The following is a 57,671-nucleotide window of genomic DNA, read 5'->3' on the forward strand; positions in this document are numbered from 1 at the left end:
CCTGGATGGAGGCCCGGATCGCCGAGACGATCGACCTGCCGCAGGTCGCCGCCGGCATCGGGGTCGGTGTACGCCAACTGCAGAAGGCATTCCGCGCCGAACTCGACGAGTCACCGGCCGCCTGGTTGAAGCGGCGCCGGCTGGACCTGGCCCGGCAGCGACTGGAGCTGGCCGCGCCCGGTTCGACCACGGTGACCGCGGTGGCCGGAGAGCTGGCCATCAACCACCTCGGCCGGTTCTCCACCGAATATCGCGAGGCCTTCGGCGAGTCACCGTCGGCGACGCTGAACCGGCACGTCGTCTGACCCGATCCCAACCAACGAAGGAAAATCGATGAAGATCCTGCAGCAACTGTCCGAGGCCATCGGCAGCGGCCAGATCGAGGTGATCGACCTGACCTCACCGCTGAACGCCGAGACCCCGATCCTGCAGCTGCCGCCGGAGTTCGGTCAGACCTGGCCCTTCCAGCTGGAACTGATCAGCGACTGCGACGAACAGGGGCCGGGCTGGTACTGGAACAACTTCCGCACCGGTGAGCACACCGGCACCCACTTCGATGCGCCGAACCATTGGGTGACCGGGCGGGACAAGGAGGACATCGCCTCGGTCGCCCCGGACAAGCTCCTCCGTCCGGCGGCGGTCATCGACGTCACCGACGAGGTGGCCCAGGACGTCGACTTCATGCTGACCGTCGAGCACGTCAAGGCGTGGGAGGCGGAGAACGGGCCACTGCCCGAGGGCGGTTGGCTGATCGTGCGCACCGGTTGGGCGCCGCGCACCTATGACCAGGACGAGGCGCTCGGCAACAGCGAGACCGGCCCGCATTCGCCGGGAATGACACCGGAGTGCGCACAGTGGCTGGCCGAGGAGACCCCGATCCAGGGCATCGGCGTGGAGACCGTCGGCACCGACGGCGGCATCGCGCACTCCTTCGAGCCGGCGTTCCCCTGCCACTCGTTCATGCTCGGCGCCGGGAAATACGGGATCACCCAGCTGAAGAACGTGGACAAGCTGCCGACCACCGGCGCGATGATCGTGGCCACCCCGCTGCCGATCGTCAACGGCTCCGGCTCCCCGGCCCGGGTGCTCGCCCTCGTCGAACGCGCAACCAGCTGACCTTGACCGCCGGGCCGGGGTCAGCCCTTCCGGTTCCAGAACTGGTGGATCAGGCCGGTCGGGCTCGCGACGGCCTCCAGGTCGAACCTGTCCTGCACACCACCGAGGCCGTCCCACAGCGAGGTTCCCTCGCCGAGCACGATCGGCACCGTCACCAGGTGCAGGAAGTCGACCAGGTCAGCGGCCAGGAACTGCCGGATGGTGCTCGGTCCGCCACCGAGCCGCACGTCCAGCCCGTTCGCCGCATCCTGTGCCCGGGCGAGGATCTCGGTCGGTGCCCCCTCGACGAAGTGGAAGCTGGTGCCGTTGTCGAAGTGCATCGGCTCCCGCGGGTGATGGGTCATCACGAACACCGGGGTGCCGAACGGTGGCTCCTCATCCCACCAGCCGCGCCAGCCGTCATCGGGCCAGGGCCCGCTCTGCGGTCCGAACTTGCGCCGGCCCATGATCTCGGCACCGATGCCCTGGCCCCACAGCGAGGTCAGCGCGCGGTCGAGGGTGATCGGGGCGTCCGCCTTGTCGACGCCATGGATCACCCGGCCGTCGAACCGGGAGAACAGCTGGCCGGCCTGCCCGATCGGTTCGTCACGGGTGACATGGGTGCCGGCGGCGTAACCGTCGAGGGATACCTGCAGATTGTGTACGCGGGTGCGGGACATGGCACCGACGCTAGTCACCCGGATGGGTGGGGTCTTCTCCTGTCTTGCGGTCCCCGACCCGGGTGGCTTCGTCTCGCTCGTTCCTCGCTCGCTCAGCCAGCGTGGGGGCCGATCAGCGTCGAGATCCGGGCGACCTCGGCGCGGATGGCGTCACGCCCGGGGCGCAGGTATTTCCGCGGGTCGCTCAACCGGGGGTTGTCACCGAGCACCACCCGCGCCTGCTCGGTGAGCAGCTGGTTCAGCATCGTGCCGATGTTCACCTTGCGGATGCCGTGCCGGACCGCGCTGACCAGGCCGTCGTCGGGCACCCCGGAGGATCCGTGCAGCACCAGCGGTACACCGGCACTGGCGGCCAGTTCGGCGATCAGCTCGTCGTCCAGGGCAGCGGTCCGCTCGGCCATCGCATGGGAGGAACCCACCGCGACGGCCAACGCATCGACACCGGTGTCGGTGACGAAGCGGGCCGCATCATCCGGATCGGTGCGCACGTTCGGGGCGTGCACGCCGTCCTTGCCACCCACCTCACCGAGCTCGGCCTCCACCCAGCAACCGGCATCGTGACAGCGTTCGACCACCCGGGCGGTGGCGGACACATTGTCGGCGTAGTCGAGCGCCGAGCCGTCGAACATCACCGAGTCGACACCCAGCTCGAGCCCCTCGGCGATCAGCTCCTCGTCGTCGATGTGGTCCAGATGCACCACCACCGGCGTCGGGCTCGCCTCGGCCAGCGCCTGGCAGGCGCGGACGATCGGCGCCAGCGAACCGTGGTAGCGGATGGCGTTCTGGGACAACTGCAGCACCACCGGGATCCCGGTATCGGCCGCGGCACCGGCGATCGCCTCGGCATGTTCGAGCAGGATCACGTTGTAGGCGCCGACCGCGCCGTTCCCGATCCCCGCCAACACCTCGCTCATCGTCGTCGTCACTGCGTCATCCCTTCTGCAACAGGCAATTCGTCGATCCGGACCAGCGGCAGCCAGCGCTCCCGGGCCGCCAGGTCCAGCTCCCCGGCGACCGGGGAGAGCACCGCCGCGGCGGAGGTGGCGACCACATCGGCCAGCAGCACCGGCCAGTCCGGTACGCCGCCAGCGCTCCCCTTCGCCAGGCCGAGCGCCAGGGCGGCCGCGGCCGCATCCCCTGCACCGGTGGCGTTTCCGGCGATCTGCTCCGGCGGCCGGGCGAGCCAGGCACCCTGCGGGGTGCGCAGCAGCAGGCCCGCCGCACCGAGGGTGACCAGACAGGCCGGGGCCCCTCCGGTGAGCAGGTCCCCGGCCGCATCGGCCAGCGCCGCCGGTTCGGCACCCAGCGGTCCACGCAGCTGCTCCAGCTCCTCCCGGTTGGGCTTGAGCACCGCACCCGAGCCGACCGCCGCACCCAACGCCTCCCCGGATGTGTCGACCACACAGGGAATCCCGGCCTCCCGGCAGCGCTCCGCGATCCGGGCCGGCAGCTCGGCCGGGACACCGGGGGCCAGGCTGCCGGACACCACCACGGCGCCGACCCCCTCGGCCAGCGCGGCCGCCACCTCTTTCAGAACCTGATCGGAGACCTCCTCCGGTGCGGTGACCCTGCTGCCCGGTTCGAGCAGGATGGTCGTGTCTCCCTGGTCGGGTACCACGGCGATGGTGCGCCGGATCCCCGCCAGCGCCGTCACGGCCCGGGTCCGCAGCCCGAGGTCGGTGAGCCCGTCGGTCAGTTCGTCGCTGCCCGGGCCACCGACCAGCACCAGCGCCTGGGCCGTCGCACCGAGCGCCTGGGCGACCGTGGCCACGTTGACACCCTTGCCGCCGGCCCGGCCGGTCACCTCGGCGACCCGGACCGAGCCGCCGGCAACCAGTTCCGGCACCCGGTAGGTGAGGTCGAGGGCGGGATTGAGGGTGACGGTGAGCAGCTCCATCGTGTTCTCCGGGTCAGCCGCGGGCGGTGCGTGCGGCCAGTCGGGCGGCGTAGTGGGCGGCGCCCTCGTCGGGAGGGTACGCCGGCGTCCGCAGGTCGTAGGCGATCGGACTGGCGGCCAGGGCCGCGGCGAATTCGTCGAAAAGCCTTGTCGCGTTGAACATCCCACCGGAATAGGACACCGGCACCTGGTCGCCGGCAGGCCAGTCGAGCCGCGCGGCGATCGCATCGGCGAGCCGGGCGAGTTCCTGGGCCGCCGCCTGCAGGATCTGGGCGGCGACCGGGTCACCGGCCTCGGCCGCGGCGACGACCGTGACACTCAGTGCGGCGATCCGGGCCCGCTCCTCGCCCCACTGGTTCAGCACCACATCGACCACATCGAAGTCGTCGTCGATGCCCAGCTCGGCGGCGACTCGTTCGTGCAGCGGCCCGCGCGGCAACCGGCCGTCGCTCATCCGGGTGAACGCGTTCAATCCCTGCCGCGCGACCCAGTAACCGGATCCCTCATCGCCGAGCAGCTCACCCCAGCCACCGGCCCGGGCGTCCTGGCCGGCGTACTGGCCGTAGGAGATCGAACCGGTGCCCGAGACCACGTGGACGCCGTCGGCGCCGCCCAGCGAACCCGCCCAGCCACAGACCACATCGTTGCCACAGGCGTACCGGTCATGGCCGAGCACCCGTCCCGGAATCGCTTCCAGCACAGCGATCGCGTCGCGCACCTCGCCGAGCGCGGGGATGCCGATGAAGGCGTGGGCGATGTCACCGGGTTCGATCCCGGCCACCGAGCAGACCTCGCCGATGCCGAGCCGCAGGGCCGGTTCCACGACGTGCATGCCGCGGGTCAGGTAGTGGATGCTCTCGCCGCGGAAGTGGGCGATCGGGACTCCGTCGGAGATCAGGCAGTAGGCGGTCTTGGTGCCGCCGCCGTCGACGCCGAGATAGACCTCACCCGCGCTCGCACCCGCAGCAACCATCAGCGCGCCTCTGGCAGGTCGTGGATCCGCACGCCCTGCACGACCCGGTTCACTTCCCCACTGGGGAAGGGATTGTCGGGGGTCTTCCCACCGGCCAGCGAGGCGCCGAGGGCGAAGGCCTGGGCGTTGATCAACGCGGCCAGCGCCCACACCGCATCCGGCTGCGCCTCGGCACCCCGGAGCTGCCAGCGCTGCGCACCGGCGAACGCGTCGTCGGCCAGCGGCTGCGCCGACACCACGACGACCCGGTCGGCGCCCAGCCGGGCGATCAGCTCGGTGGCGATGTCCTCGTCGTAGGGGCGGGTCACCGGATCGGACGACAGCTGCACCACCGCGACCGACCGGTCGGTGAGCATCGCCTTCGGCCCGTGCCGGAATCCCATCGAGGAGTCCGCCACCGCCATCAGGTCACCGGCGGTCAGCTCCAGGCACTTGAGCGCGGTCTCCCGGGAGAGCCCCTTGAGCGATCCCGAACCGAGCGCGACCAGCCGGTCCGGTTGCCGGCTCAGCAACGCCTCGGCATTGGCGTACGCCCCAGCGAGCACGTCCTCGGCGGTGCGGGCGAGCCCGTCGACGTCGACCGGTACACCGAAGGCCAGCAGGGTCGCCAGCGCCATCGAGGTGAACGAGGAGGTCATCGCGAAACCGCGGTCGTTGGTCTCCGGCGGCAGCAGCACCACCCGGTCGTTCGACCGGGCCCCCAGCTCGCGGGCCAGCTGACCCTCGGCATTGCAGGTCACCACCAGGTGCCGCACCTCGGACAGCAGGGCATCGGCGAGCCGGACCGCGGCCACCGACTCCGGGCTGTCGCCGCTGCGGGCGAAGGAGACCAGCACCGTCGGCCGCGGGTCGTCGCCGAACAGGGCCGGGGTGGCCACCAGATCGGTACTGTGCAGCACCTCGACGGGGCGGCCCAGCCGGCGGGCCAGTTCGGGGGCGATCACCTCGCCGGCGAAGGCCGATGAGCCCGCGCCGGTGAGGATCAGCCGGTGGGCCGGATCGGCGGCGGCCGCCAGGATCGGGCCCAGTTCCCCGGCGGTACCGGTGACGATCTCCGCCACCCGTCGCCACAGGGTGGGCTGTTGGGCGATCTCGGCTCCGGTGGCGGTGGATGCGACGGCGGTGGGATCGATTGCTGTGGATGACCTCTCGGCGGCCACTGTGCCTCCTGGACCAGGTTGGGAACGGCCACGCCGCAGCATAGCGGCGTACCTCCGCGGCTCGATCGCGGACCGACACCGGCGTGGGTTTGTCAGTGGTGGGGGCCTGCGGCCACCCTAGGCACATGGTGCGGCAGGGGTTCTTCGGCGGGGTGCGTCGGCGGTTGCGTGATGCGGTCGTGCCACCGCCTCCGGCACAGCCCGCTCCCCCGGAGGAGAACGAGATCGCCGAGGAGACCCGGCAGGCGCTGCGGGTGCTCGACCTGGCGACCGATGTCTCGGATCTGCTGCTCAGCTCCGGCGCCTCGGCCAACGACGTCACCACCACCGCCCTGCGGATCACCCGGGCCTACGGGTTGCGCGGGGTGAACTGCGATGTCACCTACACCTCGATCACGCTGTCCTGGCAGCCCCGCAACCGTGAGCCGATGTCGACGCTGCGCGTGGTGCGCGCCCGGACCACCGACTTCACCCGGGTGCAGCGGGTGATGGAACTGGTCGAGCAGATCGAGGCCGGTGAGCTCACCGCTGCCGAGGCGAACGGCCAGTTCCGCCGGCTGAACCATGCCCCGCACCCCTATCGACGGTGGGTGGTGGTGGTCTCCAACGGCGGGGTCTCGATCGGTCTGGGGCTGCTCTGGGGTGCGCAACCGATCGTCATGCTGGTGACCTTCCTGGCCACCTGCCTGATCGACATCGCCCTGCAGTTCCTGGCCCGGCGGCGGGTGCCCGCGTTCTTCCAGCAGGTGGTCGGCGCGGCGGTCGCGACCAGTGCCACGCTGCTGCTGCAGTGGGCCCAGGCTATGGGACTGCCGGGGCTGCGGGAGACCCAACCGACGCTGACGGTGACCGCCGGCATCGTGCTGCTGCTGGCCGGTATGTCGGTGGTCGGTGCCGCCCAGGACAGTCTGGACAGTTTCTATGTCACCGCCTCGGCCCGCGCCTTCGAGGTGGTGGTGCTGACCCTGGGCATCGTCACCGGGCTGCTGGTGATGCTCCGGCTCGGCACCTGGCTGGGTGTCTCGGTGCTGCTCACCCCGGCGGCTCCGCAGCTGGTCGCGGGCCCGGTGCAGCTGGTGATCGGTTCGCTGATCATCTCCGCCTCGTTCGCGGTCGCCTGCCACGCCAGCCTGCGCGCGGTCTGGGTCGCCTCGCTGCTCGGAGTGGCAACCCTGCTCGCCTATCTGGCCGCGGGCGGGCTCGGCTTCGGCGAGATCGGTTCCTGCGCGGTCGCCGCGGTGCTGTCGGCGGTGATCGCCCGGACGCTCGCGCCGCGGCTCGGCGTACCGGCACTGGCGCTGATCACCGCCGCGATCGTGCCGCTGATGCCCGGCTCGATGGTCTATCGCGGCGTCCTGCTGCTGACCAGCAACCAGGCCGCGGTGGACACCGTGACCGGGATGGTGACGCTGATGACCGCCGCGGGTGTCGGGCTGGCGCTGGCCGCCGGATCCAGCCTCGGTACCTATCTGACCCGGCCGATGACCCGCCAGTTCTGGCGTGGTGGGAAGCGCCGGTTCCGCCGACATGGGAAGATCGCGCGGTGACGATCACCGCGGCAGCAGACGGCTCGGCCCTCGGCAATCCCGGACCGGCCGGGTGGGCCTGGTACGTCGACGACGACTGCTGGGCAGCAGGTGGTTGGCCGCACGGCACCAACAACATGGGCGAGCTGATGGCGGTGCTGGATCTGCTGCAGCAGACCGCGCACGTCACCGAGGATCTCCGGGTGCTGTGCGACAGCCAGTACGCGATCAACGTGATCTCGAAGTGGACCCCGGGTTGGAAGCGGCGCGGGTGGCGCAAGGGTGACGGCAAGCCGGTGCAGAACGTCGAGCTGGTGAAGGCCCTCGATCAGGCGATGCAGGGGCGCCGGGTGGTGTTCGAGTGGGTCAAGGGGCACGCCGGGCATGAGCTGAACGAGGCCGCCGATGCGCGCGCCCGGGCGGCCGCGGTGGCGTACCAGCAGGGAAAGGAACCGGCGACCGGACCCGGGTACGCCGGCGGCTCGTCCGCGCATCCGCAGGTGCGCCCGAACCAGACCGAGGAGATTCCGGCGCTGTTCGAGCTGCCGGAGCTGGACGAGGACCTCGCCGCCGAGGAACGGGTGGTGGAGCTGGAACGCTCGCTGCTCACCGACGCGGTCCGCGCCGACCCGAGCCGGGTGGCGGCACTGCTGCACCCCGACTGGTGCGAGATCGGTGCGTCGGGCCGCATCTGGCGGCGGGCCGAGCTGCTCAGCTCGATCGGCCCGCTCGCCGAACCCACCGACCTCGAACTGGTCGAGGCCCAGCGCCCGGCCACCGATCAGGTGCTGCTGCTCTGGCGCGCGGTCAGCGACGCCCGGAGCACGCTGCGCAGTTCGGTGTGGGTGCGCTCCGACAACGACTGGGTGCAGCGCTTCCAGCAGGGCACCCCCGAGGCCTGAGCCCCGGGGGGGGTACGCCTCAGGAGGCTTCCGGTTCGGTCACCGGGCTGGCCGGGTCGACCGCCTTGGCCGGCACCGGCGTACGGCTCGCCGCCGCCTCCGAATCCCTGACCCAGAAGGAAACCAGGACGCCGAGCGCGGCCAGCACCGCACCGACCAGGAACACGTCGTGGTACGCCGCGAATGCGGCCTGGACGCGGGCCGCCTCGGTCACCGGCCCGGTCAGCGAACCGAGATGCGTGGCCAGCCGGACGGTGAGCGTGGTGGCCAGCACCGCGACCCCGACCCCGGCTGCGACCTGGCGGGTGGTGGAGAACAGTGCGGTCGCGCGCGCGGTGTCCTTGCCGGAGATGGTGGAGAACGCGGCCGCCTGCACCGGCACCATGATGAACGCACCGGCCAGACCCATCACGAACATCGCCGCGCGGATCAGCCAGAGGCTGGATTCCGGACCGACGAAGGACAACAACACCTGGCTGAGGGTGATCGCGGCGAACCCGCCGATCATCATCCGGCGCGGTCCGACCCGCTGGAAGACGCGGTTGGTGAACGGCAGCATCACCAGCATGCCGAAGGCCTGGAACATGGTCAGCAGACCGGATTCGGTGGCCGACAGCCCGATCGTGGTCTGCACCATCATCGGCACCACGAACAGCGCGCCCATGGTCGCACCGGCGGCGGGCAGCATGATCAGGTTGCCGATCCGGAACATCCGGTTGCGGAGCAGCTTCAGGTCGATCAGTGGCGCCCGGACCCGGCGTTCGACGATCACGAAGGCGGTGGCCAGCAGCACCCCGGTGGCGACCAGGGCGAGTGCGGGCAGATCACTCCACCCCTCCCGGGCGCCGCGTTCCATGCCGACGAGCAGGGTCGCCAGGCCGGCACCACCGGTGAGGAAACCGGCCACGTCGAGCCGATCGCGGGCCACCTTCTCCCCCGCCTTGAGCGCGAGGATGCTGAAGATCAGGCCGAGTACGCCGACCGGCACCTTGAGCAGGAAGACCCAGCGCCAGGAGATGTTGTCGGCGAGCCAGCCACCCAGCACCGGGCCGAGGGCGGGTGCCAGAGTGGTCGGGATCGCCAGGATGGCCGAGGCCCGGGCCCGTTCGTGCGGCGGGAACGCGCGGAACAGCATCGCGGTACCGACCGGGGTGAGCAGACCGCCACCGACGCCCTGGGTGATCCGGGCCATCAGCAGCTCGGGGACCGAGTTGGCGAGCCCGGCCCACAGCGAGGCGGCGGTGTAGATGGCGAGTGCGAGCACGAAGGTGTTCTTGTCGCCGAATCGGTCGGCCACCCAGCCGGAGGCCGGGATGAACACCGCCAGGCTGATCAGATAGCTGGTGACCAGCCACTGCAGGGTGGCGGTGTCGGCACCGAAGTGCTCACCGAGGATCGGCAGGGCGGTGTTCAGCACCGTCATGTCGAGGATCTCGAGGAAGAGGCCGGTGACGAAGGCCACCGCCACCAGCCACTTGTAGGGAATCGAACCGAACATCTCAGGCGTACCTCTGCCGAACTCGGGTGGGGCGATCAGGCGGTGATCAGCTGGAGGCTGAGCACGAGGCCGGAGAACACCAGCAGCACCAGGGCGCCGGCGGAGTTCTTGACGCTGTCCTTGGCGCGCAGGTGGAAGATGATCGCGCCGATCATCATCAGCACCAGGCCGATGGCGGCCAGGATGCCGAGCGGCTGCAGGAAGAGACCGACGATGACGCCGATCGCGCCGAGCACCTCGAGGATGCCGATCGTCCGCTGCAGCCCGGGGCTCACGCCGAGGCCCTCCAGGGTGCCGGTGACCGGCTGGCTGCGCCGCAGTTTGCCGACACCTGCCCCGAGGAAGCCGAGCGTCAGCAGGGCGGTGAGAATGATGGTCGTGATGGTCACGAGGGATACCTCCAGATCGGGTGGCAGGAATACCACGACGAGCCCAACAGTTCACTCAATGAAGTTATTCCTTCACTGAACCAAGTAATCTGAGATGGTGGAGAGGAAGGGGGAGGCATGAACGCCAGAGCCGGTGCCACATCCCGCACGAGGGAGGACCGCGCCCGGATGGACGCCTTGGACGCCCTGCTGCGGGCCAGCATCGAGTTGCGCCGCCACATCGAGCAGGTGGCCCGCGACTTCGAGATCAGCGCCCCGCAGGCCCGGCTGCTGCTGATCCTCGAGGAGCCGATGCGGATGCAGCACGCCGCCGAGGCGACCGCCTGTGAACCCTCCCACCTCACCGCGCTCGCCGATCAGCTGCAGCGGGCCGGGCTGATCACCCGCGAACCGGACCCCGACGACCGGCGCGCCCGCCGGCTGTCACTGACCGAACGGGGTCGTGCGGTACGGACCGCGCTCGCCCCAGCGATGCTCGACGGCGCCCCCGTGATCGGTTCGTTGGATGCCCGCGAGTGCGAGGAGCTGCGCACCCTCATCGACACCCGACTGGTTCGAGCACCTGACCCCCTCGGCGTGAAACCACCCTCAGATGCGTGAAACCCCCACTGCAGCAGGGGTTTCATGCAGGCAAGGGGGTTTCCCGATGGCTTCGACTCGCTCCTTCGCCGCTCGCTCAACCAACGTGGGGCCGGTCAGATCGCGCAGGAGTCGCCGGTGCAGACGGCGCCGTCGGCATCCCCGATGACCTGGATCGGGTGTTCGGCGGCCCAGGCCTGATCGAGTGCGGAGGCGAAGGTCGCCACCGGCTGCGCGCCGGAGAGGGCGTACCGGTCCGCGATCAGGAAGAACGGCACTCCGCTCACCCCGATCGAGCGGGCCCGCTGCTGGTCGGCCCGGACGGCGTCGGCGTAGTCGTCGCCGGCGAGCACCTCGCGCACCCGGGTCTCGTCGAGGCCGACCCGGCGGGCGACGGCGACCAGCGCCTCCGGGTCACCGGCGCGCAGACCCTCAGCGAAGTAGCCCTGCATCAACGCGCGCAGCAGCTCCATCCCCTTGCCGGATTCGGCGGCCAGGTGCACCAGCCGGTGCGCGTCGAAGGTGTTGGTGATCTGGGCGTCACTGGTGTCGTACGCCAGGCCGGCGGCCTTGGCGCGCTCGGCGATGCCGCGCTGCATCGCCGCCACCTGGGCGGGGCTGGTACCGAACTTCTCGGCCAGCGCCTCGACCATCGGGCGGTGTTCGCCGACCGGGGCGGTGGGGTCGAGTTCGAAGCTGCGGGCCACGATCTCGACCTGGTCGCGGTGCGCGAAGGACTCCAGCGCCAGTTCGAGGTTCTGCTCACCGAGATAGCAGAACGGGCAGGCCACATCGGACCAGACCTCGATCGTCAAGGTGTCGTTGTTCGTACGGATCGTTTCAGTCATGCCACCAAAACTATTTCACTGGACCAACTATTCCACCGCCGCCACCAGGGCCCGCAGCGTCTCGAACCAAGGTTTGGCTCATCAAACATTCAGTTGTCCGTAGACACACCCGCACCGCGCGCGAAAGCCTGTTGCGCGAAGGGGAGTAGTTCCGCTCGGGCGTCGGTCCGGGTGAGCTGCGTCGACACAATGGCGGCCGCGGATGGCTGCCCGGCGTAGCACCTCCGGTGAGGCGAGCGAGACCTTCGGCCGATGTTGTCGTGGCCGAGGACCCCCATCCGAGGCCATGGCAGCTGCTGAGAAAGGCACGTCATGCCAGCGGCTCTCGTCCGACGCATTCTGCTCTGTCTGGTGATCGCAGCCCCCGCGATCGCAATGCGGGTGACCGGGATCGAGTTCACCCCGGTCGCCGACCTTTTCATCTTCGGCGCAGCGGTGGTGGCCGCCGCCTTCCTGCTCGCCTGGGCCGCCGAGGCGGCGCAGAAGGACATCTCCGGCACCCTGGCGATCGCCCTGCTCGCGCTGATCGCCGTGCTGCCCGAGTACGCGGTCGATCTCTACTACGCCTTCCGCGCCGGCTCCGATCCGGCGTACACCCACTTCGCCGCCGCCAACATGACCGGTTCGAACCGGCTGCTGCTCGGCTTCGGCTGGCCGCTGGTGGTGATCGTCGCCCTGGTGGTGGCGCGCCGCCGCCAGTCCGCCGACGCCGGTGGCGCGGGGCTGAACCGGTTCCTCAGACTGCCCGGCGAGGCGCGCCTCGACATCGGGTTCCTGGCCGTGCTGTCGGTGATCGCGTTCGCGATTCCGCTGCTGGGCAGCATTCCGCTGTGGTTCGGTCTCGTGCTGATCGCCATGTTCGTGCTGTATCTGTGGCGCGCCAGCCGGGTGCACGAGGACGAGGAGGAGGAGTTCGTCGGCGCCGCGGCGCTGATCGCGGGAATGCCGACCCGGTCCCGGCGGATCACCGTGGTGGCACTGTTCCTGGTCTCCGCGGCGATCATCCTCACCTCCGCCGAACCGTTCGCCGAGGCGCTGGTCGCCTCCGGCACCTCGCTCGGCATCGACAGCTACTTCCTGGTGCAGTGGCTGGCGCCGCTGGCCTCCGAGGCGCCGGAGTTCATCATCGCGGTGATGTTCGCCCTCCGCGGCCACGGGGCCGCGGCGATCGGCACCCTGATCGCCTCCAAGGTGAACCAGTGGAGCCTGCTGGTCGGTTCGCTGCCGGTGGCGTACTGGATCGGTGGCGGCACCGCTGCGCTGCCCCTGGACGGGCGGCAGGTGGAGGAGTTCGTGCTGACCGCGACCCAGACGGTGCTGGGTGTGGCGATCATCATCGCGCTGCGCTTCCGGCTCTGGTCGGCGATCGGGCTGGCGGTGCTGTTCGCGGTGCAGTTCTTCGTCACCGATACCGGCGGCCGGTACGTGTTGAGCGCGATCCAGACGGTGTTCGCCCTCGGCTTCCTGATCGCCCACCGGCGCGACATCCTGGCGACCCTGGCCGCACCGTTCAAGAAGGCGCAGGCGGTGGCCGACGCCCCGGAACGCGAATCGGTCACCGCCGGTGCGGGGAATCGCTCCTAGAATGACCGGGATGCCTCATCCTGCGGTCACCCGGGTGGTCGAGGACTATGTCACGCTCATCTGGAAGGCCCATGAGTGGCCCGGCGGCACGCCGACCACCTCGGATCTGGCGGCCCAGCTCGGCGTGACGCCCTCGACCGTTTCAGCGAACCTGAAGAAGCTCGCCCGGGACGGCTTCCTGGACTACGAGCCGTACGGTTCGATCAGCCTGACCGAGCCGGGTCGCGCGATCGCGGTCGAGATCGTACGCCGGCATCGGATCCTGGAGACCTATCTGGTCCGCGAGCTCGGGGTGCCCTGGGACCAGGTCCACGATGAGGCCGACCGGCTCGAGCACGCGGTCTCCGATCTGGTGCTGGACCGGATGGACGACGTGCTCGGCCATCCCAGCCACGACCCGCACGGTGACCCGATCCCGGACCGCGACGGCAATCTCACGGTCACCGCGGACCAGGCGCTCAGCCAGACCGCACCCGGCGATCGGGTGCGGGTGATCCGCGTCTCCGACCGTTCCCCGGAGGTGCTCCGGCACCTGGAGGGACTGCACGTCACCGTCGGCACCGGGTTGCAGGTCGAGGAGGTCAACGAGGCCGCCGACGCCATCCGGGTCACCGTCGGCGACGACGCGATCCACCTCAGCTGGTCCACCGCCAACGCCATCCGCGTCGCACCGGAGGGCTGAGGCTCACCCGGCCGCCGAGCCGGTCTTCGGCTCCGGAGCGACCGGTGCCGCCCCGTCCTCCGCCGCCTCCTGCTCGTCGATCGCCTCGAGGTCGATCCTGTCCCGTCCCCGCGGCGAGCCGAGGAGCAGCGCCAGCAGGCAGAGCACCAGCAGCCCGCTCCAGGCACCCGCCAGGGCGCCGACGCCGCCAGCAGCGATCACGGCGGTCGCGATGGCCGGGGAGAACCCGGCGCCGAGGGTGGATCCGCCCTGATAGGTGAGCGAGGCACCGGTGAACCGGACCTTGGTCGGGAACAGTTCGGAGAGGTAGCCGGCCAGCGGCCCGAAGGTCATCGACTGGAAGATCTGGGCGACCACCAGGGCGATCGCGAAGTTGCGTACCGACCCGGATTCCACCAGGACCAGGGCCGGGTAGGTGAACAGCGCCATCCCGATCATGCCGATCGCCATGATCAGTTTGCGGCCGTAGCGGTCGGACAGGGCCGCGGCGGTGAAGGTCACGATCAGCACGATGACCGCGGAGCCGGCCTTGATGTTCAGCACCTGGGTCTGGTTCGCTCCGCTCTGCACGGCCCGGGAGACCGCCCAGACGGTCATGATGCCGCCGACGGTGAACTGCGCGGAGGCCACCAGGATGCCGACGACGACCATCTTCGGGTGCTTCAGCAGCACCTCCGCGATCGGGATGCGGCGCTCCTCCACCTTCTTGGTGGCGGCGACGAAGATCGGGCTCTCCGCGACCGAGGAGCGGACCCACAGGCCGATGATCACCAGCGCCAGGCTGAGCAGGAACGGGATCCGCCACCCCCAGGCGAGGAACTGCTGCTGCGGCAGCAGCGTGAAGGCCGAGGTGACCAGCGTCGCGAGCAGTACGCCTGCGGGACCGCCGGAGCTGGCGAAGGTCGCGGCCAGACCGCGGCGCCCACCCGGCGCGTGTTCGAGCGCGAGGGTCGCCGCCCCGCCCCATTCACCACCGACAGCGATGCCCTGGACGACCCGCAGGGTGACCAGCAGGATCGGGGCCAGGGCACCGATCTGCGCCGATCCGGGCAGCAGACCGAGGGCGACGGTGGCAGCACCCATCAGCAGCATCGACAGCACCAGCATCTTCTTGCGCCCGATGCGATCGCCGAAGTGGCCGAAGATGACCCCGCCGAGCGGCCGGGCGACATATCCGGTGGCCAGTGCCATGAACGAGGCGAAGGTGCCGACGACCGGATCCATGCCGGCGAAGAAGACCTTGTTGAAGACCAGCGCCGCGGCGATGGAGAAGAGTGCGAAGTCATAGAACTCGATCGCACTGCCGAGGAAGGCCGAAGCCAGGATGCGCCGCATCTGCGGGGTGTTGAGTGTTGCCGGTGTCTGCGCCGTTGTAGACATCGGGCGTCCTTTCTGCGGTGAACGGCCCGGTCGGGCCGTCCGGTGGAATGGAACTTCAGTGCCGATCGATGGGGATGATCTGCAGGTCGTCCGGGACCAGCACGGTCCGGCCGAAGGTCGACTTGGCGGCCAGCCAGACGCTGGGATCCGCGTCGCCGGGGGCGATGTGGTGCAGAGCGAGGGCGCCGACCTCGGCACGTGCCGCGATCTCACCCGCCGCCGCGGGGGTGGTGTGGGCGTTCCGGTGGTGCCGCATGATGGCGTCGACGCCTTCGGGCCTGCGGCGGCCGTAGATGGCGGCGATCGTGTCCAGGTCGATGGCCTCGTGCAGCAGCAGATCCGCACCGCGGGCGAGCCGGACCAGGTTGTCGCTGGGCGCGGTGTCGCCGGAGACGACGACCGATCCTTCCTCGGTGTCGATCCGGTACGCGAACGCCGGTGCGATCGGGGCGTGCTTCACCAGGGTGGCGGTGATCTGCACCCGATCGTCGCTGTGCACCAGGAAGGGTTCGAAATCCGCCGGGTGCGGGTTCTCGTTCGGGTGGAACCCGGTCCCGGCCGGCAAGTCGATGTCCACGCCCCGGAAGACGTCCTTCGGGTTCGGCTTCAGCGAGTCGCGGATCCGGTCGGTGTAATCGGTGCCGAAGGCCTGGATCAGCAGGTCGACCATCTCGGCGGTACCCGGTGTCGGGTGCTGCGGGTTCGGCAGCTCGGGGGCGCTGGTGGCGCCGGCCGAGATCGGCGGCAGGGCACCGCGGTCGCCGGGTCCGTAGATCGGCAGCGGGTTGTCCGGGTAGCGCTCCATCGCCGTCTGCCCGAACATCATCACCCCGGGCAGGTCGACGACATGATCGGAATGCAGATGGGTGAGCAGCACCCCGCGCAGCGATTCGAAGCCGAGGCCGGCTCGGTGCAGCTGACCGGCCGCGCCGTAACCGGCGTCGATGAGGTAGGTCGCGTCGCCGACGACGACCGCCGTCGCGATTCCGCTGCGGGGCCGCGGGCCCCAGTAGCGGGGACCGCCGGCGGTGCCGAGGGTGATCACCGAGAGCGGGTGCCGAGCTGTCACATCTGCCTCCTTGCAGGGTCAGCGTCCGTACTGCGCCGATGCGAAACATTGTGCGAAGCCGGAAAACCCTTTGAAAACCACCGAAAACAGGGCAGTTACCTATGATCAGCAGATGAATGAGCCGACCCTGCGCCAGCTGCGCTTCCTGGTGGCCGTTGCCGACCACGGGTCCTTGCAGGCCGCCGCCCGGGCCCTGCACATGTCACCCACCGGCCTCTCGCTCGGCCTCGACGAACTGGAGCACGTCATCGGCGTACCCCTCACCGTGCGTCGCCGCGCCAAGGGCGCCGCGCTCACGCCGGCGGGTCGCGCGGTGGTGGCGCAGGCCCGGGAGATCCACACCGCGGTGACCGAGTTGAGCACGATCGCGAACCAGCTGCACGGCAAGCTCGTCGGCTCCGTCGGTGTCGGCTGCTTCCCTTCACTCTCCCCCACCCTGATCCCCGAACTGCTGGAGCGGTTGGAGCAGACCTACCCCGAACTGCAGGTCGAGGTGCTGGAGTCCCCGGCCGACGAACTCCAGGCGCGATTGCGGGAGGGCGATCTCGAGCTGGCCTGCATGTTCGAGAGCCAGGTCGATCCCGATCTGGAGTTCATCCGATTGATGCCGACACAGTCTCGGGTGCAGATCTCCCCGCGCCACCGATTCGGTCGGCGCCGCGGGCTGCGCCTGGCGGAACTGGTCGAGGAGCGACTCGTCCTGCTGGACATCGGGCCCCACGCCGAAGCCACCCTCGCGCTCTTCGGCGACCGCGGCCTGACGCCGCGGATCCTTGCCAGTACGGCAAATATCGAGACCGTGCGCTCACTCGTGGCGCGCGGCATGGGGTACACCATCACGATGGCCCGGGTGATGCGGCACGACAGCATCGAGGGGTGGCCGCTGGTCTACATCCCGCTCACCGATCCCTTGCCGGAGAACTCGGTCGTGGTGGCCCATCGCCCCGATGTCAGCCTCACCGCGCGTGCCGAAGCCGTCTTCGCCAGTCTCCGCTCGATCGGGATCTCCACCGGTCAGATCCAGAACAGCCCGAACCGGTGATCCCCTTGAACCGCGCGCCCTCCCCGGCGTATATTCCATCTGGAATATCCAACCTGGAGGACTCGTGCAGCTCAACCCGCTCGCCATCGCCGCGCTGGCGATCTTCGCCGAGCAGCCGCGGCACCCCTACGACGTGTACGCGACCATGCGGGCACGGCGTGAGGAACAGACCGTCAAGCTGAGTGCCGGCACGCTCTACCACACGATCAACCGGCTCGCCGAGGCCGGCCTGCTGGCCGAACTGGGCACCGAGAGTGCGGGCAACCGGCCGGAGCGGACCGTCTACCGGATCACCGCCGAGGGCCGGCACCGGCTCGACGAACGGATCCGCGAGCTGCTGCGCGAACCGGTGCAGGAATACCCCCAGTTCCCGGTCGCGGTCGGTGAGATGCACAACCTGCCGGCCGACGAGGCGGCCATGATGCTGCAGGAGCGCACGGTCGCCCTGGACAGCCGGCTGGAGACCATGGACCTGGTCGCCGGTCTCCTCGACGAGCGCGCCCTGCCGCGTCGCTTCTGGCTCGACCTCGACCTGATCCGGCACTCGACGGGTGCCGAACGTGACTGGTGCGCCCGCACCGCGGCGGCCATCGCGGCCGGCGAGATCGACTGGACCACCCTGCCCACCCGAACCGCTGCGAAGGACAACGCATGACCACCCAGGCCACCCAGGAGAGGGAATCCGCGCAGGCCTGGCCCGCGCTGTGGTCCCTGCTCTTCGGCTTCTTCATGATCCTGGTCGACCAGACGATCGTCTCGATCGCCACCCCGGCACTGATGCAGGGGTTGCAGGCCGATGTCGGCATGGTCGTCTGGGTGACCAGCGCCTATCTGCTGGCCTTCGCGGTGCCGCTGCTGATCACCGGCCGGCTCGGTGACCGCTTCGGCCCCAAGAACCTGTATCTGATCGGGCTGACCGTCTTCACGCTCGCCTCGGCCGCCTGCGGATTCGCCCCGAACATCGAGGTGCTGATCGTCGCCCGGGTGGTGCAGGGCCTGGGCGCGGCGATGATGACCCCGCAGACGATGGCCTTCATCACCCGGCTCTTCCCGGCGCACCGCCGCGGCGCGGCGATGGGCATCTGGGGCGCCACCGCCGGCGTCGCGACCCTGATCGGCCCGCTGCTCGGTGGCGTACTCGTCGACGGCCTGGGCTGGCGCTGGATCTTCTTCGTCAACCTGCCGGTCGGCCTGATCGGCTTCTGGATGGTGCTGCGCAACGCTCCGGCCCTGGAGAAGCATCAGCACCGCTTCGACCTGGTCGGGGTGGTGCTCAGCGCCGTCGGCATGTTCTGCCTGGTCTTCGGCATCGAGGAGGGCTCGAACTACGACTGGGGCACGATCACCGGTCCGATCTCGGTCTGGGGGCTGATCATCACCGGTGTCGTGGTGATGGCTCTGTTCGTTGTGTGGCAGGCGAAACAGCGCGGCGAGCCGCTCGTCCCGCTCGATCTGTTCAAGGATCGCAACTTCTCCGCGGCCAACCTGGGAATCGCCTCGATGGGTGCCATGGTGACCTCGATGGTGTTCCCGATGATGCTGTACACACAGAACATCCGCGGCCTCACCCCGACACTGGCCGCCCTGCTCACGCTGCCGATGGCGGTGGCCTCCGGGGCCCTGGCGCCGCTCGCCGGCAAGCTGATCGACCGGCACGACCCGAAGTGGTACGCCGTCGCCGGCTTCGTGCTGATGGGCGCCGGTCTGGTGATCCAGGCGCTGGTCATCCGACCGGGCTGGTCGGTGCTCTGGCTGCTGCTGCCCGCCTTCCTGATCGGTGTCGCGAACGCCGGCATCTGGGGGCCGCTGTCGGTCTCGGCCACCCGCAACCTGCCGCCGCATCGCGCGGGCGCGGGGGCCGGGGTCTACAACACCACCCGCCAGCTCGGCGCCGTCCTCGGTTCGGCCGGCATCGCGACGGTGATGCAGTCCCGGATCGCGGCGGAGATGGCCGCCGGCGGGCCGCCGGATCCGGCCGCCGCCGCCAACTCCTTCACCCTGGCGATGGGGCAGGCCACCCTGCTGCCGGCCGCGATCGCGCTGATCGGACTCATCGCGGTGCTGATGTTGGAACCGCCGCGCCCGCGCGGCACCATGGAGCGGTGACCACCGATCTGCTGGAGGCCCCCGGCGACCAGGAACGCAGGGCCGGTCTCCGGCGGATGCGGTTCGTGGCGACCTCGCTGCTCGTGTTCGCCGCGATCGTCTATCTGCTCACCCTCGGCCGGCCGGCGGAGAGCGTGCTCGGCTTCGTGAACACCGCCGCCGAGGCGGGCATGGTCGGTGCGCTCGCCGACTGGTTCGCCGTCACCGCCCTGTTCCGGCACCCGCTGGGCATCCCGATCCCGCACACGGCCCTGGTCAAACGGCGCAAGAACGAACTCGGCCGCAGCCTGCAGCAGTTCGTCACCGCGCACTTCCTCACCGCCGACGTGTTCCGCGAGCAGCTCGCCTCGGCCGAGATCGGCACCAAGGTCGCCGACTGGCTCTCCGATGACCGCAACCGGCAACGCGTGCTGACCGAGGCGACCAGCCTGGGCGAGGTGGTGCTGCGCCGCATCCCCGACGACGACATCCGTTCCCTGGTGGACGATGTGGCCCTGCCGCGGTTGCGCACCGAGGAGCTGTCCCCGATCGCCGGCGCCTTCCTGGAGGGCATCGTCGCCGACGATGCGCACCGCGGGCTGGTCGACCTGGCATTCGGCGAGATCCACTCCTGGTTGCTCCGCCATCCGGAGAAATTCACTGCTGTGGTTGGGGAACGCGCACCCAGCTGGAGCCCCGGTTGGGTCGATCGCCGGGTCGTCGACTGGGGTTACAAGCAGGCCCTGGAGTGGGTGCGCAATGTCCGCGACACCCGCGACCACCCGGCCCGGATCGCCATCGACGACATGCTCGCGACGCTGGCCGACGATCTGCAGCACGATGCCTCGGTGCGCCGCCGCGGTGAGGCGCTGAAGGAACGCCTGCTGTCCCACCCCGGGATCGGCAGCACCGCCGTCTCGTTGTGGCAGTCGGTCCGCGATTCGCTGCTGGAGGCGATGGCCGATCGGGGGTCCACGCTGTGGCGGCGGGGTGACGGCTGGCTCGCCGAACTGGGGCACAATCTGGCGACCGACACGGCGTTGCGGGAACGACTCGAGGCCCGGCTCGCCGACATCACCGGATTCCTGGTCGAGCGCTACGGTGCCGACGTCGCCCAGGTCATCTCGCACACCGTCGAACGCTGGGACGCCGACCAGGCCAGCCGGCGGATCGAGCTGTTCGTCGGCCGGGACCTGCAGTTCATCCGGATCAACGGCACCGTCGTCGGTGCGCTGGCCGGTCTGGCGATCCACACCGTCTCGGTGCTGATCGCTCCGCTGCTCTGACCGCGCGGCTCAGGCGTCGGCGTCGGGGAGCTCGGCGCCCTGCCGATCGGCCCACTCCAGCAGCGGTTCCAGACCGTATGCCACCTCATCGATCCCGGTGGTCAGGTCACCCAGTTCGGCGTACCGGGCCGGGACGCTCGCCAGCGTGAAGTCCCGGGGGTCCACCTCGTCGACCTCATCCCACCGGATCGGGGTCGAGACGGTACCGGCCGGCACCCCGCGCAAGGAGTACGCCGCAGCGATCGTGTGGTCGCGGGCGTTCTGGTTGTAGTCGACGAAGACCACGTCATCGGGCCGGTCCCTCCGCCACCAGGCGGTGGTCACCTCGCTCGGCGCCCGGCGTTCCACCTCGTGCGCGAACGCGAGCGCGGCCCGGCGGACGTCCTGCCAACCCCAGTCGGGACGGATTCGGACGTAGACGTGCAGACCCTTGCCGCCGGAGGTCTTCGGGTAACCGGTGATGCCGAGCTCGTCGAGCACCTCCTGCACCACATGCGCGACCCGCTGCACCCGTTCGAAGGGACAGTTCGGCATCGGGTCCAGGTCGATCCGCCACTCATCGGGCTGCTCCACGTGGCCGCGCCGGGAGTTCCAGGGATGGAATTCGACGGTGGACATCTGCACCGCCCAGATCACCTGGGCCAGCTCGGTGACGCACAGCTCGTCGGCGGTCAACCCGTAGCGGGGGAAGAACAGCTCGACGGTGTCCACCCAGTCCGGGGCACCGGCGGGCAACCGCTTCTGGTGCACCTTCTTGCCGGCCAGCCCCTTCGGGAAGCGGTGCAGCATCGTGGGCCGCTCCCGCAGCGCCCGGACGATCCCGTCCCCCACCGACAGGTAGTAGTTGGCGACGTCCAGCTTCGTCCACCCCTGCTCGGGGAAGTAGACCCGATCGGGGCTGCTGAGGCGCACCGTGTGTGGGCCCACCTCGAGCTCGACCGCCTCGGACTTCGTCGCCATGGAGGCAGCCTACGGGAGATGGGCCCAGCGGGCTTCGACTCGCTCGTTCCTCGCTCGCTCAGCCGGCGTCGGGTTCCATCATCTGCTGCAGCGGGACGGTGTCGCCGTCGTCGTCCTGTTTGCCGGAATCCCTGTTCCGGTGGGAGATCCGCTCCCGGAACTTCTCCACCAGGTGGTAGAGCACCGGTACCAGCACCAGGGTGAGCAGCGTCGAGGAGACCAGGCCGCCGATCACCACGATCGCCAGCGACTTGGAGATGAACACCCCGCCGCCGGTGATCCCGATCGCCATCGGCACCAGCGCCATGATGGTGGCCAGTGCGGTCATGATGATCGGCCGCAGCCGCAACCGGGCGCCGTGGATCACCGCATCGTCGATGTCGGCGCCCTCGTTGCGGTAGTGGTTCACCAGGTCGATCAGCACGATCGCGTTGGTGACCACGATGCCGATCAGCATCAGCAACCCGATCATCGACGGGATCCCGAGCGCGGTGCCGGTGGCCAGCAGCAGGCCGATCGCACCGGTCGCGGCGAACGGCACCGACACCAGCAGGATCAGCGGCTGCAGCAGGGAGCGGAAGGTCGCCACCATCACCATGTAGACGATCGCGATCGCCACCAGCATGGCGATTCCGAGCTGTTGGAAGGCGTCCTGCTGTTCGGTGGAGACGCCGGCGATCTGGGCCTGGGTGCCGGTGGGCAGCTGCAACCGGTCCAACCCGGCCTGCAGATCGCGGGTCGCGGTGGACAGATCGCCGGAGGTGTTCGCCGCGGTGATCGTCACCGTCCGCTCCCCATCGGCTCGCTTGATCGCCGCGGACACCGGCACCTCGACCACATCGGCGACCTCGGTGAGCCGCCGCGGTTCACCCTTGATGTTCTTGGCCAGTTCGGATTTCTGCTTCATCTCCTCGGCCTGCTGCTGCGACTCCGCGGCCTCGGTGCGCGAGTCGTTCAGCTTGGTCTGCTGTTCGTCCAGCGCATCGAGCTGGTCGTTCAGCTTGCTCGCCTGCTCCCGCAGCTGCTTGACCTGTTCGTCGCGCTGCGCGCGGGCCTGGGCCAGTGCCTGCTGTTGGGCGGCCGCCGCAGCCTGCTGCTGGGCGGCGGCCTGCTGCTGCGGGCTGAGCCCCGCGGCCGCTCCGGGTACGCCTCCGCTCCCGGCGGCACCCGCCCCGGCCCCAGCACCCGCACCGGCACCGGCTGCGGCCGCTCCGGCACCCGCGGTCAGCGGGGCGCTCTGCAACTGGGCGATCTGGTTGTTCAGCTCGTCGCGGCTGTCGCGCAGTTCCCGGCGCTGCTTGTCCAGCTGCTCCTGCTGGTCGTCGAGCTGTTGCATCGCCTTGTCCTGCTGCTTCTGCGTCTGCGCGTCCTGCTCCGCGGTCAGCTCGTCACTGATCCGCTTGCGGGCATCGGCGGTCTGCTGCTGGGTGACCGGCAGCTGCAGCTGTTCCAACTCCTGCTTGTTCCGCAGCGGGGGCCCCGAGCGCAGCACCAGGTCCTGGCTGCGGCCGTCGATGGTGACCTGGGTGAGCGTCTGACCCTGAACCGCCTGCAGCACCGCCTGGCCGATGGTGCCCTGGTTCATCCCGTACCGACCGGCGTCACCGGGGCGTACGTTCACCTGCAGCACGCTCTGCCGTTCCGCCAGGTCGGAGCGCACGTCGGCGGCGCTCGGTTGGTCCGACATCATCGCGACGACCTGATCGCTGGCCTGCTGCAGGGCGGCCTCGTCGCGACCGGTGATGGTCACCTCGAGGTTGTTGGCGCCGACCGATTCACCCTGGCTGAGCGTGACCTTGCCCAGTTCGGGCCGGTTCTCCACAGCGGCCCGGATCCGGGCCGCCGCACCGGGGTCCTTGGGCTCCGGTTTCAGGGTGATGCTGTAGGAGGCGGTGTTGGTCTGTGCACCGCCGCCGGTGAACGCCGCCGCCAACCCGCCACCGCCCACAGTGGTCTGATAGGACTGCACGGCCGGGTCGGCGGCCAGGATGGCCTCGACCTTGCGTGCGCTCGCATCGGTCTCGGTCAGCGCGGTGCCGACCGGCAGCTCCTGGTTCAGGTTCAGCGTCGTCTGCTCGGACTCACCGAGGAAGTCGGTCTTCAACCGGGTGGCGCCGATCATGGTGCCGGCGAACAGCACCACCGCGATCACCAGGGTGATCAGCGGCCGGCGCAGCGTCCAGCGCAGGACCGGGAGATATCCCTTCTGCAGGGGCGTTTCCCGGGTCTCGTGGGAGGCCAGCGACTGACCGTTCGCCTCCTCGGCGAGCTTCGCGGCCTGCTTTTTCGACGGCTTCATGAACCAGTAGGACAGCACCGGCACGATCGTCAACGAGACCACCAGCGAGGCCAGCAGGGCGACCGACACGGTCACCGCGAACGGGCGGAACAGCTCACCGACCTGGCCGGAGACCAGCGCGATCGGCAGGAACACCGCGACCGTGGTGATGGTCGACGCGGTGACCGCGCCGGCCACCTCGCGGACCGCGCCGACGATCAGCCCGGTCCCCCACGGTTCGCCCAATCCCTGATGGCGCTTGATGTTCTCGATCACCACGATCGAGTCATCGACGACCCGGCCGACCGCGACGGTCAGCGCGGAGAGGGTGAGCAGGTTGAGCGTGTAGCCGCCGACAGACAGCCCGATCATCGCGATCAGCAGCGACAGCGGGATCGAGATCGCGGTGATGATCGTCGAGCGGACCGAGAGCAGGAAGACCAGGATCACCAGCACCGCCATCAGCAGGCCCAGCCCGCCCTCGGTGCTCAGGTCGTGGATCGACTGCTCCACATACGGCGCCTGGTCGAAGACCGTGGTGAAGCTGGTGTCGTCACCGAGTTCCCGGCTCAACGAGGGCAGCAGATCCTTGACCTCGTTGGAGACGGTGACGGTGTTGGCCTCGGGGGTCTTGGTGATCGACAGGCTGAGCGAGGGCCGGCCGTTCACCCGGGAGATGCTGGTCGCCTCCTTGGGGCCGACGGTGACATCGGCGACCTGCCCCAGCGACACCGACCCGTCGGTGCCCTGCAACTGGATGTTGCGCACATCCTCGACCGAGCCGAGGCTGCGGCCCACCTGGATCGACACGTTGCGGCCGTCCTGGACCACCTGACCACCGGGGATCGCGGCCTGGTACGCCGTGATCAGCTGGCTGAGCTGGGACATGTCGATCGAGTAGCGATCCAGATCGGCGGGCCGGGTGGTGATGGTGACGACCTGTTCCTGCTGACCGGTCACCTGCACATCGCGTACGCCCGGCAGGGCGCGCAGCCGCGGCGCGGCCACATTCTCCAACTGGTCGCCCAGCTGGAGGGGATCCTTGCTCGAGGAGACCGCCAGCAGCGCGACCGGAAGATCGTCCAGGCTGCCGACGCTGACGGTGGGCTTCACATCGGCGGGCAGCTTGCCGGCGGCCCCGTCCACCGCGGTCCGGACCTTGCCCTCCATCTGGGTCAGGTCGTCGTTGTAGTCCCACTCCACCTGCACCTGGGAGGTGTTCGCCGAGGAGGTCGAGTTGACCTTGGTGACACCGCTGACCGCGCGCACCGCGTCCTCGATCGGTTTGGTGACATCACGCTCGACCGTCTGCGAGGGCGCCCCCGGATAGACCGCGACCACGGTCGCACCGGGCAGCTTGAGCGATGGGTACAACTCCTGCTTCAGCGAGGTGGTGGCGTACAGGCCGAAGCCGACGATCACCAGACTGATCAGGATCACCACGGCCCGGTTGGCCAGGCTGAGGCGGGTGGCTCGGACCACGGGGACTCCTCGGGTGCAGCTGGAACGGCCATCCGCTCACCTACCGGGCGGCCGGTAGAAGACATTAGGCCTTGTCACCACCCCCGGCCAATCCGGCGGATCCCCGAACCGACCCGGGGTCGTCTCCGCCTAGAGGCGGAGCAGCTCGTTGACCACCTGCAACAGTTCGTCCACCACTTCGTCCTCGCCGGCGTCCGGGGCGACCTCACCGGCCGAGAGCGCGACCCCGGCGGCGGCCAGGGCGCAGCGGGCGCGCAGCAGATCGGCATTGGAGGGGTCCGGCCCGGCCAGCCAGCGCTGCACCCGGTTGCCGGCCTCGACCAGCTCACCGGCCCGTTCGGCCAGGGCGTTCAGCACGCTGGGGTCGGTGGCCACCAGCGACCCGATCTCGCGGTGGCGTACCAACCCCTGGAGATAGCGCCGCATCAACCGCTCCACCCCGGCCCGATCGCGGGTGAGGCCCGCCAACTGGGCCGCGACATCACGGAACTCGACGACCACCGGATCCAGGATCGCCTCCAGCAGCGCCAGCTTCGAGGGGAAGTGGTAGTAGAGCGAGGCCTTGGTGATGCCGACCTCCTCGGCGATCTCCCGCAGGCTGGTCTGCTCGAATCCCTGGCGCCGCATCAACCGGATCGCCGCGTCGATGATCGCGGCCTTGGTGTCCGAGCTCGGCGATGGCATGGGGGCATTCTGGCGAGTCCGCCCGCCGGCGCCAAACCCGGGCCGGGTCGGCGCGCCCACCGGAGGAGATGAACCACTTCTCACAAACAGGTCACGACTGCGGGAACGACACGGACGACTCCGGCCGTCCATGCCTACACTGTGCTCGCCCGCCGGAGGGGATCCGGCGGACAATTTGTGGGAGGAACAGCCCAGTGACTGACCTGGTCGCCCGGACACCCTTCGCGGACACCCGCGCGAGCGATCTGCGATTCTCCGCCGGTAAGGCGCTTCGGCGCGGTCGGCGCGCCCTGCCGACCGCCCTGGCCGAATGCCCCGGGCCCAGCGCCGGCGGCGCGAGCTGCACCCTGCGGATCCTCGGCGCCTCCCATCAGGTGGTGCTGGATCTCGGCGACTGCCGCTGGGTGGAGACGCTCTCCTGCGGCACCGACGGGGAGCCGGTGAACTTTCCCAACGGCAGCGTGCAGCTGATCGGCGACTGGGCGTACGCCTGCCGGATGGAGCTCGATCTGGCTCCCGATGCCGCCGCGATGGCGGCGGTGTCCGCCGGCCTGGACGAGTTGCAGCACACGGTACGCCTGGGCGTGCGCTTCGCCGGCGACCCGCACGCCCGCACCGTGATCGGCGCCTCGGTGCGCCGCGACGGTGCCACCGAGGTGCTCACCTGGGAGACCTGGCACCTCTATCCGCAGCACGGCGAGATCGTGCACACTGTGTCCACCGCACAGGTGCTGACCAACTGGGAGGGAGCGGCATGTCCGACGCACTGAAACGGCGTGGGCTGCTCGCCCTGATCGGTGGCGCGGCACTGCTGCCACTGGTCGGCTGCAGCAGCAACGCCCGCTGCCGGGAGCAGTACATCGCGCAGTACCGATCGACCCATGCCGGCGCCTCGCCCTCCGAGGCCGAGATCGCCAGCGCGTGCGCCACCTCCCGGTCGCGCTCGGGCACCAGCGGTGGCTACTACGGCACCGGCTACCGCGGCTCCCGCCGCGGCGGTAGCAGCAGCAGTTCCGGCGGCAAGTGAACGGCCGGTTCGTGGCCACCGAGATGATGGAGTGACATGCCTGAGATTGCACAGATCGGCTTCGACATCCTCGCCAGCCTCGCCTATGGCGTGGTCAGCCTGATCCTGATGGTGCTGGGTGTCTGGCTGGTCGACCTGCTCACCCCCGGCAAGCTGGTCGACCTGATCTGGCGCGAGCGCAAGGTGGCGCCGGTGATCCACGTGGCCTCGGCGATCCTCGCGGTGGCGCTGATCATCCGGCAGGCGATCCTCTCCTCGGCCGACCAGCTGGTACCCGGGCTGATCTCGACCGCCGTCTACGGCGTGATCGGGCTGATCCTGATGGCGATCGCGTTCTTCGTGATCGATGCGATCACCCCCGGCAAGCTCGGTGAACTGTTGACCTCCGAAGGCATGCACCCCGCGGTCTGGGTGACCGCGGCCTCGCAGATCTCGGTCGGCCTGATCATGGCCGCCGCCATCTCGTGACCCGGGCCGGGGACCAGCTGACGGAAACCGGGCCCCGCGCACTGCCCCGCCGGGCCGGGGCGCTGGTCTTCGGCGCCGTCTTCCTCTGCGCCAGCTGCGGCATGGTCTATGAGCTGGCGCTGATCGCGATCGGCTCCTATCTGCTCGGCAACGCCGTGGTGCAGGCCTCGATCGTGCTCTCGGTGATGGTCTTCGCGATGGGCATCGGCGCGCTGCTGTCCAAGCGGCTCGTCGGGCGCGCGGCGGCCGGGTTCGCGGTGATCGAACTGGCCCTCGGCCTGCTCGGCGGGATGAGCGTGGTGCTGCTCTACACCAGCTTCGCCTGGTTGCAGGCGTACACCCTGGCCCTGGTCATCCTGGCCCTGCTGATCGGCGGCCTGATCGGCGCGGAGATCCCGCTGCTGATGAACCTGCTGCAACAGATCCGACAGCGCCGCGCCTCCGACGAGGTCGCCGACATGTTCGCCGCGGACTATGTGGGCGGGCTGGTCGGCGGGTTGGTGTTCCCCTTCCTGCTGCTGCCCACCCTCGGGCTGTTGAAGGGCACCCTGGTCACCGGTGCGGTGAACGCGGTGGTCGGTTCGGTGGTGGTGCTCTGGCTGTTCCGCGACACCATCGCCCGCCGAGTACGCCGAGTGCTCACCGCGGGACTGGCGCTGGTGCTCGCCCTGCTCGCCGCCACCTGGGTGTTCAGCGACGAGATCGAGGTGACCAGTCGCCAGCAGCTCTACAGCGCGCCGATCATCCACGCCGAACGCACGCCCTATCAGGAGATCGTGCTCACCCGCCTCGAACCGCGCGACGACACCCGCCTCTTCCTGAACGGCAACCTGCAGCTGTCCTCAACCGACGAGTACCGCTACCACGAGGCGCTGGTGCATCCGGTGATGGCGCCGGACGCGAACGGAGCCACCCCGAAGCGGGTGCTGGTGCTCGGCGGCGGGGACGGGATGGCGGTCCGGGAACTGCTCAAGTATCCGGTCGAACAGATCACCCTGGTCGACCTCGATCCCGCGATGACCCGGTTGGCACGCACCAATCCCCGGCTGCGCGAGCTGAACCGTGGCTCCCTCGACGACCCCCGGGTGCGGATCATCAACGACGACGCCTTTTCGTATCTGCGCAGCAATGCCGGGGCCTCCGGCGCCCGGGTGCAGTTCGACGCGATCGTCCAGGATCTGCCCGATCCGAGCAACGAGGCACTCGCGAAGCTCTATTCGGTCGAGATGTTCGGGATGGCGCGCAATGCCCTGGCCCCGCAGGGGCGGATGGTGGTGCAGTCCACCTCGCCCTACTTCGCCAGGGACGCCTATTGGTGCATCGGCGCGACCCTGCGGGAGGCCGGGTTCGCCACCAGCGGCTACCACGTCGACGTGCCCAGCTTCGGCGACTGGGGGTTCTTCCTGGTCTCCCGACCCGGGGAGGCCGGCGCCGCCGCCGGCGGACAGGCCGATCCGCAGGCACCCGGTGGGCCGCCGGTGACGATGTCGCCGACGCTGACCGATCTGCGGTTCCTCACCCCCGAGGTGCTGGCCGGCGCCCGGGCGTTCCCGCGGGACGCCGGTTATCGGCCGGTCAAGGTGTCGACCCTGCTGGAGCCGGCAGTGATGGAGTACCACCGCAAGGGCTGGCGTACCTATTGAGCGGAGGCGTTTGATTCCCCGTGGGTGATGGGTATCCACACATACGGTCGGGGCGCCGCTTGGGGCGTACCTCGGGGGCGCTGGGGCGTACCTGTGAGCCCGCACCACCCGCTTTTGTCGACATATGCAAGGATCGGCGCAAACCGATCGAGGAGGAGAGATGGGACTGTTCGACCTGATCCGTGGCGGGCGTAAGAACGACGCCGCGACCACCCGCTCGGCCCTGGACGAGGCCCGGGACCCCCAGGCCGACTCCGATGGTGCGGTGAACCGGCTGATCCAGAAGATTCTCGCCACCGGGCTCGACGGCGCCGGCCCGTACGCCTCTGCGGTCAAGGTCGCCGAGAAGGCCCGTTCGTCCAGCAAGGACACCGACAAGGCGATCTCGAAGATCATCTCCCAGCACACCCGCACCGGTGCGGCCGGCGGTTTCGTCACCAGCCTGGGCGGCTTCATCACCCTGCCGGTGGCGCTGCCGGTGAACGTGTTCGAGTTCTATGTGCAGGCGACCCGGATGGTCGGCGCGATCGCCACGCTGCGCGGTTACGACGTCAGCCAGCCCGACATCCGCACCGCGGTGCTGCTGACCCTGGTGGGCCAGGATTCGCAGAAGGTGCTGAAGGACGCCGGCGTACCGGTCGGCGCGCTCGGTGGCCGGGTGACCGCCCTGGCGCTGCGCGGGCTGCCGCGCTCGGCGCTGATGGTGATCAACAAGGCGATCGGGTTCCGGGTGCTGCGTTCGGTCGGCACCAAGTCGCTGTCCCGCCTCGGCCGGATGGTGCCCGTCGCCGGCGGTGCGCTCGGTGGCGCCCTGGACGGTTGGCTGATGAAGCGGATCGGCAAGGCGGCGCAGAAGGAGTTCCCGACCCTGCGCGGCTGATTCGGGAATAGTCCCCGCGGGGGCGGGGTTGGCCGAAGCATGGATACCACGCGCATCGTGCTCGCCGCCCGCCCCCATGGGGAACCCACTCGGGACGATTTCCGCACCGAAACGGTCGCCCTACCCGACCCGCAGGCCGGTGAGGCCCTGCTGCAGACGGTCTTCCTGTCCCTGGATCCCTACATGCGCGGCCGGATGAACGACGCGAAGTCCTACGCCGCCCCGGTGGAGCTCGGCCAGACGATGGTCGGGGCCACGGTCTCCCGGGTGCTCGAGGCCCCCGGTGGCGAGTTCGCTCCCGGTGACCTGGTGCTCGGTTACGGCGGTTGGCAGACCCATTCGGTCGAGCCCGTCGCCGGGTTGCGGAAGCTCGATCCGGAGCTGGCGCGGCCGTCGACCGCACTGGGTGTGTTCGGGATGCCCGGGCTGACCGCGTACACCGGCCTGCTCACCATCGGCCAGCCCAAGCCGGGTGAGACCGTCGTCGTGGCGGCCGCGACCGGACCGGTCGGTGCGACCGTCGGCCAGATCGCGAAGCTCAAGGGTGCGCGGGTGGTCGGCATCGCCGGCGGGCCGGAGAAGGTTGCGTACCTGGAAGAACTCGGTTTCGATGCCGCGATCGACCACCGTGCCCCCGACTTCATCGAGCAGCTGACCGCGGCCACCCCCGACGGCATCGACGTCTATTTCGAGAACGTCGGCGGTGCGGTCTGGGATGCGGTGATCCCGCGGCTGAACACTTACGCCCGGGTACCGGTGTGCGGCCAGGTGGCGACCTACAACGACACCGAGCTGCCCGACGGACCGGACCGGGTCGGTTGGCTGATGCGCCAGATCCTGCAGCGCAGCCTGACCGTCCGCGGCTTCATCCAGACCGAGTTCGCCGACCAGACCCCGCAGTTCCTGCAGGACATGGGTGCGTGGGTACGCGAGGGCGAGGTGCGCTACCGCGAGCATGTCGTCGAGGGCCTCGACAACGCCTTCGATGCCTTCCTGGGCATGCTTTCCGGCCGGAACTTCGGCAAGACGGTGGTGCAGGTCTCCGAGTTGTAGCCCAAGTAGGCGAAGGGCTCGCTCGGGCGTTGCCGGCCGTTCACCCGCGCTGCCATCCCGATTCGTCGGGTTCGTTTTGAGTTGCTCCCACACACGAGCGACTCAAGGAGCAGTAGTGACCACGAACCGCACCCGCGCCCTCTATCTGGCGGCGTCCCTGACCCTGGTCCTGGCGACCGCTGCCTGTGGGCAGTCCGCGGCCGAGCCCGCCGCCGGGCCGGACGGGAGCAAGGACACCATCGTGCTGGCCGCGGTGCCGTCGGAGCAGTCGCAGAGCCTGCAGAGCCAGTACGACAACATCATCAAGCTGCTGGAGCAGGAGACCGGCAAGAAGGTCGAGTTCCAGAACGCCACCGACTATGCCGCGGTGATCGAAGGGCAGCGGGCCGGCAAGATCGACCTGGCGGGTTACGGTCCGTTCTCCTACAAGATCGCCAAGGACGGCGGCGTACCCGTCGAGCCGATCGGCACCCCGGTCAAGACCAAGGACACTCCGCCCGGGTACTACTCGATGGGCTGGGCGCCGGGCAACTCGCCGGTGAGCTCGCTGAACGATTTCCGTGGCAAGAAGGTCTGCTTCGTCGACAAGGCCTCCACCTCCGGTTATCTCTATCCGACCGCGGGCCTGATGGCGGCCGGGATCGACCCGGAGAAGGACATCACCCCGGTGATGGCCGGTGGTCACGACGCCTCGCTGCTGGCGATCAAATCCGGCCAGTGCGATGTCGGTTTCGCCTACGACACGATGATCGACCAGGTGGTCTCCAAGGGCCAGCTGCAGCAGGGCGATGTCAAGCAGGTCTGGAAATCCGAGCAGATCGCCGGTTCGCCGCTGGCGATGAACACCCAGACCCTGGACGCCGACACCCAGGCCAAGATCCGGACCGCGATCACCACCAAGGCCAACGCGCCGGCGCTGATCGAGGCGGGCATCTGCACCCCCGAGAAGTGCGACCTGCCGGACAAGGTCAAGTACGGCTATGTCGCGATCAACGACTCGGCCTACGAGGGTGTCCGCAAGGTGTGCGAGGTGACGAAGTCCGAAGCCTGCAGCCAGGCCTGAGGTGCAACGATGACCGAAGCCACCGTCACGCTTTCCCATGTCACCAAGCGATTCAGCCCGACTGTCACCGGTCTGGACGACGTCACCGTCTCCTTCGCCGGTAATCGGGTCACGGCACTGCTGGGGCTCTCCGGCTCGGGCAAGTCGACGCTGCTGCGGCACGTCAACGGCCTGCACCGTCCCAGCAGTGGGGAGGTGACGGTGCTCGGTACCCGGGTGGACACCGCGGGCAAGGCCGAGTTGCGCCGGCTGCGGCGCCAGATCGGTTTCATCTTCCAGCACTTCAATCTGGTCGGGCCGATGTCGGTGCTGGAGAACGTCTGCACCGGCCGGCTCGGCCACCTGCGCGGACCGCGGCTCTCCCTGTTGAGCTATCCGAAACAGGTACGCCGGGACGCACTGGAGCAGCTCGACCGGGTCGGGTTGGCCGACCGGGCGTACCAGCGCGCCGACACGCTGTCAGGTGGTCAGCAGCAGCGGGTGGCGATCGCACGGGCGCTGATCCAGCGGCCGAAGATCCTGCTGGCCGATGAGCCGGTGGCCTCACTGGATCCGGTGTCGGCGCAGCAGGTGATGGAGCTGATCGGACGGATCAGCCGGGAGGAGCAGCTCACCGTGCTCTGCAGCCTGCACCAGGTGCAGCTGGCGATGGCCTTCTCCGACCAGATCGTCGGGCTGCGGCAGGGCCAGGTGGTGCTGGATCGGGAGACCGCCGACATCGACCGCGGTGAGGCGTTCGAGATCTATTCGAGCGTGGCCGGTGAGGACGAGGATCCGGTTCCCGACTCCTCGACGACCGGGCCGAGCACGGTCGTCGGTACGCCGGAAGCCGTCGTCGGCCGATGACGACGATCAAGATCGACCGGCCGCAATCCTCGGCGGGATTGACTTTCCCGCCCCGTCCGGCACCGAGCGTGCGCGGTGTCGCGGCGGCGGTGATCATGCTCGGGCTGCTCGCCGCGGCGATCTGGTCGACGATCGAGCTGCGGATCAATGTGGCCTCGTTCATCGACTCCGCCGACAACGCCGGACGGTTCATCCGACGGATGGTGCCACTGGACTTTCCACCCGCCGGGGAGCTGCTCGGGCTGATCGGTCAGACCCTGTCGATCGTGCTGCTGGCGACGTTGCTCGGGGTGGTGCTGTCGATTCCGGTGGCACTGCTGGCGGCCTGGAACACCACGACCGGGAACGGGGTCCGGGTGGTCAGTCGCGGGGTGATCGTGCTCGCCCGGGCGATCCCCGATCTGATCCTGGCGATCTTCTTCATGCGGGTCTTCGGTCTGGGCGCGCTCCCCGGGGTGATCGCGATGGGGCTGCATTCGGTCGGCATGGTCGGCAAGCTGTACGCCGACGCGATCGAATCGCTGGACAACGGGCCGCAGGAAGCGATCCGCGCTGCCGGGGGCGGCCGCTTGCAGCAGATCACCGCGGGGATCCTGGTGCCGCTCACCCCGCAGATCATCGCGACCGCCCTGCACCGTTTCGACATCAACCTGCGCACCTCGGTGCTGCTGGGTTATGTCGGGGTGGGTGGCATCGGGCTGGCGATGGCGGATTCGCTGCGCTCGTTGAACTATCGGCGCGGGATGGCATTGGCGTTCGCGGTGCTGGTGCTGTGCATCGCGGTGGAGCTGCTATCCGGGGCGTTGCGCACCGCGATCCTGGCGCAGACCGGCAGCAGCGGTGGCCGGACCAGCTGGAGCGACCGACTGACCCGACGCATCGCCGGCGTCGGTGATCGTGGTTCGGCGGCGGCGGTTGGGGCGAGGGAGCGGTTGAGCCCGCCCTGGGACGGAGCGCGGCAGGGCCGGTTCGGTGGCATCGCGGTGTTCGTGATGCTGATCGTCGCGGCGTTCATCGGCTCCGGGATCAGGCCCACCGATCTGGTGGCCGGGATCGGGAAAGTCATTCCCACGATGGGATTCTTCCTGCCGCCGGGTGGCTGGGACATCATCGACGACATCGCCGCCCAGATGCTGATGACGATCCAGATCGGGCTGGCGGCGACGCTGCTCGGTGCGATCCTGGCGATCCCGGTCGGGATCCTGGCGGCCCGCAATGTGGTCGGCAATCGGGTGGTGGCGACCTGTCTGCGGGTGTTCATCGTGATCGTGCGTGGCATTCCCGAGCTGATCGTGGCGATCATCTTCGTCGTCATCTCCGGACTGGGTGGGGTGGCCGGCACGATGGCCCTGGCGATCGGCGCGGTCGGGTTGCTCGGCAAACTGGTCGCGGATTCACTGGAGGAGACCGATACCGCCGCGCAGGATGCCCTGCGCGCCTCCGGAGCGACCCGGTTGCAGGTCTTCTTCGGTGCCACCCTGCGGCAGGCGCTGCCAGCCTTCGTCGCCCATCTGATGTACCTGCTGGACGTCAACATCCGCTCCGCCACCCTGCTCGGCATCGTCGGCGCCGGTGGCATCGGCTTCTTGCTGCTGAACGCGGCCCGGGTGCTCGAATTCCCCGTGGTGACGACGATCCTGCTCTTCATCCTGGCAACCGTCCTGATCGTCGAAGCGCTCGCCGTCTTCGTCCGCAAAGCCGTCCGCTGATCCATACGCGCCGGCTGAGCGAGGAACGCAGCGACGAGTCGAAACAAGGCCCCCCACGTTCATCGAGTAGTCGGCCATGCGCAGCGAAGCGGAGCAATGGCCGACGTGTCGAGATGAATCCAGAAACTTTCCTCAAACCCTTGAGTTATTCGAACACGGTGACTAATGTTGGATGTAGCAGTTGAGAGGAGGTGACCAACGATGACCACCGAACGAGCCGAAGTGTTCGCAGCGATCCGCGCCGAGAGCGACACCATCGCCCAGGCCGAAGCCCGCCGCCTGGTCGCGATCGCCGCCGCCTGCGACACCTACTCCGGGTTGAACACCCACACCGACGAACTCACCGCCAGGGTTCTGCACGGTGAACAGCTCGTGTTCCCCGGCGCCGACGGTACGCCGGGGATCACCGAGTTCTTCCACCTCGAGTTGGCGATGTCGCTGGGGTGTTCACCGGAGACCGCGCAGGTCTGGACCGCCGACGTGTTGAATCTTCGCCATCGGCATCCGATCCTGTGGCAGGCCACCCTGGACTGCGACATCCCCGTCTGGGTCGCCCGCGACATCTCCCGCGCCGCCTTGCACCTCTCCTTCACCCAGGCCCGCGAGTTCGACTCCCTCTGGTCCCTCCGTCTGGTCAACCTCACGCCAAAGCGCGCGGTCGCGACGACCGAGGCTCAGGTCGCGCTGATTCTCAACGACGACAAGGAAGCCGAACGCCAGGCCGCGAAGAAGCAGCGCCGCGTCGAGTTCACCCCGAACAGGACCATCGCTGGCATCACCGACCTCTACGCCAACCTCGACACCGGCGACGCCGCCCACCTGAACGGCACCCTCGACCGCCTCGCCGACGTGCTCAAGGCCGGTGGCTCCACCGCGTCCCGTGACGAGTTGCGGGCCGAAGCCCTCGGCCACCTCGCCCATCCCGACCGGGCCCGGCAACTCTTGCAACCCTCATTGTTCGACGGCGCGACCGTCACGCCTACCGGTGAGGTGGTCAACAAGCACGGGGAGATCGTCACGTCCACCAGTGAGCGCTGCCGGCATGGCGACGAGTTGATCCTGCACGTCACCGGTGCCGATCTGGCCAAGGGTCGTGGCGGCGAAGGCGACGCGCTCGGACCGGTCACCCTCCAGCATCTGAAAGAGCTGCTCGCCCAGTGCGGCGGGACCGTGAAGGTGCGACCGGTCATCGACCTGGCCGCCCCGATGATGGTGAACACCTACCGACCCAGCGACGAACTCGCCATGCGCATCAAACTCCGCGACCGATATGTCATGTTTCCCCGATCGAATCGCAGCGCGTTCGGCCGCGGGATCGACCTGGACCATACGATTCCCGCCCCGGAGGGGCCGACGAGCTCGGACAACCTGGGGCCGTTGAACCGGTCAGCCCACCGCGCCAGAACCCACGCCGGATTCACCCTCGAGCAACCCTCCCCCGGGGTGTTCCACTGGAAAACACCGGCAGGGCAGGAAGCCTGGGTCAGCCGCCACGGCACCTGGGACCATCCACCACCCGACCATCTGATCAACGACCCGGCCGCCTCGCTGTCCCGGACCGAACAACTCCTCCGCGACACCCTGATCAACGGGCAGGCCCAGTTGGAGAAGGAACAGGCCGAAGCCGAACAAGCCGCCGACGAAGCCCGCGAGCGCGAGCGACTCCGCCGCGCCCGCAAGAACCAACGCCTCCGCGACCTACGCCAGGCTGCCCGCGAACAAGCCGAGGCCACGAAGCGGTCCCGAGCCGCGGAGCCGAACGAGCCGCAGCGGAACAGGGCCACACGGAAGAAGGCAGAGCAACCGGCCTCGTCGATACTGCGGCCTGCCCTGCTCCCCCACCAGGGAAGCGAATCCGTCGAACCCGCACCCTTCTGAACCGGTCGGGGCATCATCCTTCGGTCCGAGCATGGTGTGCCATGCCCCAACCGAACTCCCATGCCCCAACACCGAGCGCGCAGTCAACACCCACGTTGGTTGAGCGAGGAGCGCAGCGACGAGTCGAAGGGCGCTCCGCCAACATGGGTTCATCTCGACACGGTCGCTGCGCGACCTACTCGATGAACGTGAAAGACACGGTCGCTGCGCGACCTACTCGATGAACGTGGTGAGACTCGCTCGCTCAGCCCACGTACCGGTGGAACCTCAGGTGGCGAGTTCGTCGAGGACGCGGCGGGCGAGACCGAAGCTGAGGGTCATGCCGACGCCGCTGGTCACCGAGACCACCGAGGTCCGCGGATCGAGGTGTCGGACCAACAGATCGGACTGCGGGCTGGCGGCGTACACGCCCTGCCAGCGTTGCCGGACCCGTAACCGGTCGACGCCGAGCACCATCGCGATCTCCGCCAGCAGCCGGTCGCTGATTCCCTCGTCCAGGAAGGGATCCTGGCTCACCGCGTACCGGTGCGAGTCGCCGACCAGGAGCGATCCATCGGGCCGTGGCGCGAACATCACATTCGCCACCATCTCCACCAGCTCGGGCGCCTGGCCCGTGACCTCCGCGCGGACCGCCTCGGCAGCCGGCATCGCCGCCAGCCCGCCATAACGCAGCATCGATGTCGCGGTCAGCACCGCCGCATGTGTGGACAGCCCCGGTGGCGGTTCGACCAGCGCCATCTGCAGGGCACAGCGCTGCAGCTCGACCTGGTCGGCGACCTCCGGCCACAACAGGTCCACGTCGTGCCCCACGCAGACGATCACCTGCTCCGCCCGCAGCTCCCCACGCGTGGTCCGCACCATCCCGTCCGCAGCCCCCAGGCACGCGGTCCGCCAGTCGATCGGCACCCCCGTCCCGGCCAGCCAGTCCGCCAACCGGGCCACGGTGGTCCGCGGATCGACCCGCAGATCCTGGGTCAGCGCGACCGCCCCGACCAATCCGGGCAGCTCCCGCTCCCCACCGGTCAGCAACCCCGCCGCCGCACCGGCACTCAGCAACCGGCCGCGGTCCGGCCGCGCAGCGACGAACTCCTCCAGCACCGCGAACTGCGCAGTGCTGCGGGCCACCACCAGTCCCCCGTCGGTACGCACCGGCAACCCCGACTCCGCGGCCGTCGCCAACCAGCCCTCCCGGGAGGCCCGCACCAACGCGTCATGCTCATCGGGCTGCGCGCTCAGACCGCAGTGCCCGAAGTTGCGGATCGAGGCACCCACCGCCCGCTCGTCCCGATCGATCACCCGCACCGACAAGCCCCGCCGCCGGGCCTCGATGGCATGGGCCAGACCGACGATGCCGGCCCCGACCACGATCAGATCAGCACTGCTCTGCACACTCACCCGGCCATCCTGCCCGGGCACCGATCCCCGACAAGGGGTGCGCGACGACTTGTAGCACCATTCACCGCCCGTTAACCCAGCTGTCGACAACTGCTGGTGGCGATCCGCCTAGCATGCGGCCCGGAGGTCCCCATGCAGCAGCACAACACCCGTCCGGCGCTGATCGCTTTCGACATCGCCGGCACCACCGTCGACGAACACGGCATCGTCTACGCCACGCTGCGCGAGGTCACCCTCGCCGCCGGCGCACGCTACGACGACGACACCTTCGCGCGCTGGACCGGCCGGGAGAAACGGGCCGCGATCGCCGGACTGCTCGGCGCCGACACCGACGAGGCCACCATCGACCGGGTGCACCGCGAGTTCACCACCGAGCTCACCCGTCGGTACGCCGAGCAGCCGCCCGCCCCCTGCCCCGGGATCGAGGCGGCCTTCGACGAACTCCGCGACCTCGGCGTACGCCTGGCGCTGACGACCGGTTTCGACCGGCCGACCACCGACCAGCTGCTCGATGCCCTGGGCTGGACCGACGGCCGATTGGCTGCGGTGGTCTGCGCCACCGAGGTCGCCCAGGGACGCCCCGCCCCCGACCTGATCCAGGCGGTGATGCGGCAGCTGCAGATCACCGATCCGGACCAGGTGTGGGCGGTCGGTGACACCGCCGCCGATCTGGGTGCCGCGGCGGCCGCCGGAGTCGCCGGAGTCGGCGTACTCACCGGAGCCGGAACCCGGGAGATCCTCACCGCACAACCACATCTGGCGATCCTGGACACCGCGGCCCAGATCACCGAACTCGTCGCCGCCGCACCGGAATCGTGAGCGATCCACGCAGCCGGCAGGTGGCGGCCGAACTGGCCGAGGAGATCCGGACCCTGCCCAAGGGCACCCGGGTCCCCAGCGAACACCAGCTGATGGCCCGCTTCGGGGTGTCCCGATCCACCGCGCGCAGCGCCCTGCAGCAGCTCGAACACCCGTATCTGGTTCGCCGTTCCCAGGGCGCCGGCACCTTCGTGCACCGTCGCCTCGACTACGTGATCTCCCGCAACCGGCGCCCCTCACTGCACCACCAGCTCGACGAATCCGGTTCGCGGGCGCGCACCTTCGTGCTCTCGGTCCGCCGCGAGCAGCCACCGCCCGAGGTCCGCGAACTGCTCGGCGGCACCGGCCCACTGACCCGGCTGGAACGGCTCGCCTATCTCGACGACGAGGTCGTCACCTTCCTGCAGGAGTGGTTCGCCGACGATGTCGTGCCGCACCTCGAGGTCGGCATGAATGTGATCGACTCGGTCGAGGAACTGCTGCGTGGGTTGCGTTTCTCCCCGGTACGCAGCTGGTGCCGGGTCACCGTGGACGTGCCCCCGGACCGGGTCTGCGACCGGTTGGAACTCGATCACGGCTCGCACGCCTGGAGCGTTGACTCGTTGAACCTCGACCAGGAGACCGGGCGGCCGCTGTTCGTCAGCTGCAATTGGACCCGGATCGACCTGATCCGCTTCGTCTGCGAGTTGTGACCCGCCGGTCCTTCCTGATCGGCCGCACCAACCCAGGACCGGCTTCACGTTGTCGTAACCCGGTGTTTGCCGCCCGGCCCGGCGATCGCCACGGCCCCGCAGCAGGCTGACTGCCGTGACCGAGACCCACACCCGCGAGGAGCTGGCCGAACAGCTCAGCCTCGCCGATCCGAGCACGCTCGTCGAGATCGCCGAACTCTGCCTCGACGCACACGACCTGCAGGTGGTCCGCGGCCCCGAGGTGGGCACCGTCGCCACCCAGGTCCGCGAACCGATCGCCGGGACCCGCTTCCTGCTCGCCGACGTCCTCGCCAGCTCCGCCGAGGTCCGCCTGGCCGGCACCCCCGGTTGGGCGATGCGGATGGGCGCCGACCCCGAGGCCGCCCTCGCGCAGGCCATCTGCGACGCCGAACTGCAGCGCGACGGGGCGTACGCCGATCGGCTGCGGCGGCTCTGCGCCGACGTCGCCACCACCACCCGGATGGAGCGCGCCGCCGAATGGGAGCGATTGTGCGGCACCATCGTCGAGTTCGAGGAGATCCCGTGACCACCGCCACCCACACCGTGCTGCTGGACGAAACCGAACGACAGCAGGTTTTCCGGGCCTGCCTGGGCGCCCTGTCCCGCCCCGGCACCTGGCATCCGCTGCAGGTCACCCGGCACCCCGCCGCCCGCCTCCCGCTGCTCGCCCTCACCGATCTGATGACCCCGATCGCCGCCCTCGGCGACCGCCCCGACACCACCCGGGCCATCGAGGAGATCGCCGGGCTCACCCGCGCACCGATCGCAACCATCGGTGACGCCCGCTGGCTGCTGGCCGACCCCGACCCGGCACCCGGCCTGCTCGCCGAGCTGCGTCAGGGCACCGATCAGGAACCCCAGCTCGGCGCCATGCTGGTGCTGCCGCTGCCGGTCTCCAGCGCCACCGGCTGGGCCTATCGGTTGAGCGGCCCCGGCATCAAGGACCAGCGCCCCAGCGAACTGTCCCTCAGCCCCGGCCTGGTCCAGGCGCGGGCCGAGCTGCTCACCGACTATCCGCGCGGTTTCGACCTGCTCTGCGTCACCGAGGACCATCGCGTACTCGGCCTACCGCGGACCACTGTGATCACCGAGGAGACCCGATGACCTACGCCGGCACGAATCGCGGCGGCACCACCGCCATCCTGACCGCCGAGTCGCTGGTCCGCGAGGATGCCGAACGGCTGGCCACCGACCTCGACCCGGTCGGGGTCGCCCAGGTGCAGCGCCACTTTCCCGAGGCCCTCGATCGGTTGATGGGTGAGGCCGCGCTCTGGGACCGCGAGCTGGCCGCGATCGCCTTCCTGCAGGCCCGTGGCGACCTCCCGGAGGCGGTCCACCTGCTCCGCGCGCACCGCTCGACCCTGCCCCGGTTGGCGGTCAGCGAACCGGTCGATCCCGACGAGATCCAGCTGCTGCGGCGGATCGTGCCGGCCCATCGCAGCCCCGACGGGCCGCAACTGCTCGGCCGCACCGTCGACTACACCGCCCGGTTGCTGCGCGCCCCCGGCGCCGCCGACCCGCTGCCACCGACCGCCGACCTGCTGGACGCCGAACCGGCCGAGGACGGCACGCACCCCGACCGGCCGCCGCAGCGCTACAGCCGCTGGCTCGCCGACCGCGATCTGCTCACCGCACGCGGTGACGACGGTGACCCCGAACCGTTCGACCTGGCGCTGCAGAACATCACCCTGCCGGCGCCACGATCGGCGCTGCTCTCGGCGATGGCGATGGCCGAGACCGGCGGGCTGATCGCCCAGTGGTATCGCAACATTCTCGGACCCGACGGGTACGCCGACGAGTCGGTCACCCTCGGCGACGTGCGGCATGGGCGGCTCCCGGTGCGGGTCACCCACCCGCACACCGGCAACCCGGTGGCCATCGGGACGATCGACACCAGCGAGTGCGAGGCGATCGCCCACCTCGACGAACGCGGTGAGGACCCCTCGCGGTTCGATGTCGGCTTCGGCATGGCGCTGGGGCACAACGAACGCAAGGCGATCTCGATGTCCATCATGGACCTGGCCGCGCACCGCTACGCCGACTCCCCCGAGGGGCGGCCGCTGCAGCAGCTGATCCTGATGACCACCGATGGCCTTGCCAGCAACGGATTCCTGGAGCATCTCAAGCTCCCCCACTACGTCACCTTCCGCTCCATGGTCGACCGCGCGGTCGCGGCCGGTCAGGAGGATTCCCCACGCCAGCAGGAGTGCGACCATGACCACTGAGCTGAGACCAGGCAGCAGCATCGAGGAGCTGACCTCCCGGCTGCGGCCCACCGACGACCGGCCGACCGTGCTCGACGAACAGGGCAAGCGGGAGGTGCGCCGGGCCTGCCTGTCCGCGGTCTGCATCCCCGGTCACCAGATCCCCTTCGGCTCCCGGGAGATGCCGGTCGCCCGCGGCTGGGGCTCCGGCGGCCTCCAGGTCACCCTGGCGATCGGTTCGGCCACCGATACCGTCAAGGTGATCGACCAGGGTGATGAGGAGGGTGTCAACGCGGTCAACCTGCGCCGGCTGATCCGCGGCACCCTCGGCTGCGGTGCCACCGGTGACACCCGCGATGCCAGCATCATCCAGTCCCGGCACCGGATCCCCGAGGACCGGCTGCGCGCCGACCAGATCGTGGTGCTGCAGGTCCCGGTCTCCGAACCGTTGCGGCCCATCGAACGCAGCGTCGCCGAGTGCCGCCGGATGCACGGCGAGGCGGACTATTCGCGGATGTGGGTGGCGATGTATGAGGACCTGGTCACCGGCGGGGTCGTCAACGCCGCGGCCGGTTATCCGGTGATGGTGCACCACCGGCACCTGATGGCACCCAGCCCGATCCCGCGCTGGGACGTGCCGCGGCTCAACGACTCCGACCACCTCACCCTGCTCTCCCACGGCCGCGACAAGCGGCTCTATGCCGTGCCCCCGCACACCCACGTCGAACCACTCAGTTTCGACGACGTCCCGTTCGAGGTGGAGTACACCGAGGGCGCGGCCTGTGCGCTGTGCGGCTCGGACGACACCTACCTGGTGCAGACCCGCGGCGGTGACTGGCTGTGCTCCGATGTGGAGTGGTGCGCCCGGGTGCGCAGCGCTGACGTCGACCCCGCCGACCACCGCCGGATCGCCCCACTGGACTGGTTGCCCGACCCGCGCCGGCGAGTCCGCGCCACCGCGGAAACCCTGCGTGGCAAGGAGGATCTCGGCACCGCCGAGGTGCGCAGCCGCACCGCACCCGGTGCGGAGTGGTCACTCAAGGTCGAGGATCTGGGCAAGACCTATCCGGCTGGCCGGGGCTCGACCGCGGTGCGCGCGGTCGACTCGGTGAGCTTCGATGTCGCCCCCGGTGAGGCACTCGGCATCATCGGCGAATCCGGTTCCGGCAAGTCGACGGTGATGCGCTGCATCATCGGCGAGGAGACCACGACCGAGGGCCGGGTGCTGCTCGCCGACGTCGATGACGGGCGGACCAATGTGCTCACCCTCGACGCGCCGGAGCGCCGCGCGCTGCGCATCGGCACCCTGGCCGTGGTGCACCAGGATCCGTCCGCGGGGTTGAACCTGCGGATCAGTGCCGGTGGCAACATCGCCGACCGGTTGACCGCCGCCGGCTGGCGCTCCTATCACGACATCCGCCGGCGGGCGGCCGCGCTGCTCGACCGGGTCGAGGTGCCGCTGTCCCGGATGGACGATGTGGTCGGCCAGTTCTCCGGCGGCATGCGGCAGCGGGTGCAGATCGCCAAGGCGCTGGCCGGGGACCCGCAGGTGCTGCTGCTGGACGAACCGACCACCGGCCTGGACGCCTCGGTGGCCGCCGGGGTGCTCGACCTGCTGCGCGAACTGCTCGCCGAGCGGGAGATCGCGGTCGCGGTGGTCAGTCACGACTTCGCGGTGATCTCCGCCCTCACCGACCGGGCCCTGGTGATGCGCGAGGGCCGGGTCGTCGAGCAGGGCCTCACCGATCAGCTGTTCGCCGACCCGCACCACCCCTACACCCAGCGGCTCGTCGCGGCCGCCGGAGCCTGAGGAGAATCCCCGTGAGCGAAGCGAACTCGAGGATGCACAGTAGCGAAGCGATTCTGAGCGTCACCGATCTGGTGAAGACCTTCACCCTGCACGCCGTCGGTGGTCGGCAGGTGACCAGCCTGGCCGGGGTGTCGTTGACCGTCGGCACCGGGGAGCATGTCGCGGTGGCCGGTGCCTCCGGGGCCGGCAAGTCCAGCCTGCTGCGCTGCCTCTATCGCAGCTATCTGCCCGATTCCGGCACCGTGGTGCTGCACACCCCGAGCGGTGCCGTCGAGCTGACCGCACTGCCGGACCGTCAGCTGGCCCGGATCCGCGGCCGCGAACTGGGTTATGTGTCGCAGTTCCTGCAGGCCCCGCCGCGGGTCGGTCCACTGGAACTGGTGATCCGCGCCGCCCGTCGCCGCGGCCTGCCGCAGGCCGAGGCGTACCAGACCGCCGGTGAGGCACTGAACCGGCTCGGCATCGACAAACCCTTGTGGGACGTGGATTGCAGCGTCCTGTCCGGTGGCGAGCGGCAGCGGGTCAACCTGGCCGCCGGCACCGTCAGCCCGCCGCGGTTGCTGCTGCTCGACGAGCCGGTGTCGGCCCTCGACCCGCACAACCGGGAGAAGGCGCTGCTGCTGATCGAGGACCTGCGCGCCCAGGACGTGTCGGTGCTCGCGGTCTATCACGACATGAAGATCATCCGCCGGCTGGCGAGCCGGTTGCTGGTGGTGGAGAACGGCCGGATCGTCGCCGACGGAACCCCGGAATCGGTGCTGGCACAGCAACACAGCGCGCTCGCCGATCACCTCACCGATCCGCTGGAACACGAGTTGGAGGCCGCCCGATGAGTCAGCTGACCGATACCGCGACCCGCACCGACGGCTGGCCGATCGGCAGCGCGCCGACCGACTATGTGCTGTCCGGGGTGCGGGCGGTGCTGCCCGACCGGGTGCTGCCGAGTGCGTCGGTGGTGGTGCGCGAGGGCCGGATCGCCGAGATCACCGACCGGATGCTGCCGGGCGACCTGGACGGCCGGGGCCGGTTGCTGCTGCCCGGGTTGATCGATGTGCACTCCGATGCGCTGGAGAAGGAGCGGGCACCGCGGCCCTCGGCGGTGCTGCCCTGGGACTTCGTGCTCGGCAGCTTCGAGGACAGGCTGGCCGCCGCCGGGGTGCTGACGATGTTCCACGGCGCCGGTTTCCAGCACAAGCAGGCCCGCGGCGTGATCCGGGAACCGGAGGCGGCGCTGGCGTTGTGCCGTTCGGTGAGCGGGCACCCCGGCCACGGAGTCCGGCACCGGATCCTGCACCGGTTGGACGTGCTCAGCGAACCGGGCGCGGCCACCCTGCGGACCTGGCTGGCCGAGCGTACCGACGACGGGGTGCCGCCGCTGGTCTCCCACGAGGACCACACGCCCGGTCAGGGCCAATACGTGGACCCCGAGCACCTCGTCACCTACATCGTCGGCGCCGACGGCAAGACCCCCGAGGAGGCCCGCGCCCAGGTGGAGTCGCTGCGGCTGGAGGCGGCCGAGAAGGAACCGGTACGCCGGGCGAACCTCGCCTGGCTGGGCGAACTGGCCCGCAGCGGTGCGATCCGGCTGATGGGTCATGATCCGGACTCGCCGGAGGCGGTCGCCGAGCTCGTCGAGCTCGGTGCCGCGGTGGCCGAGTTCCCGACCACCCGGGCCGCCGCCGAGGCCGCCCGGGCGGCCGGGTTGCTGATCGTCGCGGGCGCGCCGAACGTGCTGCGCGGCGGGTCCCACAACGGCAACGTCTCCGCCGGTGAGCTGGCGCGGGCCGGGCTGCTGGATGCGCTGGCCTCGGACTATCTGCCGACCGCGCTGCTCGGCTCGGTGTCGGTGCTCGCCCCCGAGCTGGGGCTGCCCGCCGCCGTCGGGTTCGTGACCTCGGGTCCGGCCCGGGTCGCCGGGCTGCCGGACACCGGCACCCTGACCGTCGGCGAGCGCGCCGATCTGCTGCTGGTCAGCGACGATCGGGATCCGTGGCTGCGGGTGGCGGCGGCGCTGCCCGCTCCCCCGCGCGCACCGGAACGGTGATCGTGTTGCCCTCGCTGGGGCGGGGGCAGGTGGCGTGGTCGGTGAAGGCGAACCACATGTTGATGGTGCGGTTGAAGTCCAGCACGACGTGGCCGTCGGCGTCCGGTTCGGCGAACTTGAGCTGCCGCCAGGCCGGGGTCTCGGCATCGTTGGTCGGGTCGTGGAACTCGATGCTCGGCCCGGCCTTGATGGTGGTCACCACCAGTCGCTGCGGCGCACCTCCGGCGGTGAACTCGAGCTCGCCGAGGGCCGGCAGCTGCTGGCGCAGGTCGGGGCGGTGGGTGCCGACATCGGCGATCCGGCCGGGCGGATATGCGGTGAACCGGGCCGGGATCACCCACACCGGGTCGTAGTCGTAGACCGGGATGCCGCGGAAGGACTCCCGCTCCGGTGAGCTCTGGGCGCGTACCCGGATCGCCAGCCGACCGCCGCGACGCAACAGCTCGATCTCCCGGTCGCCGTGCCGCAGCCAGGGGATCCGGCCGGTCTCGGCGACCGTGACGGCGCTGCGCCCGGCCAGCGGTTCACCGTCGGCGACCAGCTGATCGCCGGGATCGGCGTCGCAGAACGCCTGCTCACCGTCGGTGGACCAGCGCCCGGGCAGCCCGGGCAGTTCGGTGGGGGTCTCCGGCAACCAGTGGAAGCTCTGCAGGGTCAACCAGCCATAGGGCCGGCGCAGTTCGTCCTCGCGGGCGCGGCGGAAGTCGAGCCAGTCCTGTTTCGCCTGCTGGTTCTGCGCGGCATCCATGCCCCACAGGCTAACGCCGGTATCGGGGCCGGTTCAGCAGATCTCGGGGATGATCCAGTCCCGGACCAGGTCGGCCAACCGCTGCTGGTTCTCCGGCCGGGTGAACTCGTGCCCCTCCCCAGGGAAGACCACCGATTCGGTACGCCGGCCGAGGGCGGCCAGCGCGGCGACGATCTGCCGCGATTCGTTGACCGGCACATTGGTGTCGGCCGAACCGTGCAGGGTGAGCAGCGGCACCTCGATCGCCGCCACCCGGTGCAGCGGCGACAGCTCGGCGAGCAGCTCGGCATCGTGGACCGGGTGACCATATTTGGAGTACGCCGCCAGCCCGATCCAGGGCTCGGTGTCGCGATAGAAGGTCTGCAGATCGCTCATCCCGCAGATCGCCACCCCGGCGCGGAACAGCCCCGGGTGGAAGGCCAGCGCCGCATTGGTCAGATAGCCGCCGTAGGAGCGGCCGGTGATCGCGATCCGCTCCGGGTCGGCGAGACCGGCGCCGACCAGGTGGCCGACCACGTCGACCACGTCGGCGATCGCCCGGTGCCGCAGCGGCCCCTCGTCGGCGTGCACGAAGGCGCGGCCGAAGCCGCCGCTGCCGCGGACGTTCGGCGCGAAGACCGCGATCCCGGCGGCGAGCAGGGTCGGGAAGACGTAGCTGTACTCGGGCCGTGACTGCCCCTCCGGTCCACCGTGGAACCAGAGCGCGACCGGTCCGGGGGCGGACCAGCCCTCGGGCGGGGCGTACCACCAGCCGTTCAGCTCCAGCCCGTCGCTCGCCGGGAACCGCCGCCACTGCGGCAGCACCGGGTCGCCGCGCGGCTCGGGCGGTTCCTCGACCGGGATCCAGGGCCCGGGATCGCGCGGGTCGATCAGGCTGACCGTACGCCGCTGCTCCGGACCCTGCGCGGTCACCGCCAGCAATGATCCCTCGGCGGAGAGGCTGGCCTCGGAGGCGACCTCGGCGGACAGCGTGAGCGGCGGCAGCAGCCTGTCGGTGCGCAGGTCGAACAGTTGCAGCACCGAATGACCGCCGTCGACGTTCCAGAGCAGGGTGGCGAACCGGCCGTCGGCGCTCACCGCGAACTCATCGAGATCGCAGCCGGCGCGTTCGGCGAGCACCTCGACGGCGAGGTCGTCGGTGCTCGGCGCGGTCGGGATGGTCAGCCGCAGCAGCCGGGAGCGGTCGGCGCCGTGGTCGCTGCGGACCAGCAACCGCAGCGGTTCCCCGGCCTCCGCGGGCAGCGCGCTGGGCCGACGATCGGTGAGCACCTGGGCCTGTTCGGTGCTCGAACCCGGGTCGCCGCCGAGCAGTTCACGTTCCCGGCCCTCGTGCAGCAGGATCAGACCGCGATGGCTGCGCGGCCCGGTGCGGATCAGGTGGGCGCCACCCCAGGAGTCGAACAGCCGGCCCTCGCGGCGGCGGTCGACGATCTCCACCTCGCGGGTCGCCGGGTCGACCAGCCGGGCCTCACCGAGATCGTCGGCACCCTCCACGGCGAGCGCGATCCGCTGGCCGTCCCAGCCGATCAGCAACGCGTTGGCGCGGGGGTCGGTGAGCCCGTCGTCGATCCGCCAGGACTGCGGATCCTCGGGGTCGGTGGTGACCACCCAGACCTGGTGCCGGTTGCTGCCGTGCGGCTCGATCTCCAGGGCCAGCCACTTGCCGTCCGGGGAGTGCCGCAGCGCGGAGACGGGGCCCTCGACCGGCAGCCGGACGAACCGGGAACCGGAGAACCGCAGCCCGCCGCGCAGCCAGCGCTGCACCGCACGCGGGTAGCCGTCGACCTCGACCAGGTGCGCGAAGGCACTGCCGTCCGGGGCGACCGAGGCGGCGAAGGTGGGCCGGCCGGTCGCGTTCGAAGTCGATTCCGTCACGTACCCGCACGATACCCACGCCGCCGAAGTCAGCCGGCCGCCCGGCGGGCCAGGTCGGCCAGCTCGGCCGAGGCGGGATCGCCGATCCGGGCGGCGACGGCCGCGCAGTCGGTGGCGACCGCTGCCGGCGTACGCCGCGACGCCCAGCCGGTGCCGCGCAGCGATTCGGCCAGTTCGGCGACCGCGATGCTCTGCTGCAACCCGGGGGACGCCTGCGCGGGGCTCTGGGCGAGCTGGAGCGCGTTGAGCTCGGCGCTGCGTTCGATCGGTGCGCGGGTGTCGGGGTGCTGATAACGGATGGTGGCGGTGGCGAGCGGGCGGACCGGTACGCCACCGGGCCGCAGCGTCACCTCATAGAGCGCGGTCACGCTGTGGCCGGCGCCGACCTCACCGCCGTCGACGCTGTCGTCGCGGAAGTCCTCGTCGGCGACGTCGCGGTTCTCATAGCCCAGCAGCCGATAGGACTCGACCTGGTCGGGATCGAAGCTGACCTGCGCCTTGGCATCGCGGGCGGTGACCACCAGGGTGCTGGCGAGCCGCTGCACGAAGATCCGCCGGGCCTCGATCTCGTCGTCGACATAGGCGTGGAAGCCGTTGCCGCGGTCGGCGAGCTGTTCCATCAGCGTGTCGTTGTAGGAGTCCAGGCCGAAGCCGACGGTGACCAGGTCGATGCGTTGCTGGGCGGCCTTCCCGATGGTCTGCAGGATCGCTTCCGGGCCGGTGTTGCCGACATTGGCGACGCCGTCGCTGAGCAGCACGACGCGATTCAGCGCCCCCTCGCGGCGCTGCGCGAGCGCCTGCTCATAACCCAGGGCGAGGCCGGCCTCGACATTGGTGGAACCCTCGGTGCGCAGGTCGTCGATGACGCCGCGGATGCGATCGGCCCGGGCGGCGCGGGTCGGGCCCAGCACGACGCGGGTGTTGTCGGAGTAGACGACGATGCCGACCGTGTCGTCGGGGCGCAGCGCGCCGACGAGCTGGTTCAGCGAAGACTTGACCAGGCCCAGCCGTTCGGGTGCCGCCATCGAACCGGAGACGTCGATGACGAAGGTCAGGTTGGCCGGTGGCCGGGTCCGCGGGTCCTGTTCGGCGGCCTGTACGCCGACCCGCAGCACCCTGGTGGGGGGGGACTCGAACGCGGGCACCCCGGTGCCGTCGATCTGCACCGCGAGCCCGTCGGCGGGGCGGCGATAACCCTGCTCGAAGGAGTTCACGAACTCCTCGGTGCGCACCTGGGACCGGTCCGGGCGGCGGTCGTTGCTCAGCTGGGCGCGGGCCCGGGTCCAGGAGCCGGTGTCCACGTCCAGGGCGAAGGTGGATCGGTTGTCGCTGCGGGGATCGACGCTGGGGTTGGAGCTTGGCGGGCCGGTCGGTGGCGCCGTCGGAGGGGGCCGGTCACCGCGATCCGGCGGCTCAACCTGTTGGGTGCGCGGCGCCCGCGCCGGCGCATCGGCCGGCCTCGCGTTCGGCGGCGCGGCCACCCCGATGCTGGGACTGGCGGTCTGTCCGCTGCAGCCGGCGAGCAGGGTGAGGGACAGTGCAGCGATGGGGGCGAGCGCGAAGCGGGCGAGCGGTGGTACGGGCATGGGATCCTCCTCGGTTCCCTGCCCAGCACGGGTTCGGGGTACGGATCAGTTCCGGTGGGATCGTCACGGTTGGATCACGAGTTCATCTCGACACGGTCGCTGCGCGACCTACTCGATGAACGTCGACAGGAAATGCCGTTGCCACGGGGTTTCGACGGCCCGGGGATGGTAGTGGGCCCGCACATGCGCGACGGCCTGGTCGCGGGTGAACCCGTCCAGCATGGCGAGCGCGGCCAGCACGGTGCCGGTGCGGCCGACCCCGCCGCCGCAACAGATCTCGACCCGCTCGCGCGCGCTGCGGGCGTACATCATGGCGATCAGCACGTGCGCGTTCCGCGGCCGCAACGGCAGACCGAAGTCGGGCCACCGGAGCCACTCGTATCGGCCGCTGAGGCGGCGTGGCCGGAATGTCAACAGGTACAGGGAGAAGTCGGCCGGCTCGGCGGGCCGGTTGCGCAGCGAACGACCGCGTACCCGGCGCCCCGAGGGAAGCTCGAGCACACCCGGCCCCAGCTCCCAGACGCTCACCCGGTCAGGCTACCCGCGCCCCCTGCACCCGGTTCGCGCGGCGACGACGCCACTCGCGGACGGCGATCAGGATGGCCACCAGCAGGCCGACGCTCGCACCGAGGATCAGCCACCACATCCACGGTTCCAGGGTGAAACCGGGAGCGGCCTGGGCGGCCCGGTCGGCGGCGGTCGGGGTGTCGGGCACCCGCTCGGCGCGGACCAGCAACCGGTGGGTGTTGATGGCATAGGGCGTGCAGGTGAACAGCGTCACGTAATCCTTGCCAGGAACGGCTTTCAGGTCTCCGATCTCGGTGGGCAGCACCACCTTGATCTGATCCACCCTGTAGGCGAGCGTCTCACCCATCACGTCGATGTAGATGAGGTCGCCCTGCTTCACCGAGGTCAGGTGGTCGAACAGGGTCGCGTTCGACATCCCGGTGTGGCTGGTCAGCACCGAGTGGGTGCCCGCGCCGCCGACCGGCAGCGAGGTGCCGTAGAGATGCCCCGCACCCTTGGCGATCACCTCATCGCTGGTGCCGTGGTAGATCGGCAGGTCGATCCCGGCCGAGGGCACCCGCACCCGGGCCATCATCTCGAATCGGGCGAGCTGGCTCTGGTAGTCGCGGTAGGCACCGGATTCCGGATTGGATGCCCGCTCCAGATAGGGATCCAGGATGGGTACGCCGGCCAGGGTCGAGTTGTAGGCCCGGGCCCGTTCCAGTTCGGCGATCCGGTCGGCATCGGAGAGTTTGTCGACCTGCTGGTTGTACTGCTGGGCGAACTGGCGCTGCTTGATGTTGTTGAACTGGGTGGCGGCCACCGGATAGAGCAGCACCATCACCCCGGCGATGACCAGTAGGATCGGGATCAGCCGATGCAACTTCCGGCGGGATTCGACGGCCCGCCGGGGACCCGAGGAGGTGCGGACCTGGGTGTCGCTCATCGGGAATTCTCCTTGTTCCGCAGGCGATGGGCCCGCCGGATGTCGGTGATCAGCCAGCCGAACAGCATCAGCGCGGCGACGGTGAGTGCGCCGCCGGAGATCCAGAGCCGGGGCCGCATCCAGTCCTGGACCGGCGGCAGGCCGAGCATCGACGCGGCGGTCCGGGTGGTGGCGGTGGCCTGCACGGTCTCGGTGTCGACCGGTGCGGGATCGGTGACCCGGACTGCGCGGACCAGCATCCGTTCCCGGTGCCCGCCCGGCGGGGTGTAACAGGTGACCAGGGTGACCAGGTCCTGACCCGGTACCCGGCCGACGGCCTCCAGCTCGGTCGGCTCGACGACCCGGATCTGGTCGACCTGATAGGTGAGGGTGGTGCCGGCGACCTCGATGGTGAACCGCTCCCCCGGTTGCAGTTCCGGCAACCGGTCGAAGAAGGTCTGGCTGCGCATGCCGCTGTGCGCGGCGAGCACCGCATGGGTGTCGGGGCCGCCGACCGGCAGCGAGGAGCCATACATGTGGCCCACCCCGGCGGCCAGCGACACCTCGTCGGCATCGTGCCGGATCGGCATGTCCACAGCGATCGCGGGGATCCGCAACCGGCCCATGGCCGGGCCGGGCAGGGTGTCGAGGTAGGTGCGGTGCGCGGTGTCCGCACCGACCGTGGCGCCCCAGGGATCGGTCAGGGCGCGGGGTGAGAGGGCGGCGTTGTACGCCCGGGCGGCGGTCAGGTCGGCGGAGAGCTGCTCGGCCGGCAGTGACCGCACCGATTCGGCGTAGGTTGTGGCGGCCTGCTGGGTGGCGCGGTCATTGGCGACCGCCTCGGCGACCGGTTGGCCGACGCTGAACGCGCCGGCCAGCAGCAGTCCGAGGACGACACAGCGGCGCAGCAGTTCCGCCAGCCGGCTGAATGCTTTCTGCATCGTTTCCTCGGATCGCTGTGTCAGTGGGGATTGTGGAGGGTGGACGGGCGGGGGCCTCGGGGCTGCCCCGCCCGCCCACGTCTGGGTCAGGCCTGCTGACGACGCTTGCGCGAGGTCATGGCGTAGTAGGCCAGGCCACCACCGATCAGCAGCAGTCCGCCGACGCTCAGCGCCGCGATGCCGTTGCCACCGGTGAGCGGCAGCTGGTTGCCCAGGTTGGCCTTCTGGTTGGCGACCCGCTGGATCGCCACGGCCGGGGTGGTGTCGGTGGCGGTGTTCGACATGATGGTCACGTAGACCGCCTCGGAGGACAGGTTGTAGCCGGCCGGGGCCTTGGTCTCGACCAGGCAGTAGCTCTGGTACTTGGTCGGGTCGGTGACCGCGGTGTTGTTGTAGAAGTCCGAGGTCTGCAGGCCGGTGAAGGTGGCCTTGCCGTCGCTGCCGACGGTGGCGGTGTTGATCGGGGTGCCGGACACATCGCCGGCGGTGCAGACGCCGTCACCGGGGGTCGGGTCGGCGAAGACCTGGAAGACCGCGCCGGCCATGGCGGCGGTGGCGTTGCTGTCGGCCGGGTCGTACTTGTTCACCTCGATGTTGCCGTACTTCGACTCCACCGGGTTGGTCGGGATGCCGGGGTTTCCGGGGTTCGCGTCGACCCACGGCTTGTTCGGGATCACGGTGGCGACGTTGGTGATCTCACCGCTGCCACCCTGCTCGTTGACGGTGCCGTCGATGGTGGTGACGACGGTCGCGGCCGGGTTGGCCGAGTTCGCGGCGGCCAGCTTGTTCAGACCGGTCGAGGTGAAGGTCACCTTGACCAGGGTGGTGCCGGAGGTGGCGACGGTGTAGTCGGTGCCCTCGGTCAGGGTGACCAGGGCCGCGGTACCGGTGTCACCGTCGGGATCGATGGCGACGGTGGTGCCGACGTAGCCGATCCGCGGATCGAGCTGGTCGTTGATCACGTAGGTGCCCATCTGCGCGCCGGACATGCCGTCGGTGATGGTCGAGGTGATCGTGTACTTGACGCCATGGTTGCCGGCGTTGTTGCCCTCGGCGGTGGTGGTGCCCTGGTCGGTCACCTCCTTGCGGGAGCTGTCGCTCTGGTTCTTCGGGTAGACGTTGACGTCGTACATCCAGCGGCTGGTGTCGTCCGGGTTGGTCATCGGCAGGGTGACGAAGAACGCCGCGGCCGGGGAGATGGTGCCCTTGTCGATGGTGCTGCCGTTGCTGGTCACGGTGCCCGAGGTGCTCAGGTTCTCGTTGACCAGGTAGAGGCCGACACCGTCGGGCTTGGTGAAGGTCGCGGTGCCGGTGGCGTCGGTGGTCACCGTCGCGGACTTCGCGATGTAGTAGGTGGTGCCGTTGACGGTGAAGGAGCCGACGGCGATCTCGGCCGGGGTCGGCACGTGGCCGTTGATGGCCGCGGCGGCGGTCCAGCCGGTGTTGGTGGTCAGGTCGATCGGCTGGGTGTGGGCGGCGTCGGTGAAGACCTGGTAGACGTCGAAGTTGACCCCGGCCAGCGGCGGCAGGGTGACGTTCTGCTGGGTGCCGTTGCTCGCGGCACCGGTGGCGGCACCGAGGTACTTGTGGATCGACAGCTGCACGGTCGCGTCCGGGTTGATCAGCGCCTTGTTGGCGGTGTTCTCCTGGCTCACGCCGCCGACGGCGTACGGGTTACCGGGATCGGCCAGGGCCATGGGGGCCGACAGGCCGAAGGTGGTCACCGCGACAGCGGAGAGGACGGCCGCTGCCAAGCGAGTCTGGTGGTTCATTGTTTTCCTTCTTGTGATGGTTAGGAGGACTTGCGGTGACCCGAAAGCCTGAGGTGGCCCAGGGGCCGGAAGTAATACGCCAGGGCAAGGCCGAGCAGGGCCATGCCGGTCAACAGGTACGGCCAGCTGCCGTTGCCGCCCGCCTTGGGCAGCGGGGCGGGTGTGACGTCGTTGACCACCACGGTCAGCGGGTCGCCCGTCTTGAGCGTGACCGTGCTGCTGGTGGGAGCCAGCAGGGTCACGCCGTTCGCGGTGAGCCGGAAGTGGATCGGCTGCGCGAGCAGCGAGAATCCGTCCGGTGCCCTGGTTTCGACGAGCCAGTACTCGCCGAGGATCAAGGAGGATGAGTCGAACAGCGCCCCATTGGCGGTGTTCGGGGTGATGCCGTTCTGGACCGCGGTGGCCCCGGGGGCGCTCGGATCGCTGGTGTACAACGAGAACTGGGCGCCGGTCAGCGGGCAGGTGGGCTGGTCGGTGTCGCAGTTCAGGCCCTGCTTGACCACACGCATCACCTGGGTGGGTGGCACGATCGGTGCGCAGGCGTCGTTGTTGTCGGCGCCATCGGAATCGGCGGCCATCGTGACCCGGTTGAAGATGCCGCCACCGGGCGTACCGGGCCCCGCGGTGTTGCAGGCCTTCGCCTGCTCCCACTGGGTCGCGGTCGGCTTGCCACTGGCGGTCACCACGACCGTGTAGACCGTCGTGGCACCGGGTGCCAGCGTGCTGGTCGCGGCCGGGATGGTGAAGCTGCCATCGGCGGCCGGGGTCACCGCGGTGCCGTTCAGGGTGATGCCGGTGCGGGTGAAGCCGGTGAAGACGGTGGCGGTATCGGTGATGGCCGGGTGGGCGTACACGACGGTGCCGGTGTTGGTGACGGTGACCCTGTAGGTGACCGTGGTCGAGAAGGTGCCGGTCGCGGCATCGTGGGCCGCGGTCTGCGTCGGGCCGGTGGTGCCGGGAGCCGAACCGTCGACGGCCTTCTGGACCGCGAACCGCGGGGGTGCGACACAGGCGGAATTGTTGCTGGTATCGGTTTCCTGGCCACTGGGCAGCGCGACCGAGTTGTACAGCCCGGTGTTCGGGGCGGTGCAGATCGCGGCCGCCGGCGCCCCCTTGGGCAGGTAGCGGACGGTCACGGTGTAGGTGTCGGTGGCACCGGCGGCCAGCGGCGTGCTGGTGATCGCACCGACGGTGAAGGTGTGGGGCGCGGCGGTGAAGGTGGTCGTCGGCCCGGTGGTGGTGCCCTTCGACCAGGTGGCCGTCTGCGGGACCAGGTTCGGGTCGAACTGCAGGGTGTCGGTGATCGGGCCGTAGCTGCCCGAGCCCTGGCCGGTGTTCTTCACCGTCACGGTGTAGGTGACGGTGTAGCCGCCGTCGGCGGCCGGACCGGTCAGCGTGCCCGGCGCCTTGGCCAGGTCGATGCTGGGCTGCAGCGCGGTGACGTGGGCGGTGTCGGTGCCGGTGACCTTGCTCGCGGTCACGTTGCCGATGCCGGTCGCGGTGCCGACATTGTCAACGCTGGCGGAGATCGCGGTCGGTGCCGACCAGTAGATCCAGGTCTCACCCGGATCCAGCAGGCCGTTGCTGTTGCTGTCACCGGACTTGTATCCACCGGGCGCGGCGATCCCGGAGATCGCACCGAGCTTGTCGTCGGTGAGCCCGATGGTCTTCAGCGGTTCGGTGTAACCGGTCGGCAGCGAGACGGCGTACACGTAGACGACCTGGTCACCCCGGTTCACCGAGAGGCTGTCGACGCCGTTGCCGGTGTCGGTGGCGCGCCGGACGGTCTTCGCGACCTGGATCGCCGGGACCGGGTTGGCGCAGGCGTTGTTGCCGTTGTCGACCTTGGTGGGGTCCTCCTCGGGCAGGCCGACCTGGTTGAACAGGCCGGTGCCGGGGGTGTTCGGGGTGCAGAGGACGAGCCTGTCGGTGCTCGTCGGATTCTGCTTGTAGACAACGGTGACCGTGTAGGTGTGGGTGGCGCCGGCGGCGATCGGCTTGCCGGCAGCGGTACCGATCGGATAGCTGCCGTCGGCGTCGGCGGACACCGTGGTCGGTGCGGTGTTGGCCGGGCCGCCGGACCAGGTCACCGTCTGGATGCTGGTGCCGGGGCTGAACTGCGGCGCATCGACCAGTTGGGTGTAGCTGCCGGCGGTGGTGCCGGAGTTGGTGACCTTGATGGAGTACGCGATGGTGTGGTTGCCGGCCGCGTCCGGTCCGGTGGCGACCGGGGTGTTCGCGGTCTTGGTGACGTCGATGATCGCATTGCTCGGGCAGGTCTCGACCGAACCGGTGTTGTTGCCGGCGACCGGATCGAGCTCGTTGCCGGTGATGGTGGCGGTGTTCGTCACGCAGGTGGTGTTGTTCGGCACCGTGGCGGTGATCGGGATGACGTAGGAGGCACCCTTGGCCAGCACCCCGGTCAGGCAGGTCACCGTCTGGCCGCTGATCGTGCAGGCGCCGGTGTAGTCCGAGCCGACCTTGAGGTTGGTGTAACCGGCCGGCACGGTGTCCTTGACCACGCCGCCGGAGCTGGTGCCCGGGCCGAGGTTGGTGATCGTCAGATTCCAGGTGATGGTGCCGCCGGGCTTCGGGCTGCTCGGGGTGGCGGTCTTGGTGACCTTGAGGTCGGCCTGCACGTCGGTGCCACAGCTCGCACCGTCATTGTTGTAGGAGCCCGGGCCGGAGATCTTGTAGACCAGCGAGAAGGTCGGGCTGCTCGAGGCAGGGTTGGTCACCTGGATCTGGTAGACCCCGGAGCCGCTGTTGTCGGAGAAGCCGAGGTTGCCGTTGCCGTAGGTCCAGGCCGCACCGTAGATGCGACCGCCGGGGATCTGACCATTCAGCGTCGACATGCTGAACCTGGTCACTGTGCCGGTGGCGAGGTCGTAACGCAGCATCGTCGGTGCCGTGGTGGCGGTCCCCGAGTTGGCCTCAAGGCCCCAGAGGTAGCCACCCATGACGGTGTAGTCGTTCACCCGGAAATCGGGGTTGCTGGTGACCACGGTGGCGGTGGGGGCACCGGTCAGGTTGATCCGGTAGATGGTGGCGGTGCCACCCGCTGCGTTGGAGACGTAGTAGACGCCATTGGCGATCACACCCGAGGTCACCCCGCCGCCGCCGAAGTCCTGGTTGAAGGTGGAGGCGGTGCTGGTGATCGGACCGAGGTCCTCGACCTGGCCGTTGGCGTCGACCCGGATCAGCCGCGCGCCGCCCAGCCAGGTGCTGTCACCGCCCTTGGCGGGCACCCCGGTCACGGCGTACAGGTAGCCGTCGGCCGGGTTGTAGGCGAGCGCGTTGTACTGCGCCTTCGGCGTGGTTGCGGTGCCGACGGTGATGAACTGCGCCCCGGTCGGATCCTGGTACTGGTTGTACAGGGTCGTCGGCTGCCCCTCGACATTGGAGGAGTTGAACGCGGTCGGGGTGGTGCAGTCGAACCGGGGGTGGTAGCTGGAGTTGTTCACCCGGACCGTCTCGGTCAGCGACGCCTGGGTGTAGGTGCGCCCGAAGAACAGCGTCAAGTAGTAGAAGCTGAAGTTCACCGTCGAGGTGGTGGTCACCGACACCGTGGTGGTGCAGGTGAAGGTCGCGGTGCCGCCGGCGCGGATGGTGGCCGAGGTCGGGCTGATCGCCGAGCAGCGGTCATCACGGATCGAGTCGTAGTAGTAGGTCCGCGAACCGCTGTT

The 57,671-nt window shown here is 69.7% G+C and carries 51 protein-coding genes (2 of these 51 cut by a window edge); 29 read left to right on the forward strand and 22 right to left on the reverse strand.

Annotation, left to right across the window (positions count from 1 at the left end; translation table 11 throughout):
- A protein-coding gene (locus BI335_RS04125) for an AraC family transcriptional regulator (RefSeq protein WP_094355152.1) crosses the window boundary here: on the forward strand, positions 1–305 show its final stretch. It extends 649 nt beyond the left edge of the window; only the last 305 of its 954 coding nucleotides appear in the window; the start codon falls outside the window, past its left edge; it ends in the stop codon at positions 303–305.
- A gap of 28 nt (positions 306–333) precedes the next feature.
- Positions 334–1,116, forward strand: coding sequence for a cyclase family protein (locus BI335_RS04130; RefSeq protein ID WP_094355153.1), 783 nt, complete (start codon positions 334–336; stop codon positions 1,114–1,116).
- Positions 1,117–1,136: 20 nt separating this feature from the next.
- Here BI335_RS04130 and BI335_RS04135 read toward each other — a convergent pair whose 3' ends face one another.
- The 5 genes from BI335_RS04135 to BI335_RS04155 form a co-directional block, all read right to left on the reverse strand.
- Positions 1,137–1,775 carry a dihydrofolate reductase family protein gene (locus BI335_RS04135; RefSeq protein ID WP_094429771.1) on the reverse strand — a complete coding sequence of 213 codons (639 nt, stop codon included), beginning with the start codon at positions 1,773–1,775 and terminating at the stop codon, positions 1,137–1,139.
- A 92-nt stretch (positions 1,776–1,867) separates the two neighbouring features.
- Positions 1,868–2,701 (reverse strand): class II fructose-bisphosphate aldolase, encoded by an 834-nt coding sequence (locus BI335_RS04140; RefSeq protein WP_229117968.1) that lies wholly within the window; start codon positions 2,699–2,701, stop codon positions 1,868–1,870.
- The gene (locus BI335_RS04145; RefSeq protein WP_094355155.1) at positions 2,698–3,672 is read right to left on the reverse strand and encodes a 1-phosphofructokinase family hexose kinase; all 975 of its coding nucleotides are present in this window, start codon (positions 3,670–3,672) and stop codon (positions 2,698–2,700) included. The genes BI335_RS04140 and BI335_RS04145 overlap by 4 nt, the downstream gene beginning before the upstream one ends.
- 13 nt (positions 3,673–3,685) lie before the next feature.
- Positions 3,686–4,645, reverse strand: coding sequence for a BadF/BadG/BcrA/BcrD ATPase family protein (locus BI335_RS04150; RefSeq protein WP_094355156.1), 960 nt, complete (start codon positions 4,643–4,645; stop codon positions 3,686–3,688).
- Positions 4,645–5,805, reverse strand: a complete 1,161-nt coding sequence (locus BI335_RS04155; protein WP_229117966.1) for an SIS domain-containing protein — start codon at positions 5,803–5,805, stop codon at positions 4,645–4,647. Before BI335_RS04155 ends, BI335_RS04150 begins: the two co-directional genes overlap by 1 nt.
- 125 nt (positions 5,806–5,930) lie before the next feature.
- Here BI335_RS04155 and BI335_RS04160 point away from each other — a divergent pair, with 125 nt between their 5' ends.
- On the forward strand, positions 5,931–7,352 hold the full coding sequence (locus tag BI335_RS04160) for a threonine/serine exporter family protein (protein ID WP_094355158.1): 1,422 nt from the start codon (positions 5,931–5,933) through the stop codon (positions 7,350–7,352).
- Positions 7,349–8,233, forward strand: coding sequence for a ribonuclease HI family protein (locus BI335_RS04165; protein WP_094405939.1), 885 nt, complete (start codon positions 7,349–7,351; stop codon positions 8,231–8,233). The genes BI335_RS04160 and BI335_RS04165 overlap by 4 nt, the downstream gene beginning before the upstream one ends.
- Positions 8,234–8,252: 19 nt before the next feature.
- Here BI335_RS04165 and BI335_RS04170 read toward each other — a convergent pair whose 3' ends face one another.
- Both BI335_RS04170 and BI335_RS04175 read right to left on the reverse strand, forming a co-directional pair.
- On the reverse strand, positions 8,253–9,731 hold the full coding sequence (locus BI335_RS04170; protein WP_094405938.1) for an MDR family MFS transporter: 1,479 nt from the start codon (positions 9,729–9,731) through the stop codon (positions 8,253–8,255).
- A 35-nt stretch (positions 9,732–9,766) separates the two neighbouring features.
- Positions 9,767–10,120 (reverse strand): DoxX family protein, encoded by a 354-nt coding sequence (locus BI335_RS04175; RefSeq protein ID WP_166646748.1) that lies wholly within the window; start codon positions 10,118–10,120, stop codon positions 9,767–9,769.
- A gap of 168 nt (positions 10,121–10,288) precedes the next feature.
- Between BI335_RS04175 and BI335_RS04180 the strand changes: the two genes are divergently transcribed.
- Entirely contained in the window at positions 10,289–10,720 is a 432-nt protein-coding gene (locus BI335_RS04180) for a MarR family winged helix-turn-helix transcriptional regulator (RefSeq protein WP_172421732.1), read from the forward strand.
- Positions 10,721–10,815: 95 nt separating this feature from the next.
- On the opposite strand, the gene BI335_RS04185 is transcribed toward BI335_RS04180, so the two are convergent.
- The gene (locus BI335_RS04185; RefSeq protein WP_229119441.1) at positions 10,816–11,547 is read right to left on the reverse strand and encodes a DsbA family oxidoreductase; all 732 of its coding nucleotides are present in this window, start codon (positions 11,545–11,547) and stop codon (positions 10,816–10,818) included.
- Positions 11,548–11,898: 351 nt separating this feature from the next.
- On the opposite strand from BI335_RS04185, the gene BI335_RS04190 reads away from it, so the two are divergent.
- The gene (locus BI335_RS04190) at positions 11,899–13,131 is read left to right on the forward strand and encodes a sodium:proton exchanger (RefSeq protein WP_229117962.1); all 1,233 of its coding nucleotides are present in this window, start codon (positions 11,899–11,901) and stop codon (positions 13,129–13,131) included.
- 10 nt (positions 13,132–13,141) lie between these two features.
- Positions 13,142–13,813, forward strand: a complete 672-nt coding sequence (locus tag BI335_RS04195) for a metal-dependent transcriptional regulator (protein ID WP_166646749.1) — start codon at positions 13,142–13,144, stop codon at positions 13,811–13,813.
- Between the two features lie 3 nt (positions 13,814–13,816).
- Here the strand turns inward: BI335_RS04195 and BI335_RS04200 are convergent, their stop codons facing one another.
- On the reverse strand, positions 13,817–15,193 hold the full coding sequence (locus BI335_RS04200) for an MFS transporter (protein WP_094405935.1): 1,377 nt from the start codon (positions 15,191–15,193) through the stop codon (positions 13,817–13,819).
- Between the two features lie 55 nt (positions 15,194–15,248).
- Positions 15,249–16,262 carry an MBL fold metallo-hydrolase gene (locus BI335_RS04205; RefSeq protein ID WP_094405934.1) on the reverse strand — a complete coding sequence of 338 codons (1,014 nt, stop codon included), beginning with the start codon at positions 16,260–16,262 and terminating at the stop codon, positions 15,249–15,251.
- Positions 16,263–16,374: 112 nt separating this feature from the next.
- Between BI335_RS04205 and BI335_RS04210 the strand changes: the two genes are divergently transcribed.
- The 4 genes from BI335_RS04210 to BI335_RS04225 all read left to right on the forward strand — a co-directional run bounded on the left by BI335_RS04210 (position 16,375) and on the right by BI335_RS04225 (position 20,675).
- Complete coding sequence (locus BI335_RS04210) at positions 16,375–17,304, forward strand: LysR family transcriptional regulator (protein WP_094405933.1); 930 nt, start codon at positions 16,375–16,377, stop codon at positions 17,302–17,304.
- Between the two features lie 64 nt (positions 17,305–17,368).
- A complete protein-coding gene (locus tag BI335_RS04215) occupies positions 17,369–17,959 on the forward strand; it encodes a PadR family transcriptional regulator (RefSeq protein ID WP_172421734.1) in 591 nt (196 codons plus the stop codon).
- Positions 17,956–19,410 (forward strand): MDR family MFS transporter, encoded by a 1,455-nt coding sequence (locus BI335_RS04220; RefSeq protein ID WP_094403139.1) that lies wholly within the window; start codon positions 17,956–17,958, stop codon positions 19,408–19,410. Before BI335_RS04215 ends, BI335_RS04220 begins: the two co-directional genes overlap by 4 nt.
- Positions 19,407–20,675 (forward strand): DUF445 domain-containing protein, encoded by a 1,269-nt coding sequence (locus tag BI335_RS04225; protein WP_229117960.1) that lies wholly within the window; start codon positions 19,407–19,409, stop codon positions 20,673–20,675. The genes BI335_RS04220 and BI335_RS04225 overlap by 4 nt, the downstream gene beginning before the upstream one ends.
- Positions 20,676–20,684: 9 nt before the next feature.
- Here BI335_RS04225 and ligD read toward each other — a convergent pair whose 3' ends face one another.
- The 3 genes from ligD to BI335_RS04240 all read right to left on the reverse strand — a co-directional run bounded on the left by ligD (position 20,685) and on the right by BI335_RS04240 (position 26,079).
- On the reverse strand, positions 20,685–21,635 hold the full coding sequence (gene ligD, locus BI335_RS04230) for a non-homologous end-joining DNA ligase (RefSeq protein WP_094405931.1): 951 nt from the start codon (positions 21,633–21,635) through the stop codon (positions 20,685–20,687).
- A 58-nt stretch (positions 21,636–21,693) separates the two neighbouring features.
- Positions 21,694–25,395: an efflux RND transporter permease subunit gene (locus BI335_RS21320; RefSeq protein WP_094405930.1), complete on the reverse strand. Its 3,702-nt coding sequence runs from the start codon at positions 25,393–25,395 to the stop codon at positions 21,694–21,696.
- A gap of 129 nt (positions 25,396–25,524) precedes the next feature.
- The gene (locus BI335_RS04240; RefSeq protein ID WP_172421736.1) at positions 25,525–26,079 is read right to left on the reverse strand and encodes a TetR/AcrR family transcriptional regulator; all 555 of its coding nucleotides are present in this window, start codon (positions 26,077–26,079) and stop codon (positions 25,525–25,527) included.
- A 194-nt stretch (positions 26,080–26,273) separates the two neighbouring features.
- On the opposite strand from BI335_RS04240, the gene BI335_RS04245 reads away from it, so the two are divergent.
- From BI335_RS04245 to BI335_RS04290, 10 genes are all read left to right on the forward strand, one after another.
- Positions 26,274–26,849, forward strand: coding sequence for a DUF2617 family protein (locus BI335_RS04245; protein ID WP_166646750.1), 576 nt, complete (start codon positions 26,274–26,276; stop codon positions 26,847–26,849).
- Positions 26,834–27,106 (forward strand): hypothetical protein, encoded by a 273-nt coding sequence (locus tag BI335_RS04250; RefSeq protein WP_094405929.1) that lies wholly within the window; start codon positions 26,834–26,836, stop codon positions 27,104–27,106. The genes BI335_RS04245 and BI335_RS04250 overlap by 16 nt, the downstream gene beginning before the upstream one ends.
- Positions 27,107–27,142: 36 nt before the next feature.
- On the forward strand, positions 27,143–27,574 hold the full coding sequence (locus BI335_RS04255; RefSeq protein ID WP_094355173.1) for a DUF350 domain-containing protein: 432 nt from the start codon (positions 27,143–27,145) through the stop codon (positions 27,572–27,574).
- Positions 27,571–29,217 carry a polyamine aminopropyltransferase gene (locus BI335_RS04260; RefSeq protein WP_229119442.1) on the forward strand — a complete coding sequence of 549 codons (1,647 nt, stop codon included), beginning with the start codon at positions 27,571–27,573 and terminating at the stop codon, positions 29,215–29,217. The genes BI335_RS04255 and BI335_RS04260 overlap by 4 nt, the downstream gene beginning before the upstream one ends.
- 160 nt (positions 29,218–29,377) lie before the next feature.
- On the forward strand, positions 29,378–30,097 hold the full coding sequence (locus BI335_RS04265) for an EcsC family protein (RefSeq protein ID WP_094429773.1): 720 nt from the start codon (positions 29,378–29,380) through the stop codon (positions 30,095–30,097).
- Between the two features lie 39 nt (positions 30,098–30,136).
- On the forward strand, positions 30,137–31,150 hold the full coding sequence (locus BI335_RS04270; protein ID WP_094429774.1) for an NADP-dependent oxidoreductase: 1,014 nt from the start codon (positions 30,137–30,139) through the stop codon (positions 31,148–31,150).
- A gap of 115 nt (positions 31,151–31,265) precedes the next feature.
- Positions 31,266–32,213: a phosphate/phosphite/phosphonate ABC transporter substrate-binding protein gene (locus BI335_RS04275; RefSeq protein WP_229119443.1), complete on the forward strand. Its 948-nt coding sequence runs from the start codon at positions 31,266–31,268 to the stop codon at positions 32,211–32,213.
- Between the two features lie 9 nt (positions 32,214–32,222).
- Entirely contained in the window at positions 32,223–33,059 is an 837-nt protein-coding gene (gene phnC, locus BI335_RS04280; RefSeq protein ID WP_094403118.1) for a phosphonate ABC transporter ATP-binding protein, read from the forward strand.
- Positions 33,056–34,768: a phosphonate ABC transporter, permease protein PhnE gene (gene phnE / locus BI335_RS04285; RefSeq protein ID WP_094429776.1), complete on the forward strand. Its 1,713-nt coding sequence runs from the start codon at positions 33,056–33,058 to the stop codon at positions 34,766–34,768. Before phnC ends, phnE begins: the two co-directional genes overlap by 4 nt.
- Before the next feature lie 201 nt (positions 34,769–34,969).
- Positions 34,970–36,646 (forward strand): hypothetical protein, encoded by a 1,677-nt coding sequence (locus tag BI335_RS04290; RefSeq protein ID WP_094429777.1) that lies wholly within the window; start codon positions 34,970–34,972, stop codon positions 36,644–36,646.
- A gap of 267 nt (positions 36,647–36,913) precedes the next feature.
- On the opposite strand, the gene BI335_RS04295 is transcribed toward BI335_RS04290, so the two are convergent.
- Entirely contained in the window at positions 36,914–38,041 is a 1,128-nt protein-coding gene (locus tag BI335_RS04295; protein ID WP_229119444.1) for a TIGR03364 family FAD-dependent oxidoreductase, read from the reverse strand.
- A 132-nt stretch (positions 38,042–38,173) separates the two neighbouring features.
- Here BI335_RS04295 and BI335_RS04300 point away from each other — a divergent pair, with 132 nt between their 5' ends.
- The 8 genes from BI335_RS04300 to BI335_RS04335 all read left to right on the forward strand — a co-directional run bounded on the left by BI335_RS04300 (position 38,174) and on the right by BI335_RS04335 (position 45,631).
- Positions 38,174–38,860, forward strand: coding sequence for an HAD family hydrolase (locus BI335_RS04300; RefSeq protein WP_094429778.1), 687 nt, complete (start codon positions 38,174–38,176; stop codon positions 38,858–38,860).
- Entirely contained in the window at positions 38,857–39,552 is a 696-nt protein-coding gene (locus BI335_RS04305) for a GntR family transcriptional regulator (protein WP_094405924.1), read from the forward strand. Before BI335_RS04300 ends, BI335_RS04305 begins: the two co-directional genes overlap by 4 nt.
- A 115-nt stretch (positions 39,553–39,667) precedes the next feature.
- Positions 39,668–40,099, forward strand: a complete 432-nt coding sequence (locus BI335_RS04310) for a phosphonate C-P lyase system protein PhnG (RefSeq protein ID WP_094403108.1) — start codon at positions 39,668–39,670, stop codon at positions 40,097–40,099.
- The gene (locus BI335_RS04315; protein WP_166646751.1) at positions 40,096–40,677 is read left to right on the forward strand and encodes a phosphonate C-P lyase system protein PhnH; all 582 of its coding nucleotides are present in this window, start codon (positions 40,096–40,098) and stop codon (positions 40,675–40,677) included. Before BI335_RS04310 ends, BI335_RS04315 begins: the two co-directional genes overlap by 4 nt.
- Positions 40,674–41,798, forward strand: a complete 1,125-nt coding sequence (locus tag BI335_RS04320; protein WP_094403102.1) for a carbon-phosphorus lyase complex subunit PhnI — start codon at positions 40,674–40,676, stop codon at positions 41,796–41,798. Before BI335_RS04315 ends, BI335_RS04320 begins: the two co-directional genes overlap by 4 nt.
- Positions 41,788–43,587: an alpha-D-ribose 1-methylphosphonate 5-phosphate C-P-lyase PhnJ gene (locus BI335_RS04325; protein WP_094355185.1), complete on the forward strand. Its 1,800-nt coding sequence runs from the start codon at positions 41,788–41,790 to the stop codon at positions 43,585–43,587. Before BI335_RS04320 ends, BI335_RS04325 begins: the two co-directional genes overlap by 11 nt.
- Before the next feature lie 32 nt (positions 43,588–43,619).
- Positions 43,620–44,420, forward strand: coding sequence for an ATP-binding cassette domain-containing protein (locus BI335_RS04330; RefSeq protein WP_094355186.1), 801 nt, complete (start codon positions 43,620–43,622; stop codon positions 44,418–44,420).
- Complete coding sequence (locus BI335_RS04335) at positions 44,417–45,631, forward strand: alpha-D-ribose 1-methylphosphonate 5-triphosphate diphosphatase (RefSeq protein WP_094355187.1); 1,215 nt, start codon at positions 44,417–44,419, stop codon at positions 45,629–45,631. Before BI335_RS04330 ends, BI335_RS04335 begins: the two co-directional genes overlap by 4 nt.
- Here BI335_RS04335 and BI335_RS04340 read toward each other — a convergent pair.
- From BI335_RS04340 to BI335_RS04375, 8 genes are all read right to left on the reverse strand, one after another.
- Positions 45,558–46,379, reverse strand: a complete 822-nt coding sequence (locus tag BI335_RS04340; protein WP_094355188.1) for a DUF1684 domain-containing protein — start codon at positions 46,377–46,379, stop codon at positions 45,558–45,560. The genes BI335_RS04335 and BI335_RS04340 overlap by 74 nt on opposite strands.
- Positions 46,380–46,412: 33 nt before the next feature.
- Entirely contained in the window at positions 46,413–48,254 is a 1,842-nt protein-coding gene (locus BI335_RS04345; protein WP_094355189.1) for an alpha/beta hydrolase family protein, read from the reverse strand.
- Positions 48,255–48,283: 29 nt separating this feature from the next.
- Complete coding sequence (locus BI335_RS04350; protein ID WP_094355190.1) at positions 48,284–49,840, reverse strand: vWA domain-containing protein; 1,557 nt, start codon at positions 49,838–49,840, stop codon at positions 48,284–48,286.
- 108 nt (positions 49,841–49,948) lie between these two features.
- The gene (locus BI335_RS04355; protein ID WP_094355191.1) at positions 49,949–50,368 is read right to left on the reverse strand and encodes a protein-tyrosine phosphatase family protein; all 420 of its coding nucleotides are present in this window, start codon (positions 50,366–50,368) and stop codon (positions 49,949–49,951) included.
- Positions 50,369–50,372: 4 nt separating this feature from the next.
- On the reverse strand, positions 50,373–51,293 hold the full coding sequence (locus BI335_RS04360; protein WP_094355192.1) for a class C sortase: 921 nt from the start codon (positions 51,291–51,293) through the stop codon (positions 50,373–50,375).
- A complete protein-coding gene (locus BI335_RS04365) occupies positions 51,290–52,213 on the reverse strand; it encodes a class C sortase (RefSeq protein WP_094355193.1) in 924 nt (307 codons plus the stop codon). Before BI335_RS04365 ends, BI335_RS04360 begins: the two co-directional genes overlap by 4 nt.
- Positions 52,214–52,299: 86 nt before the next feature.
- Positions 52,300–53,985: a SpaH/EbpB family LPXTG-anchored major pilin gene (locus BI335_RS04370; RefSeq protein WP_094355194.1), complete on the reverse strand. Its 1,686-nt coding sequence runs from the start codon at positions 53,983–53,985 to the stop codon at positions 52,300–52,302.
- Positions 53,986–54,005: 20 nt separating this feature from the next.
- Positions 54,006–57,671 carry the 3' portion of a DUF6923 family protein gene (locus BI335_RS04375; protein ID WP_144009068.1) on the reverse strand. Its footprint extends 213 nt past the window's final position, so 3,666 of the gene's 3,879 nt are visible here — the last part of the coding sequence; its start codon lies beyond the right edge, outside the window; it ends in the stop codon at positions 54,006–54,008.

The sequence above is a fragment of the Enemella evansiae genome, assembly GCF_002250705.1.
Taxonomy (GTDB): domain Bacteria; phylum Actinomycetota; class Actinomycetes; order Propionibacteriales; family Propionibacteriaceae; genus Enemella; species Enemella evansiae.

Coding starts and splice junctions, on each gene's coding strand:
- BI335_RS04130 (WP_094355153.1), top strand. CDS start 334: ATGAAGATCCTGCAGCAACTGTCCGAGGCCATCGGCAGCGGCCAGATC.
- BI335_RS04135 (WP_094429771.1), bottom strand. CDS start 1,775: ATGTCCCGCACCCGCGTACACAATCTGCAGGTATCCCTCGACGGTTAC.
- BI335_RS04145 (WP_094355155.1), bottom strand. CDS start 3,672: ATGGAGCTGCTCACCGTCACCCTCAATCCCGCCCTCGACCTCACCTAC.
- BI335_RS04150 (WP_094355156.1), bottom strand. CDS start 4,645: ATGGTTGCTGCGGGTGCGAGCGCGGGTGAGGTCTATCTCGGCGTCGAC.
- BI335_RS04160 (WP_094355158.1), top strand. CDS start 5,931: ATGGTGCGGCAGGGGTTCTTCGGCGGGGTGCGTCGGCGGTTGCGTGAT.
- BI335_RS04170 (WP_094405938.1), bottom strand. CDS start 9,731: ATGTTCGGTTCGATTCCCTACAAGTGGCTGGTGGCGGTGGCCTTCGTC.
- BI335_RS04180 (WP_172421732.1), top strand. CDS start 10,289: ATGGACGCCTTGGACGCCCTGCTGCGGGCCAGCATCGAGTTGCGCCGC.
- BI335_RS04185 (WP_229119441.1), bottom strand. CDS start 11,547: ATGACTGAAACGATCCGTACGAACAACGACACCTTGACGATCGAGGTC.
- BI335_RS04195 (WP_166646749.1), top strand. CDS start 13,142: ATGCCTCATCCTGCGGTCACCCGGGTGGTCGAGGACTATGTCACGCTC.
- BI335_RS04200 (WP_094405935.1), bottom strand. CDS start 15,193: ATGTCTACAACGGCGCAGACACCGGCAACACTCAACACCCCGCAGATG.
- BI335_RS04210 (WP_094405933.1), top strand. CDS start 16,375: ATGAATGAGCCGACCCTGCGCCAGCTGCGCTTCCTGGTGGCCGTTGCC.
- BI335_RS04220 (WP_094403139.1), top strand. CDS start 17,956: ATGACCACCCAGGCCACCCAGGAGAGGGAATCCGCGCAGGCCTGGCCC.
- ligD (WP_094405931.1), bottom strand. CDS start 21,635: ATGGCGACGAAGTCCGAGGCGGTCGAGCTCGAGGTGGGCCCACACACG.
- BI335_RS04240 (WP_172421736.1), bottom strand. CDS start 26,079: ATGCCATCGCCGAGCTCGGACACCAAGGCCGCGATCATCGACGCGGCG.
- BI335_RS04250 (WP_094405929.1), top strand. CDS start 26,834: ATGTCCGACGCACTGAAACGGCGTGGGCTGCTCGCCCTGATCGGTGGC.
- BI335_RS04255 (WP_094355173.1), top strand. CDS start 27,143: ATGCCTGAGATTGCACAGATCGGCTTCGACATCCTCGCCAGCCTCGCC.
- BI335_RS04265 (WP_094429773.1), top strand. CDS start 29,378: ATGGGACTGTTCGACCTGATCCGTGGCGGGCGTAAGAACGACGCCGCG.
- BI335_RS04270 (WP_094429774.1), top strand. CDS start 30,137: ATGGATACCACGCGCATCGTGCTCGCCGCCCGCCCCCATGGGGAACCC.
- phnC (WP_094403118.1), top strand. CDS start 32,223: ATGACCGAAGCCACCGTCACGCTTTCCCATGTCACCAAGCGATTCAGC.
- phnE (WP_094429776.1), top strand. CDS start 33,056: ATGACGACGATCAAGATCGACCGGCCGCAATCCTCGGCGGGATTGACT.
- BI335_RS04290 (WP_094429777.1), top strand. CDS start 34,970: ATGACCACCGAACGAGCCGAAGTGTTCGCAGCGATCCGCGCCGAGAGC.
- BI335_RS04300 (WP_094429778.1), top strand. CDS start 38,174: ATGCAGCAGCACAACACCCGTCCGGCGCTGATCGCTTTCGACATCGCC.
- BI335_RS04320 (WP_094403102.1), top strand. CDS start 40,674: ATGACCTACGCCGGCACGAATCGCGGCGGCACCACCGCCATCCTGACC.
- BI335_RS04325 (WP_094355185.1), top strand. CDS start 41,788: ATGACCACTGAGCTGAGACCAGGCAGCAGCATCGAGGAGCTGACCTCC.
- BI335_RS04330 (WP_094355186.1), top strand. CDS start 43,620: ATGCACAGTAGCGAAGCGATTCTGAGCGTCACCGATCTGGTGAAGACC.
- BI335_RS04335 (WP_094355187.1), top strand. CDS start 44,417: ATGAGTCAGCTGACCGATACCGCGACCCGCACCGACGGCTGGCCGATC.
- BI335_RS04340 (WP_094355188.1), bottom strand. CDS start 46,379: ATGGATGCCGCGCAGAACCAGCAGGCGAAACAGGACTGGCTCGACTTC.
- BI335_RS04350 (WP_094355190.1), bottom strand. CDS start 49,840: ATGCCCGTACCACCGCTCGCCCGCTTCGCGCTCGCCCCCATCGCTGCA.
- BI335_RS04360 (WP_094355192.1), bottom strand. CDS start 51,293: ATGAGCGACACCCAGGTCCGCACCTCCTCGGGTCCCCGGCGGGCCGTC.
- BI335_RS04365 (WP_094355193.1), bottom strand. CDS start 52,213: ATGCAGAAAGCATTCAGCCGGCTGGCGGAACTGCTGCGCCGCTGTGTC.
- BI335_RS04370 (WP_094355194.1), bottom strand. CDS start 53,985: ATGAACCACCAGACTCGCTTGGCAGCGGCCGTCCTCTCCGCTGTCGCG.